The organism is uncultured Polaribacter sp. (assembly GCF_947503875.1).
Lineage (GTDB): Bacteria > Bacteroidota > Bacteroidia > Flavobacteriales > Flavobacteriaceae > Polaribacter.
This window is the reverse complement of record NZ_CANNFH010000008.1, coordinates 57,672-115,342: the sequence shown is the minus strand read 5'-3', so window position 1 is coordinate 115,342 and position 57,671 is coordinate 57,672. Positions and strand designations below refer to the sequence as shown.

Sequence of the window (57,671 nt, the reverse complement as noted above, 5' to 3'; positions counted from 1 at the left end):
TATTCAATTGAAAGGCTGTAAGTATGTAGATGAAATTGTACCGTATGCAACAGAGCAAGATTTAGAAGATGTTTTGCGTTCTTTTAAAATAGATGTAAGAGTTATTGGTGATGAATATGCCAGTAAACAGTTCACAGGAAGGCAGTATTGCGAAGAAAAAGGAATCGATTTGTTTTTTAATAAAAGAGAGCACCGTTTTTCAAGCAGTGGCTTAAGAAGAGAAGTGCAAGAGAAAGAAAATTTGAAACTAAAAGATAAGTAGTCATAATAGTCTGCCGTGAAATAACTTTTTAGTAGTTTTGCAAAAAAAAAATATATAATGAGAATTAATCTGGTATCATTTTATCTAATGGTTTTTTTAACTTTTCCTCTTCTTATAAATGCTCAGGGGGCTAGTCAGCTTAAAAATATAGATATAAATTCGCTTTCAGATGATCAAATAGAGTCCTACTGGTCGCAAATGCAAGAAAAAGGGTATACGCTTTCAAGTATAAAAGTTTTAGGTACTTCTCAGGGGATATCTTCAGAAAAAATTGATGAGTTTACAAGAAGAGTGTTAAGTTTAAACGCTATTAAAACACAAGAAAGTAAAGTTAAAGAAGTTAATGCAGAAGAGCTTTTAAATGAGGGTGTTTTTGGATTAAAAGATCGTACCTCTTTAAAAGAAAAATCAAAGAAAAGCTTACTTTTTGGGTATGACTTTTTTAACAATCCAAAAATTTCGTTTACACCAAATATAAATATTGCAGTGCCAAGAAATTATCAAATTGGTCCTGGAGATGAAATTATGATTGATTTATGGGGGGCTTCAGAAATCACCTATACCTCTAAAGTTAATAAAAATGGAAATATAAAAATAGAAGGTGTAGGCTTTATTTATGTAAATGGTTTTAGTTTAGAAAATGCGACTGCTAAGATTATTGCAAAATTAAAGAACAAACACAGCGGGATTTCGGCATCAAAAAACAGTTACAATAAGGTTTACACAAATGTTACTGTTTCTAAGATAAGAACAGTACAAGTAAATGTAATAGGAGATGTTAAGGTTCCTGGATCCTATTCTTTAAGTTCTCTTTCCACCGTGCTTAATGCTTTATATGCTGCAGGAGGCCCTACTGAACTAGGGACTTTTAGAGCTATAAAATTAATTCGATTTAATAAAGTAGTTGCCACTTTAGATATTTATAATTACTTACTGTACGGTAGGCAAGAAGGCGATTTGAAATTGCAAGACCAAGATGTTTTGTTAATAGAACCGTATAAAAATTTAGTCTTTGTTGAAGGTGCTGTTAAAAGACCAGGTATTTACGAATTGAAAGATGGAGAAACGTTAGCAGATTTAACTAAATATTTTGGAGGTTATACACCAAATGCCTACACCAATTTGTTGGTTATTGAGCGTTTAAACGGTACCGAAAAAGAAGTGAGAGAGGTGGCAACTGCAAATGCAGAAAAGTTTATTATAAGGGCAGGAGATAAATTGGTTGTTCAAGAAATATTAGATCGTTATAAAAATAGAGTTAGTATAGAAGGTGAGGTACATAGGCCTGGTAATTTTCAGTTTTTTAATGATATTACATTGTTAGACCTCATTCAAAAGGCGGAAGGTGTTACTCCAGAAGCTTTCTTAGCCAGAGGGCAGTTAATTAGAACTTATGATAATACTAAAAAAGAAAATATTGCTTTTTCTGTTTCAAATGTTTTAGTTGGTAATACTAATATTGTCTTACAACCTAGAGATCAGATATTAATTTTTAATAAAGGCGATTTAAGGGAAAAAAGAACGCTTACCATACAAGGTGCTGTAAATATGCCTGGAACCATAGATTATGTAGAAAAACTACAAATAGAAGACGTTATTGCCATGTCTGGAGGTTTAACAGTTGCTGCAGATCCAGAGGTAATTAGTGTTTCTAGGCGTTTAAAGGATGGTAGTTTTGTAACCCTAAGTGATGTTTATAATATTTCTTCTGAAGAAAATTTAGCTATAAATAATGGTACTCCATTTTACCTAGAACCTTATGATATTGTAACTGTAAGAAATTTTAAAGGCTATGTAGCTCAAACAAATGTGAAAATATCAGGTGAGGTAAAATATCAAGGCTCATACACGTTAAAAAATAAAAATGAACGTATTTCTGATTTGATTGAGAGAGCGGGAGGTTTAACGGAGTTTGCCTATATAAAAGGGGCTGCCTTAATACGTAAAACAAATAAAAACTATGAAACAGATATCTTAAAAAATATTGCAAACAATGAGGGGGGAGAGGTTGATGTAAAAGCATTGGAGGCAATGAATACCGATGCAGGAGAATTTAAAGTAGGTATAGATTTACAAGCTATTTTAAAAAACAAAGGAAGTGATATTGATATGGTGTTAAGAAAAGATGATCTTTTACTGATACCTGAACAAAGGCGCACTGTAAAAGTTACAGGAATGGTTGCCAAACCTTCACTAATTCAGTTTGAAAAAGGTCAAAATTTAAAGAAATATATATACAAATCTGGCGGTTTTGCAGAAACCTCTAAAAAATCTAAAATATATGTATCTTATGCCAATGGAGATATTAAAACAGTGAAAAACTTTGGTCTTTTTAAAGTATACCCCAAATTACAGCCAGGTGCTACCATATTTGTTCCAGCCAAACCAGAAATAAAGAATAAATTAACAACAACAGAGGTAATTGGTATTACTACTTCCTTAGCTACTTTAGGTATTTTAATACAGTCTTTAGTTAACTAGTTTTAATGACATTTAAGTATATCAAAATAATAAAAATATGGTTAAAGAGATTGATAAACACAATTACAAAGAAGATGAATTTATAGATATCATTGCCTTACTCAAAAACTTTTGGAAGTCACGCAAGCTTATTCTAAAAATTATACTATTTTTCTTTATTCTCGGTTTATTTGTAGCAATTTTTTCTAAAAAGTCATATACATCTTCTTCAGTATTTGTGCCATTAATAGAGGGTAAATCACCGGTTTCAGGATTGGGTGGCTTAGCTTCTTTGGCGGGTATAAATATTGGCGGAGGTGTAACTAACTCTGAGATTTCACCTGAATTATATCCCAAAATAGTAAATAGTATCCCGTTTCAATTAGAATTGTTAGAAACCAAACTAAGTATTGAGGGGCAAGATTCATTAATTTCTTACAGAACCTTTTACGAGAATGTATATGAGGCTGGAGTATTAGCTAACTTAAAAAAATATACAATTGGTTTGCCTGGTGTTTTAATTTCGTTTTTTAAGGCAGATGAGGTTGATTCTGAATTCTCTAAAAGAACTAAAGGAGAACAAATTATGTCAATTTCTTCGGAAGAACATAACTTAATAAATATTTTAAATGATCAACTTGATTTAGAAGTGAATGCAAAAGAGGGCTTTGTTGCTGTTTCTTTTAGTTTTCCAGAAGCAAAAGCTAGTGCACAGTTAGCTTTAAAAGCGCAAGAATTACTCCAAAAATACGCTTTGCAGTTTAAAGCACAAAAAGCAATAGAGCAACTAAGTTATATCAAAGATAGATATGCTGAAAAAAGCAAAGAGTTTAATAAAGCAAAAATAGCTTTGGCTCGTTTTCAAGATAGAAATCGCAACATAAATACCGCCATGGGTAGAACTACATTACTGAGTTTACAGTCTGAGTATAATCTTATCTTTTCAGTGTATTCAGAACTGGCAAAACAATTAGAAACGCAACAATTACAAGTAAAAAAAGACACACCTTTATTTACTGTTTTAAAGCCCGTGACTATCCCTTTGCAAAAATCTGCTCCAAAAAGGGGCTTAATTCTTTTTGCCTTTACTTTTGTAGGGATTGTTTTGGGTTTTGGCTTTGTTTTAGGAAAAGAATATATCAACAAATTTAAAATAGCGTGGAAATTAAAAAGTTAAAATTATAATATGAATATAGTAGTTATAGGTTCAGGATATGTTGGGTTAGTTGCAGGTACTTGTTTTGCAGAAATGGGCAATAAGGTAACCTGTGTAGATATTGATTCTATTAAAATAGAAAAACTAAATTCGGGTATTATTCCCATATTTGAGCCGGGTTTAGAACAAATGGTTCTTAAAAATATTGATAAAAAAAATTTGTTTTTTACTACAGATTTAAAAGCTGCAGTTAGCGAAGCTAAAATTGTTTTTATAGCGGTTGGTACGCCTATGGGAGCAGATGGTTCCGCAGATTTACAGTATGTTTTATCGGTTGCGGAGTCCATAGGCAAAACAATGGTAAACCGATTAATAGTTGTAGATAAATCTACAGTACCTATTGGTACAGCAGATAAGGTAAAAGCAACAATTCAAGCGGAGCTGGATAAAAGAGGTATAAACATAGATTTTGATGTGGTATCTAATCCTGAATTTTTAAAAGAAGGTGTAGCTATAGACGACTTTATGAAACCCGATAGAGTAGTTATAGGTGCAGATTCGGAGTATGCTTTCGAGCAAATGAAACAATTGTACTCCCCTTTCTTCAGAACCCATGATCGCTTTATAACCATGGATATTCGTTCTGCGGAAATGACAAAGTATGCGGCAAATACCATGTTGGCAACAAAAATTTCATTTATGAATGAGATAGCCAATATTTGTGAAAGAGTAGGCGCAGATGCCAATAAAGTAAGAATAGGTATTGGTTCTGATAAAAGAATAGGGTATAGTTTTATTTATCCTGGTGCAGGCTACGGAGGTTCTTGTTTTCCTAAAGATGTAAAAGCATTAAAGAAAATTGCAGAAGAGAATGGCTATAAAGCCAAATTAATTGAGTCCGTAGAAAATGTAAATGATGCTCAAAAGTTAGTGGTTGCTCAGAAAATAGTGAAAAGGTTTGGGGAAGATTTAACAGGATTAACTTTTGGCTTATGGGGACTATCTTTTAAACCTGGAACAGATGATATGCGAGAAGCTCCGGCAATTTATATTGTCAAAGAACTAGAAAAAAGAGGCGCAAAAGTAAAGGCTTATGATCCTAAGGCGACTAAAGAGGCTGAAGAGTTTTATTTAAAGGATGCAAAAAATATAACGTATTGTAATTCTAAATATGAAGTTTTACAGGGTGCTGACGCGCTAATTTTATTAACGGAATGGAAAGAATTTAGATCTCCTGATTTTGAGGAAATTAAAGCGCAATTAAAGTCACCTGTCATTTTTGATGGTAGAAATCAGTACAATGCCTTTAATTTAGAAGAAAACGGATTTGAGTATTTTCAAATAGGGAAATAAAGGCGCAGTTTGATTACCGATATTTTTTTATCACTCAATCGAACAACCAACAACGAACAACGAAAAACGAAAAACGAAACATCAGTTAGTTCAAAAATAAATGATAAAGAAAGATACTAAAATATACATTGCTGGTCATCGCGGAATGGTAGGTTCTGCCGTTTGGAGGGCTTTAGAGAAAAAAGGGTACACCAGTTTAATTGGTAAATCTAGCGAAGACTTAGATTTAAAGAACCAAATAGCGGTGGTAAAGTTTCTTGAAACAGAAAAACCAGAAGCTATTATTGATGCAGCAGCAAGAGTTGGTGGTATTTTGGCAAATAACAATTTTCCTTATCAATTTTTAATGGAGAATATGCAAATTCAAAATAATTTAATTGATAGTGCTTTAAAAGCAGGTATTGATAAATTTATTTTTTTAGGAAGCTCTTGTATATATCCCAAATTAGCAGCACAACCTTTGAAAGAAGAATATTTGTTAACAGATGCATTAGAACCAACTAATGAATGGTACGCAATTGCTAAAATTACAGGAGTTAAAGCTTGTCAAGCCATAAGAAAACAGTTCAATAAAGATTATGTAAGTTTAATGCCAACAAATTTATATGGTTATTTTGATAATTTCGATTTACAGACATCACACGTTTTGCCAGCTATGATTCGTAAATTTCATGAAGCAAAACTAAATAACAATGAGCCTGTCAAATTGTGGGGTAGTGGCACTCCAATGAGAGAATTCTTGTTTGTAGACGATATGGCAGAGGCAGTAGTGTATGCTTTAGAAAATAATTTGCCAGAATATATATATAATGTTGGTTCTGGTAAAGATATTACCATTAGAGAACTTGCAGAAACTATTCAGAGGGTTACAGGGCATGAAGGGAATATTGTTTGGGATTCAGAAAAGCCTGATGGAACACCAAGAAAATTAATGGATGTTTCTAAAATGGCAGCAGTTGGATGGAAATATTCAACAGAATTAAAAGAAGGAATAGAAAAAACGTATCAATGGTTTTTAAAAAATATAGAAAATATTAAGCAAGTAAAAATGTAAGAGCCGTTTACCGTTTCACGTTTACCACTATTTAGCAATCCTCAAACGACCAACGAAAAACGAAAAACGACAACGAACAAAAATATGGAATGTAACCTGCAAGTTTGGAAACTAGCGCATCAATTAACACTTGATGTATACCAAGTTTCATCAAACTTCCCTTCCTCAGAAAAATACGGTTTAATAAGTCAAGTAAGAAGAAGTGCGAGTAGTGTTCCAACTAATATAATAGAGGGACAAGGACGAGAATACAAAAAAGAATTTATTCAGTTTTTGTATATTGCAAAAGGGTCTTTAGAGGAAGCAAATTATCAATTGTTTTTGGCAAAAGATTTAAGATACATTACGAATTAAGAATATGTGGAGTTATTAGATCTTTGCACAAGAATTAAGATGATGTTGTATAAATTAATAAAATCATTAAAGTAAAATTGCTTAGTGCTTAGCAATTACCGGTTACCGTTTTCCGTCCATGGTTCAAACGAAATACGACCAACGAAAAACGAAAAACGAAAAACGAAAAACGAAAAACGAAAAACGAAATACGACCAACGAACATGAAAGTAGCATTAATTACAGGGATTACAGGGCAAGATGGATCTTATTTAGCAGAGCTATTATTAGAAAAGGGCTATATGGTGCATGGTATTAAAAGAAGGGCCTCTTTATTTAATACAGATAGAATCGATCATTTGTATCAAGATCCACATGATCCTAATCAAAGATTGAAATTACATTACGGAGACTTAACAGATTCTATGAATCTAACAAGAATCATTCAAGAATGTCAACCCGATGAAATTTACAATTTGGGGGCCATGTCTCATGTAAAAGTATCTTTTGATATGCCAGAATATGTGGGTAATGTAGATGGATTGGGTACTTTACGAATCTTAGAAGCTGTAAGGATTTTAGGTCTCGAAAAGAAAACAAGAATATATCAAGCTTCAACATCAGAGTTGTTTGGTGGAATGCCAGAAAATAAAAATGAAAGAGGTTTCTATGATGAAAATTCACCATTGTATCCTCGATCACCTTATGGCGTTGCAAAAATTTATGGTTTTTGGATCACTAAAAATTATAGAGAAGCGTATGATATGTTCGCATGTAATGGTTTGTTATTTAATCACGAATCACCTAGAAGAGGAGAAACTTTTGTGACAAGAAAAATTACAAGGGCTGTGGCAAAAATTGCTTTAGGTTTGCAAGAAAAGGTGTACTTGGGTAATTTAGAAGCAAAAAGAGATTGGGGACATGCAAAAGATTATGTGCGTATGATGTGGATGATTTTACAGGCAGACAAACCAGAAGATTGGGTAATTGCAACGGGAAAAACTACAACTGTTAGAGATTTTGTGAAATTAGCATTTGGTGTTTTAAATATTGAAATAGAATTTAAAGGGGAAGGAGTTAGCGAAAAAGGTTACATTACATCTTGTAATAATGAGAATTTTAGTATTGAAGCAGGTAAAGAAATATTGTCAATAGATCCCTCTTATTATCGACCAACTGAAGTAGATTTATTAATTGGAGACCCCAAAAAAGCTAAAGAAAAATTAGGTTGGATACCAGAATACAGTTTAAAGGAATTAATAAAAGATATGGTATTCGCAGATTTAGAGTTGATGAAAAGGGATTTATATTTAAGAAAAGGGAATTATAACGAACTGAATAAACATTCTTAATTATATATTTTGTAATGAAAATTGGCGCTAAAAATAAAAAACTTAATTCTAATGTTTTCTATAGTTTATTAAGTAAATCTGTAGGGTTATGTTTAAGTTTTATTACTATACCAATAGCTTTAAAATATTTAGGACAAGAATCTTATGGTTTATGGATTACTATATTTGGTATAGTTAATTGGATAAACTTCTTTGATTTCGGGCTGGGTCACGGTCTTAGGAATAAACTAAGTGAGGCATTAGCTATAAGAGACAAAGACAAAATTAAATTAATTATACAAACAGGTTATAGCTCTGTTATATTTATTGCTTTTTTAGCGTTTTTACTTTCAATTCCTTTTATTTATAATATTAACTGGAATGGTTTAATGAACACAAGTGTAATTACAAATAGTACATTTGTAAGTTTAATTTTTTTTACGGCGCTCTACGTATTTTTGTCTTTTGTGTTAAATCTGATTAAACCAATATTTTATGCATATGAACAACCTCAATTCGTTGGTTATTTAAACGTAATTCAACAATTGTTATTTCTACTTGGAATTCTCTATTTATCTAATAAATATCTTAGTAATTTAATTTTTTTTTCTCATGCGTATGGTATAAGTATGTTTATATCTGCTTTTATTTTAAGTTTCATTTTTTTTTCTAATAAAAAAGAATTTATTCCCCGAAAATTTACCTTAAAGTCAATTAAATCCACAGGGATTTTAAATCTAGGATTAAGTTTTTTTGTAATTCAAATTTCAATTTTAGTTCTTCAGTCAAGTGACAATATAATTATAACAAGTTTTTTAGGTCCTGGAGAAGTCGTACCCTATTCCATTGTACTAAAGTTATTCAGTGTTTCTACTATGCTTTATGGAGCTGTGTTTTTAAACTCTTTGCGATCTTCAATTACGCACGCCAATAAAATTAAAGATTTTAAATACTTGAAAATTATAAAGAAAAAGATAGTTATAGGTTTTTTTGTGGGTATTTGTTTAAATATAATTTTATATATCTTTTTTGATCCAATACTTGCTATTTGGCTGGACGATAGAAATGTTTTTATACCTCATGGACTTAAAAATTTAATGCTGATATATTCAATTATGTTAATTTGGAATGGCAGTTTTATTGTATATCTCAACGCCCTTAGTGAAATTAGGGGGCAATTAATTATTTCTGTTTTTCAGGCAATAATTAATATACCATTAAGTATTATTTTAATAGAGTACACGAATTTTGGTTCTAAAGGTGTAATTTTTGCTACAATAATATGTCTTATACCTATGTCAATATATGCACCCATTAAATGTTTAAGAATAAAATGATAAAAAGAATATTTAAATATATTTTTACAAGAAACAACTCTAATCAGATTTATATTTTAAATTTGAATTTAAGACCTAATATTTCTCAAAAAAGAGTTTTAATATCTTATTTAACCAAACAATTTAATATTAATTTTGATAAGGTAGAGGTTAGTCATCCAAATATAAATGAGGTAAATATTATAATAGCCTATTTCATAGAAAAAGGCTTTGTTATTGACGTGGTTTATTGCAATGATGAACATTTTATAAATAAAAATCAAGATAAAAAATATGATGTGATTTTTGGTTTTGGTAAAGTTTTTAGATTTTTTTCAGATAGAACCAGAGATGCTCTGAGGATAATCTATTGCACCGAGAACGCTCCTAAGATTGCGTTTGAAAAAGAATCGGAAAGAGTTTCTAATTATAACTATAGAAATAATAAGAATATTAAAACAGAAAGGGCCTTTACTTATTATAATGAAGAAGATTTTAAAATATCAAATTTTGCTATACTTTTGCAAAACCATTATAATGCCATGAATTTTAGAGATTTAATAAATAAAGATAAAACATTTTTACTTAATACAACAGGTCTAAAAAATGAAAATTATTTTTTGAAAAGAATACTTAATGAAACAAAGGCGAATTTTATCTGGATAGGTTCACGCGGTATTATTCATAAAGGACTAGATTTGTTAGTTGAAGCGTTTGCAATTACACCTAATTTAAATTTACATATTTTAGGGTTAAGTAAAAAAGAGAGAGTATTATTACCAAGAAAATTAACAAAAAATATACATATACATGGTTTTGTAAAGGTTAGTTCTGATAAATTCATCAAGATCGTTAACAGTTGTTCATTTTGTTTATTACCATCATGTTCGGAAGCTATGGCTACAAGTGTGTTAACAGGTATGAGACATGGTTTAATTCCGATAATAACTAAAGATACAGGTATTGATCTTGAAGGCTACGGTTATTATTTTGATTCTTTGGAAATAGAAAGTATTAAACAGAAATTATTGCATGTTTCCAAAACAGAAAATTACTATTTAGATAATAAACATAATAGTGTATTTAAATTTGCAAATTCTGAATATAATCTACAAAGGTTTAATGAGAGTTTTATAGAAATTATGAATAATATTATTATTTAAAAAATGAAGTTGTATATAGTAGTACCTACATTTGAGAGGTTTGGCCACATAAATAATTTAATAGCTACGCTTGAAGGTCAGACTTTTAAAAATTATGTTTTAGTAGTAGTTGACCATGGAGTTTCTAAGGTTGAGAAAGTTGATAATAAAAAACTAGTATATCTAAATGCTAGTTCTAAGCTTTGGTGGACTGGAGCTATAAATGTAGGAGTAAATTATGTTTTAAAGAACTTTGAGGGAATTAATACACCAATTTTAATAATTAATGACGATGTTTCAATTGCAAAAAATGATTATTTAGAAGGTATGTTTGAGTACTGGTCAAAAAATCAAAATAGTTTAGTTGGATCTATTTGCGCTACAAGGTCTAACGAAATTATTTATTGTAATATGATTTACAATTTTAGTAAAGCTAAATTGCTTTATGAAAATAAAGGTAGTAATATCTTAGATTTGGATACTAATTTGTTTTATAGCGACGTGCTTAAGGGCAGGGGTACTTTAATTGCCTCGTCGGTTTTTAAAAAGATTGGTTTATTTAATGAAAAATTTCTACCTCATTACAAAGCTGATCACGAATTTTCATATAGAGCAAAGAAGAAAGGTTTTAGTCTTGTTGTTTTAAAGAAAGCACTAGTTTATTCTGATTTAGATAGTCCAAATAAATTTGATAAAAAAAGAAAGCTTTATAGTGTCCTAAAAATTCTTTTTGGAATTAGATCTACTAATAATTTAAAAGATTTGTTTTATTACTCGTTTTTATGTTTTACACCATTTTATGCTGTTTATTATTTTGTTATTAACAGTTTAAAAATAATTTTAAGTAATCTAAAAAAAACCTTTTTTTTGGGTTAAATATTTTAATGGTGACTTTTTTAAAAAGTTAGAAATCATTGATTTATTTAGGGTTATTAATAATTTCTAATGTTAAATGTTTTTATTGGTGTTTTATGTTTATAGACAAGTCTTTTAATTTTTTTATTGTCTTTAAGCTTAGAAACATATGATTTGTAAATAAGAAACTAAATAGAAAAATTATAACTTTTAAAATCTTTAATAAAGTTTTACTTTATGCAACGGGTAATCCTTTTAAAATGGAAAAGATAAACCAGAAAATAAATTTTAATAAAATGATAAATGATTTTTTAAAAAAATCTTTTGAGAAAATAGATGATTTACTTGTTAATAACCAATTGCCTAATGGTCATAATGGCCCTTATAGAGATAATGAGACAGACGTAAGAAAAACTGCTCATTTAATGGTGTTTTATGCTAACGTTATAAAATCTAATTTATATAGCGATTCTACTCAAATTAGAAATCAATTAGTTAATTTTAAAAATAGTTTAATAAATAATTCAAATTATAAAGGAGGAGCTTATTTTAGGTGTAGAATTAAGCCAGGCAAAGATGAGGTTAATGGAGTTATTGGTATTGCTTGGGTTATAGAGGGTTTATGTGCTTCATATGAAGTGTTACAGGATGATGAGATACTTGTTTTTTTAGATAAAATTGTAAAATCTTTAAAATTTAATAAGTTAAGAAGCTTGTGGGAGAGGCCAGTGAACTCCAAATTAGATAAAACAGGTGTAGATGAAACCTATAATCATCAATTATGGCTTGGTTATGCATTGGTTTATTATGCTAAGGTTTCTAGAACAGAATTATTAGAAGAGGTTAAATCTTTCTTTTTTAATGTAGATATTCATTTAAATGTGCGTAAATCTGGTCTTATTGTTCACGGGTTAAAAAATAAAACTACACTCAAAAATAAAGTAAAAACAATTTTAAAAGACTTTAAAATATATGTTTTGTCTAAGAAAAACAAAACTACGACTGCATATAAAGAAAACGGATATCACTTGTTTAGTGTTTTTGCTTTTGCAAGAATTAAGGATTTAGGTTTTGAAAACCTTTTTAGTTCTTCTTTAAAGGTGCAAAAGGCAGTTTCTTATGCTTCAAACAAAGAATTATATGCTTTTTTAACATCTAACAAAGAAGAAACTGATTACTATGCTATTAAAACGACATCAAACCTAGAAAATAACAGATATGGTTTTCCTTACAATGTTTCTGGATTTGAGTTTGTGTATATTAATTTGATTTTTAATCTAAAAACAGCATCTTTAGGTAAAAAATATTTTGATAAACAATTAGAAGTCTTAGGGTTTACTAAACAAAATAATTATTTTACAAACGATACTTTAACTGAAGATAGCATAAACCTTTTTTTAAGAGTTTATGAACTAAGTTATTGTTTAAATTATAAAGATGTTACTCTGTCTTGAGTAAAAAAAAATGATTAAATCTAAAACTAATATTGATTATTTATTGCTTTTATCAATTCTTATTGTGTTGGTGTTTCCTTTATTTCCTCCTATTTTTGGAAATAATAGCTTTCATATTATTCCAATATCGTTAATACTATCAGGAGTAATATTTTTAAAAAACTATAAATATTTTAGTATCTCCAAGGATTTTATAAAGGTATGCGTTTTTTTCTTCATCACATTTTTACTTTTATTACTCTCATTAATTAATGATATTTTTAACTTGCCAGAAACTGGTTTTTCGGATTTTTTAGGAATTGTAAAACCAGTTTACTTTTTAATTTTTTTTCTAGTTGGTCATATTGCCCTAAATAATAGCTTTAATACTATAAAAACCTTATGTTTATTTTTTGATATAGTTATAATTTTAAGTTTTATTTTAGCTATTTCAGAAGTTTTTTTTATAGATCACTTCAAACGTATTTTATACATTTTATTTAAGAGGGAAGAAAAGTTAGTTATCTTAGATAAAGCTACAGGTTGGTTTGGGGTGACTTATTATTTTGCTTACTTTAGTTTACTTACTTTTTACTATATCTTATTTAAACTAAGTAAATCTAAAAATATAAAAGATTGGTTTTTATTGATTTTTGCTTTCTTTACAGTAATTCTTACCCAAAGTAGAACTGTTATAATATCTTTATTAATAGGTCTCATGATTTTACCTTTTTTAAAGATTTCTAGGAAAAATAGTTTCATAAAACTATTTTATATCTTTCTTTTTTCTATTATATTTATCCTGTTATTTTACTATTCAGAAATCATTAAAGAGAATTTTAAATACGCCTATGTAGGTATTTTAAGAACAATTGAAAATGGCACAGAAATAGGAAATCAAGGATCTTTAGCAATTCGTTTCGATCAAATTATTTGGTCTTGGAATACTAATTTTTACAAAATTATTGGTTTTGGTCTTGGTAGGGGGGTTCCTTTGGAGTCAATTTACGCTCAATATATATATCGTTATGGTATAGTATATCTTATAATCTATTTATTCTTATTCTTGTATTTCTTTATAATCTCTACTAGGTTAGCTATAAAATTACAAGAGAACTTAAAGGATTATGCTTTTTTTTCGGGATTTGGTGTCTTTTACTTAACATCTCCAATTTCATTATTTGCATCTTCATCTCATGAAATGCCTAAAATAGCATTTTGCTTTTTTATTTGCTCAGCAGTTGTGTTTAAAATGTATCATAAAAATTTCAAATGAAAAAATTAAGTATTATAATACCACACTTTAACTCTAAAATAGAATTAAAAAAAATGCTATCATCTATACCTAACGAAGCTTATATTGAAGTTTTAGTTATAGACGATAACAGTAACTTTGATATTTTTAGTCTTAAGACAGAATTTACGCATGTTAGTTTTTTTAGATTACCAAAACATTTAAAAGGAGCAGGGGCGGCTAGAAACCTAGGTCTGAAAAATTATACAGGTAACTTTTTAATGTTTGCAGATTCAGATGATTTTTTTATTGATGGTGCATTTGACACTATCAAGCATTATCTAGATTTAAATTATGACATGGTTTATTTTACACCAACTAGTTTTAACTTTCAAAATAATAAAATTGGTAATAGGCACAAGTCATACTCTTTGTTGATAGAAGAGTTTTTAAAAAATAAGAATAAAGAAATCTTATATAAATTTTATGTTCCCTGGAGTAAGTTAATTGCTCGAAGAGTTCAAGAAAAGTATAGTCTCAAATTTGATGAAGTAATAGCATCAAATGATGTCAATTTTTCCTTAAAATCTATATTTTATTCGACCTCTGTTTTTTGTACTACAGAAAATATATATTGTGTTACGGAATCTGATAACTCTTTAACAAAACAAGTTAGTGAAGAAGTTTTAGACAGCAGATTTGAGGCAATTTCTAGATATAATGACTTTTTAAAGTCTAAAAAATTACATAGTTTACAGGGCGCAATGTCTGGGCATTTATGGAATACAAGACACTTCGGTGTTTATAAGTTCCTTTACAGGTTCTTTTATTGCAAGTATAAGAAGTATCCAATATTTTATGATTTTAAACATATTTTAAGAGCTTTAAGACATTTTAAATAATTTTAAAAAAAAATTAATTGTATATCCGTAATTACTAATAATGTTTAAATTTGGCTTATCTTTAACAAAAGCCAAGATGTGATTATTTTTGGATTTACAGCCGAATTTGATGGTGAAGAGACCTGCCGAACACATTTGAAATCAGAACGTGATAAAATAGGAATTATCTGTAAAAGGTGTTCTCACACAAAACATTATTGGATAAAAAGCCAATGGAGTTATGAATGTAAATATTGTAGAAGTAGGTCTTCATTACGAAGCGGAACCATCATGCAGAGTTCTAACTTATCATTTATGCTTTGGTATAAAACAATGTTTCTACTAACCGCTACCAAAAAAGGGTTTTCTTCTAAAGAAATACAGCGTTAATTGGGGTTAAAGCGCTATGAACCGGTTTGGGCTATGGTTCAGAAGCTAAGAAAAGCGATGGGTAATAGAGATGATAGATATACGATATACTTTGGAAGTAATGATTGAAATGGATGAAGCCTATTTTACAATCCAAACATCAGAAAATGAGCATAACACTCAAAAGGCAGGACGTGGGAGCAAAACCAAATCAAATTTAATGGTGATGGCAGAAAGCACAGTCCTTGAAAATATAGATACAGGTAAAGTAGAAAGATAGTGTCGTTATTTTAAAGCCAAAGTACTCGAAAATCATAAAGCTGATGGTGCAGATAAAGCTTTTGAGAAAGCAATTGACGGGGAGTAAACCATTGTTTTTAATGACAAAAGTACATCCTATATAAATATTGCAGATTATGTTGAATTGCATATCAGTGAAAAATCAGATGCACAAACAACAAAAGAAACCTTACAATGTTTACATATCACTATTACTAATGCAAAAATAAATTTTGTAGGAACTTATCATAAAATCAAAAAGAAATACCTACAATTATATCTCAATGAATTTGTTTACAAACTCAATCGTAGATATTTTGGAGAAAAAATATATATAACGAAATTGATAATTGATTATTTTTTCTAATATTTAATAGATGTATTTTTAATTAATATTTTTTTGAAAATTCGGATTTTTAAACAGTTTTTTAATAGGTTTGTAATTAAAATAAAAAGTATCCAATTTTTTTATTATTTTAAAGATATATAAGAATCTTGAGGCTCTTTAAATAAATAAAAATTATTTAGTTAATGGCAAATCAACCACTAGTATCTATTATTACTCCATCTTATAATTCTTCTGACTATCTCTCAGAGACAATAAAAACTGTTTTATCTCAAAGCTATAAAAATTGGGAAATGATTATAGTTGATGACTGTTCTACTGATGCAACAGAGAAAATAGTAAATTCTTATTTAGAGAAAGATAGTCGTATTAAGTTTTTTAAAAATAAGATTAATTCAGGACCAGCTTTGTCTAGAAATAAAGCTATAGAATACGCTAAAGGCAGGTTTATATCATTTTTAGATAGTGATGATTTATGGATTCCCAATAAATTAGAAAAACAAGTTGAATTTATGCTTTCCAATAATTATCCATTTACATATTCATTTTATTCTCAAATTGATGAAAAAGGAGTTTTTATAAAAAACATAGATAATCTTCCTAAATTTGTTACCTATAAATCTTCGATGAAATCTAACAAAATAGGCTGTTTAACAGCTATATTTGATACTGATTTTTATGGTAAGCTATACATGGAGGATTTAGCAAATAGACAAGATTATACACTCTGGCTAAAACTACTTAAAAAGTATGATAAAGCTTATTGTTGTCCGTATATTTTAGCGAAGTATAGGGTGAGAAATAATTCCATATCAAGTAATAAATTTAAATTAATAAAATATCATTGGGTAATATATAAAGAAATTGAAAAACAAAATTTTTTTATGTCTGTATATTATCTGTCTAATTATATTATTTCTAAATTTTATAATCAATGAAAAAAACTATTATAACAGGGAATAAAGGTTTCGTAGGATTAAACTTGCAAGAGTATTTACATAAAAAAGATAAAGTAATTATAGGCGTTTCTAGAACTCCCTTGGTAAACGAACTACATTATAAAAATTTAAGTTTAGACAGATTAAATCAATCTAAAAGCTTTATCCATTTAGCTGGTAAAGCTCACGATTTAAAAAACACATCAGACGATGCCGTATATTTTGAAGTAAATACAGAACTAACAAAAACATTGTTTGATCAGTTCTTAAAAAGCGATTGCGAAGTTTTTATGTATATGAGTTCTGTTAAAGCGGCGGCAGATCAAGTAGAAGAAATTTTAACTGAAGAAATTATACCAAATCCGGTAACAGTTTACGGGAAATCTAAACTAGCAGCAGAAAACTATATTTTATCTAAAGAAATTCCTGAAGGTAAAAGAGTTTATATTTTAAGACCTTGCATGATTCATGGGCCAAATAATAAAGGAAATTTAAATTTATTATATAGTTTTGTGTCTAAAGGAATCCCTTATCCTTTTGGTAAATATCATAATAAAAGATCATTTGTTTCCGTAGAGAATTTATGTTTTATCATAAATGAATTAATTGAGAATAGAAATGTTAAATCAGGTATTTATAATGTAGCAGATAATCAACCTCTGTCTACTAACAACTTGGTTAGCATAATAGGTAAAGTTATGGGGAAGTCTGCAAAAATTTATAAAATACCTAAAACAATTGTTGTATTTATAGCAAAAATTGGTGATTTTTTACCGTTGCCAGTAAATTCTGAAAGATTGCAAAAGCTTACAGAGAATTATGTTGTGAGTAATCTAAAAATAAGAAAAGCAATTGGTAAAGAGTTACCTTACGCATCAAAACAAGGTTTAATTAAAACATTTCAGTCTTTTAATTAACCACAGCTTAAATAAACCAAAATGAAAGGAATAATACTAGCAGGAGGATCAGGGACAAGATTGTACCCAATAACAAAGGGAGTATCTAAACAATTGTTACCCGTTTACGATAAGCCTATGATTTATTATCCTTTATCAGTTTTGATGTTGGCAGGTATTAGAGAAATTTTAATTATTTCAACATCAGAAGACCTACCAAATTTTGAAAAATTGCTGGGCCATGGATCCGATTTGGGAATAAAACTTTCTTATAAAGAACAACCTAGTCCAGATGGTTTGGCACAAGCATTTATAATAGGAGAAGAATTTATTGGAAATGATGATGTCTGTTTAGTTTTAGGAGACAATATTTTCTATGGTTATGGTTTTTCTGAAACCTTACAAAATGCAAGAAAAAACGTTGCGGCTGGTAAATCTACAGTTTTTGGTTATTATGTTAATGACCCTGAAAGGTATGGTGTTGCTGCGTTTGATGAAAGTGGAGCTGTTACTTCAATAGAGGAGAAACCAGAAGTGCCAAAGTCTAATTATGCTGTTGTAGGTTTGTATTTCTATACAAATGATGTGGTACAAATTGCAAAAACCATAAAACCTTCTGATAGAGGAGAATTAGAGATAACAACCGTAAATCAAGAATATTTAAAGTCCAAGAATTTACAAGTTCAGTTACTTGGTAGAGGATTTGCATGGTTAGATACAGGTACGCACGATTCTTTAATGGAGGCAGGGCAGTTTATAGAAACGATTGAAAAGAGACAAGGTTTAAAAGTAGCTTGTCTAGAAGAAATTGCTTATCGAATGAAGTATATAAATAGAGGACAGCTGAAACAATTGGCAGAACCACTTAGGAAAAATGGTTACGGACAATATTTATTAAATTTAGCGAAATCATAAAATGAAATTCATTAAAACAGAAATTCCAGACGTTTTTATAATAGAACCAGCAGTATTTGGAGATAACCGAGGTTACTTTTTAGAATCTTTTAATTTAGAAAAGTTTGAAGAAAATGTGTGTAAAATAAAGTTTGTGCAAGACAATGAATCTAAATCGTCTAAAGGTGTTTTAAGAGGTTTACATTTCCAAAAACCACCTTTTAATCAAGCTAAATTAGTACGATGTGTAGCAGGTAGTGTTATGGATGTTGCTGTAGATCTAAGAAAAGAATCTCCAACTTATGGCAAACATGTTGCAGTTGAGTTAACGGGAGAAAATAAAAAACAGTTATTTGTACCAAGAGGTTTTGCGCATGGATTTTCTGTTTTAAGTGAAACAGCTGTTTTTGCTTACAAAGTAGATAATACCTATGCTCCAGAATATGACTTTGGGATAAGATGGAATGATAAAGATTTAAATATTAATTGGGGTTTAGAGGAGAGTGAAGTTCAATTATCAGAAAAAGATAAAAATTTAATTTTCTTCTCAGATTTAGATTCACCTTTTAAGTATTAAAAATGAATATTTTAGTTACAGGCGCAAACGGACAGTTAGGGTCAGAAATAAAGGATTTAGAACAAACTTTTAAAGATTTTAATTTCTTTTTTAGAGATGTATTAGATTTAGACATTTGTAATTTTAAAGAATTACAAGAATTTGTAGATAATAAGCAAATAGAAGCTATACTTAATTGTGCAGCATATACTGCCGTAGACAAAGCAGAAGAAGATAATGAAATTGCAAAAAAGGTAAATACAGAAGCTGTTTTAAACCTCGTTAAAGTTTTAAATAAAAGGAAGGGTAAATTAATACATATTTCTACAGATTATGTTTTTAATGGAGAAGGATTTATTCCATATAAAGAATCAGACAAAGTAAGTCCAATTGGCGTTTATGGAAATACAAAGCGAGAGGGAGAATTATCTGTTATTAATTCAGATATTGATGGATTGGTGATAAGAACCTCTTGGTTATATTCTTCTTATGGGAATAACTTTGTAAAAACAATGTTGCGTTTAGGCGAAGATAGAGACGAATTGGGAGTTATTTTTGATCAGGTTGGTACACCAACTTATGCGAGAGACTTAGCGTTAACCTGCCTTACAATATTGTCTAAAGGCAAAGATAGTAAGATTAGCACTAAAGGAAAATTATATCATTTGTCCAATGAAGGTGTTGCATCATGGTATGATTTTGCAAAAGCAATTATGTTTTTAGGAAATGTGAATTGCAAGGTAAAACCTATCGAAACAAAAGATTATCCAACGCCAGCGAAAAGGCCCCATTTTTCAGTATTAAATAAATCAAAAATAAAAAATGATTTTGAAATTGAAATCCCATATTGGAGAGATTCACTTCAGGAATGTATTTCAAAATTAAATCGAAAAAAATAAAATGAAAAAGAACATATTAGTTACAGGAGGAGCAGGTTTTATAGGCTCTCACTTAGTAAGATTATTGGTTAATAAATATCCAGAATACCATATTATTAATATGGATAAATTAACATACGCTGGAAATCTAGAAAATCTAAAAGATATCGATGATAAAGAAAATTATACTTTTGTAAAGTGTGATATATGCGATTTTCAAAAAGTAAAAAAAGTTTTTTCGGATTACAAAATAGACAATGTTATTCATTTGGCAGCAGAATCTCATGTAGATAGATCAATTAAGGATCCATTTTCTTTTGCGCAAACAAATGTAATGGGAACTTTGAGTTTATTACAAGCTGCAAAAAACTATTGGGCAGAAGATTTTAAAAACAACCTATTTTATCATGTATCAACAGATGAAGTTTATGGTTCCCTTGGAAAGGAAGGTTTTTTTACAGAAACTACTGCTTATGACCCACACTCTCCATATTCAGCTTCTAAGGCTTCCTCAGATCATTTTGTAAGGGCTTTTCAAGATACCTATCAATTTCCTACAGTTATTTCTAATTGTTCAAATAATTATGGTTCGTATCAGTTTCCTGAGAAATTAATTCCTTTATTCATTAACAATATTGTTCATAACAAACCTTTACCTGTTTACGGAAAAGGAGAAAATGTAAGAGATTGGTTATTTGTAAATGATCATGCAAGAGCTATAGATGTTATTTTTCATAAAGGAAAATTAGGAGAGACCTACAACATAGGTGGTTTTAATGAGTGGAAAAATATAGATTTAATAAAGGTAATTATTAAAACTGTAGATAGGTATTTGGGAAGAGAAGATGGAGCTTCAGAGAAGTTAATAACTTATGTTACTGATAGAGCTGGCCACGATTTAAGGTATGCTATTGATTCTACAAAACTTAAAAATGAGTTGGGTTGGGAGCCTTCTCTGCAGTTTGAAGAAGGGATAGAAAAAACAGTAAAATGGTATTTAGAAAATAAAGAATGGTTACAAAATGTTGTTTCCGGTGATTACAAGAAGTACTATGAAGAAATGTATGATGCGTAAAATAATATTTTAATTGTTATGAAAATGTATATTATAATTTTAATAACATTAAGTTTAGCTTCTTTTTTTTATTTAAAAATTGCTGATAAATTTAATATTATAGACAAGCCCAATAAAAGAAGTTCACACACTAAAATAACAATTAGAGGCGGAGGTATTGTATTTCCCATTGCTATATTATTATTCTTTTTTTTAAACGATTACCAATATCCCTATTTTGTTTTAGGTGTTTTTTTAATTTCGGTGGTTAGCTTTTTAGATGATATCTATACACTAAGCTCAAAAATCCGATTTCCATTTCAGTTTTTAGCGATATTTTTAATATTGTATCAATTAGAAATTCCATTTATACCAATGGCAGTAGTATATTTTATTATGGGTCTTGGTATGATTAATATGTTCAATTTTATGGACGGTATTAATGGCATTACAGGTTTGTATAGCCTAGCTGTTATAAGTGGCTTGTTTTTAATAAATACTAATGAAAATATAATAAATCCAGATTTAATTATTTATGTGGCAATGTCTATAGTTGTTTTCGGGTTTTATAATTTTAGAAAAAAGGCAATTTTTTTTGCTGGAGATATTGGTAGTATTGCTATTGGAATGTTTATCTTTTTTATAGGTCTTTATCTAACAGTTACCTTAAAATCACCTCTTATATTACTATTAATAATTGTTTATGGCGCAGATGCAGGAAACACATTGCTTTACAGAAAATTCTTTACGAAAGAAAGCATTTTAGATCCTCATAGACACCATATTTATCAAAAAATTGTGGACATAAAAAAAATAGGACATTTAAAAGTTTCTTTAATTTATGGAGGATTGCAGTTGTTGGTAAATGTAATTGTTTTAAAATCGTATGCGTTAGAGCTAAGTACTCAACTTGTAATTTTTTTTAGCCTTATAATTTTCTTCATCTTGGTCTATATTTATCTATTTCAAAAGTTAAAAGTATAAAAATGAATAGTTTTGGTTTTATCACTTAGAAAAAAGAAAATTTAGTTATTTAATTTTTTTATGCTTAAATTTAAAGTGTTTTAAAATAATGAATAATTTATTGTAAATTTGAAGCACAATCCTAGAATAAATGATTAAAACTTTTTTTTTAAATTTTTTAAACAAATATGCATCTAAGTGGGTTGTTTTAATAATAGACGTACTCTTAGTTTGTATTTCTTTTTTTATTGCTTACACTGTTGCATTTGATATTAGTTTAGATTTTGATTTTAATCATTTTAAGTACCAACTCCCAGTTGTTGCTTTGCTCGCTCTAATCAGTTTTTTATTAGTGGGTTCTTATAAAGGTATTATTAGACATACAGGCACTAAAGATGCTTTTAATGTTTTTTTAGGAATTTCAATCTTTAGTTTTTTTACAGGTTTTTTAGTTGTTGCAAATCAATTTTTAAATTTCTTTAAAGGTTTTTCAATACCAAAATCCATATTACTTATTCATTACTTAGTTTCCATATTTGTACTTATTGTAAGTAGGTTTATTTTTAAAGCCTTTTTTGAAGTAATTTCTACGGAAGTTAAAACGGTTACAAATGCATTAATTTATGGGGCAGGCGATTCTGGAATGATAACTTATGGTGCTATAAATAGAGAAAGAGGTAATAATTATGATATTATTGGTTTTATAGATGATGATGTAAATAAGATTAATAAAAAAATTGACAGAATTAAAATTCATAGTTCAAAAAATATCACTAAAGATTTTATTAAGAATAATTTTATCTCTGAGATTATCATATCAATTCAGAACATAAAACCTAATCGTCTTTTAGAAATAACAGATGATTTATTGGCCTTAGGAGTAGAGGTTAAGATAGTTCCTCCACTTTCTCAGTGGATTGGTGGAGATTTACAAGCGAATCAGATTAAACAAATTAATATTGATGACTTATTAGAAAGGCAACAAATTACCATCAATAATCCAATTGTAAAAAGGGAGGTAGTTGATAAAGTTGTGCTAGTTACTGGAGCAGCAGGTTCAATTGGAAGTGAAATTTCTAGGCAATTGTCCAATTACAATTTAGAATTATTAGTTTTAGTAGATCAGGCAGAATCTCCTTTATATGATTTACAACAGGAACTAATAAGGAATAGTAAAACCAATTTTATGGCCATTGTTGCAGATGTTAGAGACTTTAAAAGAATGGAAAAGGTTTTTAAAAGATACCAGCCTCAAAAAGTTTTCCATGCAGCAGCGTATAAACATGTGCCGTTAATGGAGCAAAGTCCTTATGAAGCAGTTCGTATTAATGTGGGTGGAACAAGGAATATTGCAGACTTATCTTTAAAATATAATGTAGGAAGATTTGTAATGGTTTCAACAGATAAAGCTGTAAATCCAACCAACGTTATGGGAGCTACAAAAAGAGTAGCCGAAATTTACATAAGTGCGCTAAGTAAGTCTTCCACAAATACAAAGTTTACAATTACAAGGTTTGGTAATGTTTTAGGATCTAATGGCTCTGTTATTCCTTTGTTTAAAAAACAAATAGAAAATGGAGGGCCTTTAACAGTTACTCACAAAGATATTACACGTTTTTTTATGACCATACCAGAGGCTTGTAGGTTAGTTTTAGAAGCAGGTACAATGGGAACAGGTGGTGAGATTTATATCTTTGATATGGGGAAGTCTGTAAAGATTTTTGATATGGCGAAAAGAATGATTTCGTTATCAGGCTTAAAATATCCAGAAGATATAGACATAGAATTTACAGGCTTAAGACCAGGTGAAAAATTATACGAAGAATTACTTGCAGATGGTGAGAATACAACGAAAACGTATCACGAAAAAATTATGATAGCAAAATCTCTAGATGCTGATTTTATTGACTTAAAAATAAAAGTGCTAGAGTTATGTGATTTAAATGAAAGTAAATCTGCCGTTGATGTAGTGGCTAAAATAAAAGAGATTACACCAGAATATGTCTCACAGAATTCTATCTACGAAAAGCTAGATTTAGAGGTGTTGAAAGATGAATAAAATGTTATCTTTTTTGACAGATAACTCTTAAACAAATAGTTTTATACTGCTATTTCTGACTTGCCTATAAAGTTTATTATTTATTCATAATTTCAAAAAGACTATTCTACAATTTTACAAATTAGAATAAGTTATAGCTTAAAATCTTCCTTTTGAATTTGAATAAATTAAGACTAACCATATTTTATTTGATTTATGCCAGTTGGTTTATTGTTCTAGTAATTTGGAGCAAACCTTACAAATTATTTATGACATGCGCATTTCTTAAGACAAAACTTAAAATATCTTTTTTATAATTACTCACTTCTTTTTTGTATTTGTTTTTATATTTTTTTCATAGACAGCAGGTTGAATTGAAATTAAAATCACACTTTTTTTGATTATACATAATTAGTTAGCTCTCAATAATGAAATATTTATTGCCTATTGATAGACTAAAATTATTTTCTATCTTTAAACTATAATTTAAAGAGCATGTGACACAAACTTATGAGCGTATTACAATTACTGATTTTAAAAAGAATATAATTATGTTTTAGTTTCAGAATATTTTCTTTATTTTTTATAAAACTCTTAATCTATTTTATGTAGTCGCTAAATTAATTTATAATTCATTTTTTATTCAAGTATTTTGAGCGCTCTACAGTGTAGACTTTACTGTTTCAGTAAAATTAAATGAATATCATCTAAAATAGGTAATCAGTTTGTAAAATTCTTTAATCTTTAATTATTCACTTTTGGTATTAGTACCAAATGCTTTTCAAATCTTTTGCTTACTAGCTATTTCGAATAATAAAGATGTAGGTATGTTAACAGCATTATTATTATTAAATAGCATTTTACATCTATATAAGATCACAATTTCTAAAATTATCTTTCTGCGAAAACGATTGAAGTTTTTATCGCTATTGGTTATTGTATTTAGTTATTCTATCTTTGAGAAAATTATTTTTTTATGATTTTAATAGCAGACGGTGGCTCTACAAAAGTAGATTGGATTGCAATAAATAAGAACAAAGAAGAGGAATTTAGAATTCAAACATTAGGGCTAAATCCTGCTGTGGTGTCTAAACAGGAGCTTCATAACCGTATTATAAATATGTTTGAGTTAATCAACATAAAAGATGCGGTTAAAGAAATTCATTTTTACGGAGCAGGGTGTGGTACACCTAAACCCACAGCTGTGTTGCAATTAATATTAGAAAAAATATTTGTAAATGCAAAAGTTTACGTTGCAGAGGACATGCTTGCAGCTGTTTATGCAGCGTCTGGTAAAAAACCGGCTGTTGTTTGTATTTTAGGAACAGGTTCTAATAGTTGTTATTTTGATGGGAAAAACATGCAAATGTTGGTGCCGTCTTTGGGCTATATTTTAATGGATGAAGCAAGTGGTAATTATTTTGGTAAAAAATTAATTGTAGATTATTATTACAATAAAATGCCTAAAGGTATCGCACTAGAATTTGCAAATCAGTTTAATTTAGATGCAGATTATATTAAGAGGAATATATATAAAGAAGTAAATCCAAATATGTATTTGGCCTCGTTTGCAAAGTTTATGTTTGATTATAAAGATGATAAATACATTAAAAAAGTAATTAAAAAGGGGTTTCAGAAGTTTTTTAAATATAGGGTTTTACCTTTTGGGGTTTCAAAAGATACCCCAGTTTATTTTATAGGTTCTATTGCTTATTATTTTAGAGATATATTAGAGGAAATATCAAATACAAATAACTTAGAATTAACTGACGTTATACAAAGACCAATAGATAATTTATTAGCATATCATAAAAATAAGATGTAGTTATAAAAAGTCTACTATTCTTTCTAATTGCATACCTCTAGAACCTTTAATTAAAAATGTTTGGTTAGTTATGCTTTCTTTTTCTAAATAACTTTTCAGTTCATTAAAATTTTTGAACTTCAAGTTATTTGACTTTGTTTGGTAAAATTGTTCTCCTACATAAATGGTTTTGCTAAAACAATAATTATCGGTAAGTTTAGCAATTGCTTGGTGTTCTTTTGCACTATCAATACCCAGCTCAAACATGTCTCCCAAAATTACAGTTTTTGTTACCGCATCTAAATTCGCAAAGTTTTCAAGAGCAACTTCCATACTAGATGGATTTGCATTATAAGCGTCTAGTAGAATAGTATTTGTTGCTTTTTTAATAATTTGAGAGCGATTGTTAGAAGGTGTGTAAGCTTCAATTGCTGATTTGATATCTAAAATATCAATCTTAAAATATATACCTACTGTTACTGCAATGGCAATATTATTATAATTGTATTTACCTACTAAATTACTTTCTATAATAACATCATTATAAGACAGACTTACAAAAGGTTTTGCTTTTATAAAGCGAATATTCTCATTTATTAAAATTGTTTTACAATCCTTTGTTTTTTCAATTTGTATGGGGTCTTTAGGATTAACGAAAGCAGTCTTATTATTTTGTATAAGATAAGTGTATAGTTCACTTTTACCTTTAATTACTCCTTCAACACCACCAAAACCTTCTAAGTGTGCTTTACCAAAATTGGTAATGTAACCATAATCGGGTGCTGCTATTTCAGATAAAAAAGCGATTTCTTTTTGGTGATTAGCCCCCATTTCTATGATAGCAATTTCGCACCCCGGTTTAACAGAGAGTATGCTTAAAGGAACACCTATGTGATTATTTAAGTTGCCTGTTGTTGCAGTTGTTTTAAACCCTTTTTGTAAAATTACATTTAATAGCTCTTTAGTGGTTGTTTTTCCATTACTACCCGTTAAACCAATTACAGGAATTGTAAGTTGTTTTCTATGGTATTTTGCTAATTCTTGTAAAGTGGTTAATACATTTTTTACAAGAATGGTTTTACCGGGTATTTCGTATGCTTTTTCGTCTATAATAGCTATTGAAGCGCCATTATTTAAAGCTTCTTTTGCAAATGTGTTCCCATTAAAGTTAGCACCTTTTAAAGCGAAGAATATTGCATTTTTTCTAATCTTTCTTGTGTCTGTATCTATTAAGAAAGTTTGCTGGTACCTTTTATAAATTTCTTGTATTGTTGTCATAATTCTAAAATATAAAAACCTCGTTGTAAAGATACAATGAGGTTTTTACATTTTATAGAAAAAAACTATCTTCTTGCGTTTCTAGCCGTTCTTTTTTTGTAAGTCATTGGCCCTAATTGGTCTGTTACACATCTAAAACCTATATAGTTTGTTGCCATATACTCTGGTAAATACCTTCTTTGTGCCGGGTCTAACCAATATTCTCTATCTGCCCAAGAACCTCCCTTATAAACTCGGGTACGATTACTAATTAAGGTTCTACGTTTTTTTGCGTCGTTAATTAGCTTGTCTCTACCGTTTATAGAATCTCTTTCTATTCTAGGCTTTTTAGGAGAATTATACATGCTTGGTCTGGTGGCAAAACGATCTTCATCATCTTCATAAAAACGGGTAGAGTTTAAATCACCATCACCAATATCTGCATTTTCTGCTTGAGAAAAATTAGTTCTAAACGCAGCATCACTTTTAGTTATAGGAATATATTTAATTGAACCCGGTAATTGTTTTGGTATAATACTACCATTAGGTAAAGTGTCATATTGTACAGCAACATCACTACCTACAATTACAACCTTACCTTCTTTGTTAATTTGCTTTTTTGTAAATAAGTTTCCTCTATAATAATTAAAATCGTTGGCTTCATTATCAATAATAGGTCTATAAACATCAGCAACCCATTCAGCTACATTACCAGACATGTCATATAATCCAAACGCATTTGGTGGGTAAGCTTTTATTCTAAATGGAATATCAGATCCATCAGAACTCCAACCTGGTAACCCACTATAATCTCCTTGTCCTTGTTTAAAGTTAGCGAGCTGATTCCCTTTGTGTCTCTTATTTTTTTCTCTAGTATACTTGCCATCCCAAGCATATTTTTTTCTACCTCTAATATTGTTGTATTCTCTGTTTTCCACTATAGCTTTCGCGGCAAATTCCCATTCTGCCTCTGTAGGAAGCCTGAATTTTTGTTGTAAAACACCATCTGCTTGTGTAATTTTTCTTCCTTGAAAAGCATCTCTTGCAGGTCTTGGAGCTCCTCTCTTTCGCACATTTCTCGTTTTCACACCTCTTTTGTAAATGGTAGAGTCACCTTCAAATAATCTATCTGAATCAGATAAAAAACGTTCTGTATCAAAAAAGTTTCTTGTAGTATCAGATTCGAAAATATTTTTGATGTGCCCTTTATCTATCAATTTTTTTAAGTTCACAGCATTTGTTCTCCATTTGCAATATTCATTTGCTTGCGTCCATGTAACACCAACAACAGGATAATCTGCGTATGCAGGATGACGAAAATAATTTTCTGTTAAAATATCTGTATTTCCTAGACTTTTTCTCCAAACTAAAGTATCTGGTAAAACAGAGTTGTAAATATGTTTGTATTGCTCTTCCGAAGGCGGAAATACATCTTTAATGTATTGCACGTATAAAAAATATTCTGAATTCGTAACTTCAGTTTCATCCATAAAAAAAGAGCGAACATGAATTTTTTTAGGTGTTGTGTTCCAGTCAAACATTACATCATCCTGCACTTGGCCCATAGTAAAAGAACCACCTTCTATAGCCACCATGCCTAAAGGCGGTTTTTGTCCGTCAAAAGAACTGTTTCGGATATAATTCCCGTTTTTAGGGTCATTAAAAGACAAACCGGTTAATCTAGATTTACTAAAATCAGTTTTTTTACACCCGGTTAAGATAATCGTTGTGAATACGACTAAAGTGATATTAATTAAATTTTTCATTTCCTAATAGAAAATTATATAAGTTTTTATTAAACATGCAAGTTACAATAATAATGCTTTTAAGCAAGCAAAATTAAAACTTTAACGCAGCAATATTTTTTACATTTTATTTAAAACGATTCATTTTTATATTTAGTATAATTTATCTTTGTTTGGGCTAAAATATCTCTATAAAATTTGCGTTATTTGTGTATTAAATTATGAGAAAAACCTTTTTCACTTTTTTATTTTTATACCTCACCCATCTTTGTGCAGGTCAAACAGATAATTCTGTTTTGTCTACTGGTAATTGGTTTAAATTTTCTGTTGATACTACAGGGGTTTTTAAAATAGATAGAAATTTATTGCAGCAGATTGGTATTTCTAGCAATGGCTTAAACCCTAGAAATATTAAGATTTACGGAAACGGAGGTACTTTGTTACCCGAAATAAATTCAGATTTTAGATACCAAGATTTACAGGAAAACGCCCTGTTTATTCAGGGAGAAGCAGATGGTAGTTTTGATGCAAATGATTTTATTTTATTTTATGCTAAAGGGCCACATGATTGGGTATATGGAGATTCACCAGAAAATAGTAGGCATAGGCAAAATATTTATTCAGATAAGGCATATTATTTTATAACAGTAGGTAATTCTCCAGGTAAAAGAGTAGTAACAAAACCTACAAGTAATGTTGCTGTAAATATTACTATCACTACATTTAACGATTTTACATTTTATGAAAAAGAAGAGTTAAATATTTTTGGAGCGGGTACACAATGGTTTTTTAGTAACAATTTTAGCATAGAAAATACGCAAACATTTAGCATCCCCTTTAATAACATTGTACCAACAGAACCACTTACAATACGCACTAGGGCAGTAAGCAATTCTTTAACAGCTACTAATTTTGCGGTTAAAGTAAATGGGCAAGATTTGTATACACTTAATTTTTCGGCATTAAATCCAGGTTCGTTAACAAAGGCTGTTGCTCGTTTAAGTTCAGGGGCTTTTACAAGTACTTCAGAAAATATTGCTTTTGAACTTACCTATAACAATAATGGTAATCCGTCTGCAAATGCTTTTTTAGATTATATAGAGGTTATTGGCACAAAGAATTTAAATGCAGGCAGTAAACAATTTTCATTCAGAAGTTTTAATCAATTAAATAGCGCTGGTAATGTAGCGTATGAGGTAACAAATGCAAACAACATTTTTCAAGTTTGGGATGTGAGTGATTTTTTATCACCTCAAATAATAACAAATGAAGGTACTGCTAATATTTTTAGTTTTACAGATGTTGGAGGTACTTTAAATGAATATGTAGTTTTAAATGAGGCAGATTTTTACACACCACAAACTGTTGAAAATAATAGGGTAAATAATCAGAATTTGCGCGCCCTAAAAGATATTAATTACTTAGTAATTACGAGTAAAGATTTGTTTTCGCAGGCAGAGAGGTTAGCAAATTATCATCAAAACAACTCCAATCTTACTGCTAAAGTAGTAGATTTAGAAGAAATTTATAATGAGTTTTCTTCAGGTTCTAAAGATATTACAGGAATTAGAGATTTTATCAAACATTTATATAATAGGAACACTTCCGCAGAAACTAAACTAAAATACGTTGCTTTTTTTGGTGATGCTTCTTATGATTATAAAGACCGCATTCAAAATAATAATAATATTGTTCCTGTAAAACTATCTACACAAAGTTTTAATTTGGCAACTTCTTTTGTAACAGACGATTTTTTTGTGATGCTAGAACCTAATGAAGGAACAATGCTTACCAACCACACTATAGATGTTGTTTCTAGTAGAATACCAGTTACAGGCATTGCACAAGCTAAAGATGTTGTAGATAAAATATTAAGTTATTATAGCGAAAGTGCTATTGGAGATTGGCGAAATACAGTAACACTTTTAGCAGATGATATAGATGTTTTTGGTGAAGAGGTAATACAACAAGGTGTAGAGTCTATTGCAGACGAAATTAAAGCGAATAAACCTGTGTTTAATGTAAATAAGGTTTATGTAGATGCCTTTGTACAACAAAATTCTTCTGGAGGAGAAAGATATCCAGATGTGAATAATGCCATAACAACTGCGGTAGAAAGAGGGACTTTAGTGTTCGATTATTTTGGACATGGAGGAGAAGATGGTTTTGCATCTGAAAGAATTTTAGAAAAACCTCAAATACAAGCCTTTAGTAATGAGAATACCTTGCCTCTGTTAATCACTGTAACTTGTGATTTTTCAAGATTCGATAATCCAAATAGAATTACAGCAGGAGAATTAACTTTTTGGAATAAAGTAGGTGGTGCAGCAAGCATGATAACCACAACAAGAGAGGTTTTTATCTCTGTAGGACAAAGATTTAATGAAAGTTTAATTCGCCTTCTTTTAGAATTTAATAATGAAGATTATACCATTGCAGAAGCTTTAATGGTAGCCAAAAATAATTTTTTTAATAATCAAAAGTTTTTTATTTATTCTTTTGGAGACCCTGCAATGAGGTTGGCTGTGCCAGAACCAAATGTGCAAATAACAAAAATGAATGGGAAAGATATAACACAATCTTTAGATACTTTAAAAGCACTTTCTAAAGTAAGTTTTGAAGGCGTGGTTTTAGACAATTCCAATCAAATTTTAAGCGATTTTAATGGTTCTTTATCTACCACAATTTTTGACAAACCTTTAGAAAAAAACACGTTAGATAACGATGGTTTTGGTGTAATTATGCCTTTTGATACGCAAGATAGTAAACTGTTTAGAGGAAAATCTACCATAGAAAACGGCGTTTTTAAATTCGACTTTATTGTACCAAGAGACGTTAAAATAGCCTTTGGTAAGGGCAAGCTAAGTTTTTATGCAGAAAATGGTAAAAGCGAAAAAGCAGGTTTTAATTTAGATTTAGTTGTAGGTGGTATAAATGAGAATGCACCAGAAGATACTGTAGGGCCAGAATTACAATTGTTTATGAACGACGAATCTTTTATAGATGGAGGCAACACAAACAGATCGCCCAATTTAATTGCTGTTTTGCAAGACCCTAGTGGTATTAATACCTCTATCACAGCAGTAGATCACGATATTGTTGGTATATTAGATGGAGATACAGCTAACCCAATTTTGTTAAATGATTTTTATGAAACAGAATTAAACGATTTTACTAGAGGAAAAGTAACCTATAGATTAAGAGATTTAGAAGTTGGCCCACATACTTTAAAAATAAAAGCATGGGACACTTACAATAACTCATCAGAAACTACGTTAAACTTTGTTGTGGTTAGTGATGCCATTTTAAATATAGAAAACGTACTTAATTATCCAAATCCGTTTGTAAATTACACCGAGTTTTGGTTCAATCATAACAAACCAAATGAACCCTTAGAGGTACAAGTACAAATTTTTACGGTTTCTGGTAAATTGGTAAAAACTATAAATAGAAATGTACAAACAACAGGTAACCTTTCTAGAAATATTACATGGAATGGTTTAGACGATTTTGGTAATAAAATTGGTAAAGGAGTTTACGTTTATAAGCTCCGTGTAAAAGCTACAATAAGCAATTTGGTTTCAGAGAAATATGAAAAATTAGTTATACTTCAATAAAAATAGCATATTTGCATTAGAATAATTATACAGAAAAATGAAAAAATTAGGAATAAGTTTACTTTTAGTGGTTTTAGCAGTTTGTAAAATTTCTGCTCAAAATCGTGGTATTACCACAGCAGCACCTTTTTTATTAATAATACCAGATGCCAGATCTGGAGGTATGGGAGATGTAGGTGTTGCCACAAGTGCAGATGCTTGGTCAATATTTCATAACCCTGCAAAAATTGCTTTTAGTGGCAGGCAAATAGAAACAGGTATTACTTATTCACCTTGGTTACGTAACTTAACAAACGATATTTTTGTAGGAAGTGGTTCTTACATTAACAGGTTTAGCGAAAACGCAGCTTGGGGTGCAGATGTTAAATTTTTTAGTTTAGGTCAAATAGATTTAACCGATAATCAAGGGAATTCAACAGGCTCTATAAACCCAAATGAATTAGCTTTAACAGGTTCTTATGCTTTAAAATTAAGCGAAACATTTTCTATGGGAGTTTCCTTAAAATACATACGCTCTAATTTAGCATTTAATGGTACAGCAGGTAACGCAATACAACCCATAAATTCTTTTGGAGTAGATGTTTCTGGGTATTACCAATCTTACGAACAAAATTATGGAAACTTCAACGGGCGTTACAGATTAGGGTTTAACATCACCAATATTGGTCCAAAAGTATCTTACGTGCCAGGTGAAGAAGATTTTATACCAACCAACTTAAAATTAGGTGGTGGTTTCGATTTTATTTTAGACGATTACAACCAAATAAGTACAACTGTAGAGTTTACCAAACTATTAGTACCTTCTGTTGGTGGAGACCAAGACCAAGGTTTTATAGGCGGTATGTTTAGTTCTTTTGGCGATTCTCAAGACGGTTTTAGCGGAGAGTTAGCAGAGGTAACTTATGCTTTAGGAGCAGAATATTTATATAATAATGCCTTTGCTTTAAGAGGTGGTTATTTTCATGAAAATGAAGACAACGGAAACAGACAGTTTTTTACATTAGGTGGTGGTTTTAAAACCAATGCACTTAATATAGATTTATCATATTTAATAAACGCTTCAGACGTAAATAATCCATTAGAAAACTCGTTACGTTTTTCTATTTCTTTCGATTTAGGCGAAATTTACGACGATTATTAAAAGCAATAATTTAAAAACGTTTACAAAACACAAAAGCAGCTCTTATTCTAAAGCTGCTTTTTTTTACTTCTTAATTTTATGAAAGAAATAAAGATAGCAACAACCGTAAAAGTATTTAAAGACATAGAAGAACTTGCTACAGCAGATAAAAACTTAATGCAGCAAGCAATTCTAGCCAGAAAAAAAGCCTACGCGCCTTATTCCAAATTTAATGTAGGCGCTGCTTTATTATTGGCAAACGGAAAAATTATTACGGGTAACAATCAAGAAAATGCAGCTTATCCTTCTGGTTTGTGTGCAGAAAGAGTAGCCGTTTATTATGCAGGCGCCCAATATCCAGGTGTAAAAATTAATAAACTAGCCATTTCTGCAAGTTCTAATATAACAAGAGTAGATAAGCCTGTGGGGCCTTGTGGCGCATGCAGGCAAGCGTTGGCAGAATACGAAATTACGCAGAAACAACCCTTTCCAATACTGTTTACAGGTGAAGTTGGCGAAGTAATTAAAACAAATTCTTTAGCAGATTTATTACCTTTCTCTTTTGATAGTGCTTATTTAGAGTAATTTTATTTGGGCGCCTGCCTACCGCAGGCAGGTTTTAACGGGCTTTACGCACTCGCTTTGCCCTTAAAAAAGCGCAAGAGCTCAAACAAAGCTCCAATCCCTAACGCATATTGCTGCTTTAAAAACACATTTAATAATTTAAAAAACACTACCCATATTTAAGTAAAAAATATGAAACCAGAAATTGCAAATAAAAAAGACATTTTAAAAATAATCACCAATTTTTATAGCTTATTGCTGGCAGACAAACAAATGATTCCTTTTTTTGAAGACATTGTAAAAGCAAATCATTTAACAGCGCATTTGGCAATTATTTCAGATTTTTGGCACGATATCTTATTCAATACCAACAGCTATAAGAACAATACCATGCAAAAACACCTAGACAAAAATAGGTTCGTAGCATTTAAAAAACAACATTTTGTTATTTGGACATCGTATTTATTTGAAACCATAGATGCCAGTTTTAGTGGAGTAGTGGCATCACAAATGAAAAACAGAGCCACGTCTATAGCCACAGTAATGCAACTAAAAATGAATTTGTATAAAAAATAGTACCTTTCTTTCTTGCTAAAATTATCATTTTTTACAATTTGAATGTAATAATGCTATGCACGCATAGTAAATTACAGCAATAAAATGTATTACTTTTACTTTATTAAAATCAACCATATGATTGCTTCAAAAATTACAGGAACAGGAACGTTTATCCCATCCATAAAAAAAGAGAATAATGCTTTTATAAATACGCATTTCTTAAATGAAGATGGTTCAGAATTTACTGCAGAAAACAGCACAATCATCAGTAAATTTAAAGACATTACAGGCATAGCAGAAAGGCGCTATGCAAAAGAAGCTTATCAAACCTCAGATTTAGCCTTTTTTGCAGCAGAAAAAGCCATTAAAGATGCAGGCATAAATGCAGAAGAATTAGATTATATCATAGTAGCACATAATTTTGGCGATGTAAAACAAGGTGCAATTCAAGGAGATACCTTACCAAGTTTAGCCACAAGAGTAAAATATAGATTGGGTATAGCAAACCCTAACTGTGTAGCCTACGATTTACTTTTTGGTTGCCCAGGTTTTGTAGAAGGCGTAATACAAGCCCAAGCTTTTATAAAAGCAGCAATGGCAAATAAATGTTTGGTAATTGGCGCAGAAACCTTGTCTAGAGTGGTAGACAAGCATGATAGAGATGCTATGATTTATAGTGATGGTGCAGGAGCCTGTATTGTAGAGAAATCAGCAGATAACGATTCCGGTATTTTAAGTCATGCCACACAAACCTTTGCCAAAGAAGAAGCCTATTTTTTAAACTTTGGTAAATCTTATAATCTATCAGCAGAAAAAGACGTGCGTTACATAAAAATGAATGGAAGAAAAATTTATGAATTTGCCATAACTAACGTGCCTGCTGCTATGAAATTAGCTTTAGACAAAAGCGGAGTTGCTATAGCAGATTTAAAAAAGATTTTTATACACCAAGCTAACGAAAAAATGGACGAAGCCATTATCAAACGTTTTTACAGATTGTATAAAATGAAGGCTCCAGAAGGTGTAATGCCTATGAGTATACATAAATTAGGCAATAGTTCTGTGGCAACTGTACCTACTTTATTAGATTTAGTTTTAAAAGGTAAAATAGAAAACCAAACCATTACAAAAGGAGATGTTGCTATTTTAGCATCTGTAGGCGCAGGAATGAATATTAATGCAATTGTGTATAAGTTTTAAGGTACATATTGATTTTAAGATTGTATTTTTAAGTGATTATTCACAAGCTCGCATCCAAAGCATACGATAAAGCCAATGTTTTGAATTGATTTCAAAATTGTATTTATAAATCAATTAGCGGAAACACTAAATTCTATAAAATTTACTCTAAGGATTATTCCGTTGTGAAAACATTTAAAGCGGCATGAAAATGTCGCTTTTTTTTGTTTAAAAAAGGCTGTTATTTTTTCTAAAAGATTTGGTTCAATTCCAAATCAAAATATTATTTTTGCGCATGCAACAAGACAAAGTACTTATTTTAGATTTCGGTTCGCAATACACTCAGTTAATTGCAAGACGCGTTAGAGAATTAAACATTTATTGTGAAATTCATCCTTATAACAATCCACCTAAAAACCAAGAAGATTTTAAAGCAGTAATTCTTTCTGGAAGTCCAAACTCTGTAAGAGGAGAAAATGTTTTACATCCAGATTTATCTGAAATTAGAGGTAAAAAACCGGTTTTAGCAGTTTGTTATGGTGCGCAATATTTGGCACATTTTTCTGGTGGTAAAGTAGCGCCATCTAACACAAGAGAATATGGTAGAGCCAATTTATCTTTTATAAAAGAAAACGAACTTTTCTTTTCAGATATCTCTGAAGGCAGTCAAGTTTGGATGAGTCATTCAGACACAATAAAAGATTTACCAACAAATGGCACACTTTTAGCAAGTACAAAAGATGTAGAAAATGCAGCGTATAAAATTAATGGAGAAACTACGTTTGCTATACAATTTCATCCAGAAGTGTATCACTCTAAAGATGGTAAGCAATTATTAGAAAACTTTTTAGTAAAAATTGCGGGCGTAGCACAAACGTGGACACCAAATTCTTTTGTAGAAAGTACCGTAAAAGCGTTACAAGATAAAGTTGGTAATGATAAAGTAGTTTTAGGCCTTTCTGGTGGTGTAGATTCTACAGTTGCAGCAGTATTATTAAACAAAGCCATAGGCAAAAACTTATATTGTATTTTTGTAAATAACGGTTTATTGCGTAAAAACGAATTTGAAAGTGTTTTAGACCAGTATAAAGATATGGGCTTAAACGTTAAAGGTGTAGATGCATCTGCACGTTTTTTGAAAGCTTTAGAAGGCGTTACAGATCCAGAGAAAAAGAGAAAAGCTATTGGAAACGCTTTTATTGAAGTCTTTGATGATGAAGCACATCAAATAAAAGACGTAACTTGGCTAGCACAAGGTACAATTTATCCAGATGTTATAGAATCTGTTTCTGTAAACGGTGGTCCATCAGCAACCATAAAAAGTCATCATAATGTAGGTGGTTTGCCAGATTATATGAAGTTGAAAATTGTAGAGCCTCTAAGAATGATTTTTAAAGATGAAGTGAGAAGAGTTGGGGCGTCTATGGGAATAGATTCAGAATTATTAGGGCGTCACCCTTTTCCAGGGCCAGGTTTAGGAATTAGAATTTTAGGAGATATTACTGAAGAAAAAGTAAGAATATTACAAGATGTAGATGCTATTTTTATAAACGGATTAAAAGAAGACGGTTTGTATGATAGTGTTTGGCAAGCAGGCGCAATGCTTTTACCGGTAAACTCTGTTGGAGTTATGGGAGATGAGCGTACTTATGAAAAAGTGGTAGCCTTAAGAGCTGTAGAAAGTACAGATGGTATGACAGCAGATTGGGTAAACTTACCTTACGAGTTCTTACAAAAAACATCAAATAAAATAATAAATCAAGTAAAAGGCGTTAATAGAGTAGTGTACGATATTAGTTCTAAACCTCCAGCTACAATAGAATGGGAATAAAATATATGAAACATCTTCAATTTTTTGTTTTTTTATGTATGATAACGTTTACCATTTCTTGTGGTCAACAAAAAAAATACATAGAATATAAGGTAAAAGAAGGAGAGAGTATGCGTTTAATAGCTAAGAAATTAGATATAAAAACAAGAGACTTGCTTCGCCTTAATCCAGGTATATCTAAAAAACCAGCGCCTAATACTGTTATTATAATTCCAAATAAAAAGAGTAGTGGCGTTAAAAATACAAAGGATAATGCATCAAAGGAAAAAGCAAAAGATGTTATAAGTGATAAACAAAATAATTTTTTAGCCGATAAAAAGAAACAAAAAGAACTTTTATTAGCTACTTTAAAAAAAGATTATAAAATACATTTAGTCAAAAAAGGAGATACTTTTTATAGCCTTACAAGGTTTTATAAAGTTTCTAGTGAAGATCTTGTAAATTTAAATCCAGAATTGTCGGAAGGATTAAAAACAGGTCAGGTTATAAAAATTGCAAAGCTTGCTGTTAAAGAGGAAGCACAAGAAGAAGTTGAGCTAGAAACTGAAGAAGATGTATTGTTATACAGTGATGTAATACAAGAAGGGATTCGTTTAAAAACAGCTATTTTCTTACCTTTTAGAACACAGGAATTAGATACATTATCTGAAAACGATATTTTTGATAACAGTAAACTAGCCAATATTGTAACAGATATGTATTTGGGAGCAGAAATAGCAATAGACTCGTTAAGGAAACAAGGTATTTCTATAGACGTTTCTGTTTTTGATACTGGTAAAAACAGTACTAAATTAAATACCATTATTGCCGAGAATAATTTAAATGAAAATGACGTAATTATTGGGCCATTGTATTCTGAGGAGGTAAAAATGTTAGCTAATAAAGTGAATACACCAATTGTTTTTCCGGTTTATTCTAAAAAGCAAGCTAGTTTTTCTACAAAACAAATTGTAACAACAGCCCCAAATAAAACGGAATACAGATTAAGATTATCTAATTATTTTCAAGAAAAGGTTACAAAGGGCAATGTAATTATTGTTAGAGATGGTACCAGTGATGCAGCAATACATGCAGAAAAATTAAGCATAATTTTAAAGGCTAAGGACTCTGTAACGCTAAGTACCATAACTTCTGAAGACGGTTATATAAAAAGAGAAAAATTTACAGAAGCATTAAAACCAAATGTAGATAATGTGGTAATATTAACCACTAAAGATCCTATTATTGTAGCAAGTGCAGTAAATAGTTTAATTAGTTTAGAGGAAGATGTAACTGCTAGGGTTTTTACTTTTGATAAAAATAGCGCCTTTAATAAAATTGATAATTTAAAATTAGCAAAATTAGATTTTACCTATGTAAGTGACGAGTATAGTAAAGAAGATGTTGCAGAGGTAATTAATTTTAATGCGAAATTTTTGTCTAAAAACGGAGTGCTACCAAATTATTACGCTACAAAAGGCTTTGATGTTACTTATGATGTATTAATGCGTTTAGCTTCGGGAAAGTCGCTTAAAAAAACGTTCAGCGAAGGTGTTTCTTACCGTGTACAAAGTAAGTTTGATTATGAGAAAAACATGTTTAAAACAACCGAAAATAAAGGTTTATTTATGGTAAAGTTTAATGCAGATTTAACTTTATCAACTATAGATTAAAACGGTAAAATTAGTCATAAAAAAACGGATAAAATTTTATTTTATCCGTTTTTTTATGAGTTTTCTAAGCACCCAACAATCTAACCCTTAGATTTTCTTCATTTGCTGTTTCATCATTTGCATTTGTTCTTTTAACATGCCATGCTTGTCTAGCTTTTTAGCTTCAGCCATTAAGTTTGTTGCTTCTCTTTTACGTCTTTTGGTCATTGCAATACCTGCTAATTGTAGTTTTGCCATTGCCAAATCATGATCCATAGCTAAGCCAAGTTTAACTGCTTTTCTTAGAAATTTCTCTGACTGTGTCATGTTTGTTTGGCTTAACATAATACCATGTAAATAGTTAAAGTAACCTTGTTGCTTTGTTATTAAAGCAGCCTCAGGATTTTTAATGTAGCCCAACCACTTTTTTGTGCCTTCAAAATTTTGTTTACGCAATTGTAAAAAAGCTAGTAAAATAAACTCGTTTTTAAAATAAAATAACACAAAAATCCCGGCTAATAATAAGATGGAAATTCCGTTCATTATATTGCCTTGGCTGAATTGATATACTGCCCAAACTGTAATTAAACTTGCTAAAATTAATTTTATATTTTTATGAAACATATTGTTTTATTGTTAAAATTTAGAAAGGCAAAAATACATTTTCTTATGAATTATCATAAAAAACTTACCGCTTAATTTTAAGGAAACTTTTAAAACAAGTTCCTAATTTTTTTGTTTTACTTGTTTTTTGAAATACTTTTTATATTTAAACGAGGCTGCAATGGTTAAAACAATTAAAAAGCCAATATAAAGGTACGCCTCTTTTGGTGTAACTACTTTGTCTCCACTAGCATAAGAATGCAAGCCAGATAAGTAAAAATTAACACCAAAGTAGGTCATCATAATAGATAAATACGTGAAGGCAGATGCAAAGTTAAAAGCAAGTCTACCTCTTAAACCAGGTATTAAACGCATGTGTAAAACAAAAGCATACAACATAATAGAAATTAAGGCCCACGTTTCTTTAGGGTCCCAACCCCAATAACGTCCCCAACTTTCATTTGCCCACATACCACCTAAAAAGTTACCAATGGTTAACATTACCAAACCAACAGTAATGGCTTGTTCGTTAATAATGGTTAATTCTTTAATGTTTAAGTCCATTTTTTTACTGTTCTTTTTGGTAGTAAATACCATTAAAAAGAGTGCTACAATACCTAAAATCATTCCTAAAGAAAGTGGTCCATAACTTGCTACAATAATAGAAGTATGTACCAAAAGCCACCAAGAATTTAAAACGGGTTGTAAATTGGCAATCTCTGGGTCTAACCAGTTTTGATGCGCAAAACCTAAGGTAATTGCCACTAAAAATGCAGTTGCTGTAATGGTTAATGCAGAGTTTTTACCAATCCATAAACCAAAAAGCATGGTTGCCCAAGCAACAAAAATTATAGATTCATAAGCATTACTCCATGGCGCATAACCACTAATGTACCATCTAATTAGTAAACTTAAGGTGTGTAAAATAAATAAACCTACCACAACAACAGAGAGTGTCTTCACAGAAATATTTACCCATTTTTTAGAAGCAAATATCTGCCAAATCACAAATATTAGCATCAATAAACTTACATAACCATAGTATTTTGCTAAGGTTTGAAAAGGTTGTATTTTGTTGTAAGAAATCTCATAGTCTATCTTATCTTTTTCTAAGTTAACTTCGGCTCCAAATTTTTGTTGAAACTTTTTAATACCTCCCAAAATCTTGTCGGCATCTTTGTAGTCTCCTGTTTTTTTAGCTTTTTGTAAAAAGTTAATGTAAACGGGTAAAGATTGTTTTACAAAAACAGAATCTGTTCCTTTAAATCCAGCTTCAGAAGCTTCTAATCTAGAAACCCATTTGTTGTTTTCATCTCCAGGAATTGGGTAAATTTTTAAAATTGCGCCTCCAATGGCGCTGTATAAAAGTCCAATTCTTTTATCAATATTAATTAAGTCTTTTTCAAACTTATTTTTAATCTTGTTTTTTTGTGCTTGCTCTACTTTCTCTTTAATTTTATATACACCAGTTTCTGTAATAAAACTAGACAAACTTGCGTGGGTTGCAGATTGTGCAACACCAATAAAATCTCTTACTTGTGTGTTTCCTTTTTCTAGGTAAATAATTGGCACTTCATACCACAAATAAGGGTTTTCTATAATAGATAATAAAACCTGACTAGGTTCCATACCTTTAAACTTTTCGGTTTTACTTACTTTTCTAACCAACTCAGAAGCAAACGTATGCGCAGGCTTCATTCTACCATTATCTTGTATTACAAGTCTATTAAAGCTGTCTGCATGTTTCGCATCCACCATATTTGCTTGTAAAATAGAATCTATCTGTTGGTTGGTAACCTTTTTGGTTTGATGTCCATCTGAATGCTGTGCAAATGTTAAACTTGATACAAGTAAGATGGCTATTGTAGTCAAATTCGCTTTTCTCTTTCTAATTTTTACGAGCCTTTTTTTCAAATCGTCAAAACGAGTATTTTTTACAAATAAAGCCATAGTTAAACCAAAATATAGTAAAAAGTAACCCAAATAGGTTACAAAGGTTCCTAAAAAATCATGATTGACAGATAGATGTGTTTCTTCCTTTTCTCCAGTTAAATCATAACTCGCCTGAAAGAATTTGTAACCTCTGTGATCTAAGATATGATTCATGAAAATTCTATAATTAAAGGTTTCTTTTGGGTCTATTACAGTTACTTCACTTGCATAAGAAGCAGCGCTTTCTGAGCCAGGATATTTTTCGAGCTGAAAATCATTCAATTTTATAGCAAAAGGTGTTTCTAAAATTTTTGCACCATACAGCATTCTAAAGTTTAGGCCACCAACTTCTAAAGTTTTAGAACCATCTGCATTAAATTTACTTCCTCTTAATTCTACTCTTTTAGTTTCATTATTTGCAGTAACATCTAAAACAATAATATCTTGTACTTTGTCACTCTTAGGACCTCTTACAGTTTGCATTTTTCCTTTTGTAGGGGGTTCTGGTATTACAAATTGTAAATCGCCAATATTATGCAAAGACAGGTAATTAAATTCTGCTAACGAGTCTTTTACAACTCTTCCTCTTTTTTGATCTGCCATTCTAAACCAATCGCCATCTGCCTTAGAAATCATTTTTAGCGTGTTGTTTTCTTTGATAAAGTTTACGGTGTAATCTTCTTCTTTAGCATCAAAACCTACTAAAATACCATGAATATTTTGTATCGTAAATCTTGGTATATAATGTTCGTGTCTTGTGCCATCAGAAGATTCAACAAAGAATAAATGTTCTACTCCGTTTTCATCTTCAACCAACTTTTCTTCTGCCCAAGGTATATAATCTACCAATTCAAATTTAAAATCTACAGCTTTTTCTTTGTCTACAAAATTGTCTGAATAAGACCAAGAATTAGAACCCCAAGCAGATAAGAGTATAGGTTCATTAATTTCTGGTTTTTGTGAAGTGCCATCGTCTACAATTGCATTTACATAGGTAGTTTCCGATAAGAATTTATTGGTGGTTTCTCCTTCTTCAATTAACATGATACCTTCATAACCAATATATCTAGTAATACCTGCACCCAGAAGAATTAATAAGAACGAAGCATGGAACAATAAAACTGCCCATTTTTCTTTTTTATAAAGTTTGTATCTAAAAATGTTTCCAAAGAAATTAACCACAAACAAAGCCATAATCAACTCAAACCACCAAGCATTGTAAACTAGTGCTTTAGATGTTTGCGTGCCATAGTCGTTTTCTATAAAAGTAGCAACGCCCATTGCTGTTGCATAAACGATAAATAAAATGGCCATTAGACGGGTAGAATATAGAAAATCGAATACTTTTTTCATCCTTTTGTATTGCTTTAAAATGCGTTTTATAAGAGTTGCAAATTTAAGCATAAAAGGGCAAATTTACCCTTTGGAAGTGTACTATTAATGTGTTAAATATTTTAAAATAAAAGGGTGATAATTCACAAAAAAGTTTAATAATCAGTTTTCTTTAGTTGTCAATTATAAATGTATTACAACACGTTTCGTTTTTTAGCATACTAATTCTACAGAAATCTAAAAAATACTTGAAATTAATGAATAGCGAGTTTTATATAATTATTGCAGTTTCTGTTTTTTATGCAGTTAAAAATTAACTACTGTCATTTCAAACGCAACGAAGTGCTGTTGAGAAATCTTGTGTTTAATTTGAGATTTCTTTATTTAAATAGAAAACACATTAGTTTTAAATAATATAAATATTACTCAGCAATACTGTCTATTAATATCGTAATTAAATCTATGGCTGCTTGCGCAATTTTGGTTCCTGGGCCAAAAATGCCAACAGCTCCTGCATCAAACAAAAACTGATAGTCTTGTGCGGGAATTACACCACCTACAATTACCATAATATCTGCTCTACCGTACTTATTTAACTCGGCAATAACTTGTGGGACTAAGGTTTTGTGGCCTGCTGCTAATGAGGATATTCCTAAAATATGCACATCATTCTCTACCGCTTGTTTTACGGCTTCTTGTGGTGTTTGAAACAAAGGACCAATATCAACATCAAAACCCAAGTCTGCATAACCAGTTGCTACAACTTTTGCACCTCTATCATGGCCATCTTGTCCTAGTTTAGCAATCATTATTCTTGGTCTTCTGCCTTCTAATTCAGCAAATTTATTTGCTAAATCAGTTGCTTCTTTAAATAATTTATCGTCTTTTATTTCTTTTCTATACACACCAGAAATAGATTTAGTTACTGCTTTATGTCTGCCAAAAACAACTTCTAAAGCATCTGAAATTTCGCCTAAGGTTGCTCTTTCTCTTGCCGCTTTTACTGCCAATTCTAAAAGATTTTCTTTACCTGACTTTGCCGAATTTGTTAAAAGTGTTAAGCAATTTTGCACCTTTTTATAATTTCTATTCGCTTTTAAGTTTTCTAATCTTTCAATTTGAGATTTTCTCACAGCTTCATTATCAACCTCTAAAATATGTAAAGGGTCTTCTTTGTCTAATTGGTATTTATTTACACCAACAATTACATCTGCTCCACTGTCTATTTTGGCTTGTTTAATGGCGGCAGCTTCTTCTATTCTTAACTTTGGAATCCCTTTTTCTATGGCTTTTGTCATGCCTCCTAACTCTTCAACTTCTGCAATCAATTCCCAAGCTTTATTAGCAATATTAGCAGTTAATTCTTCTACATGATAACTGCCTGCCCAAGGATCTACTGTTTTTGTAATATGAGTTTCTTCTTGTAAATAAATTTGAGTGTTTCTGGCAATTCTTGCAGAAAAATCTGTGGGTAATGCAATAGCTTCATCTAAAGCATTGGTATGCAAACTTTGTGTGCCACCAAAGGCAGCAGCCATTGCTTCAATAGTTGTTCTGGCTACATTATTAAATGGGTCTTGCTCCGTTAAAGACCAACCACTAGTTTGGCAATGCGTTCTTAAAGCTAAAGATTTTGGGTTTTTTGGGTTGAATTGTTTTACAATTTTTGCCCATAACATTCGTGCAGCTCGCAGTTTTGCAATTTCAGTAAAATGATCCATACCAATTGCCCAAAAGAAAGACAATCTTGGCGCAAAATCATCAATATCCATTCCTGTTTCTAAGCCTTTTCTAATATATTCTAGTCCGTCTGCTAAGGTGTAAGCCAATTCTATTTCTGCAGTTGCCCCAGCTTCTTGCATGTGGTAACCAGAAATAGAGATTGAATTGAATTTTGGCATGTTTTTGCTGGTATATTCAAAAATATCTGCAATAATTTGCATAGATGGAGTAGGAGGATAGATATACGTGTTTCTAACCATAAACTCCTTTAATATATCATTTTGAATGGTACCAGATAGTAATTCAGGTGAAACACCTTGTTCTTCTGCAGAAACAATATAAAACGCTAGAATTGGCAGAACAGCGCCATTCATAGTCATAGAAACAGACATTTTATCTAACGGAATTTGGTCAAACAGAACTTTCATATCTTCTACAGAATCTATGGCAACGCCTGCTTTTCCAACATCTCCTTGCACACGTTCGTGGTCAGAATCATAGCCCCTGTGCGTAGCTAAATCAAACGCTACAGATAACCCTTTTTGCCCAGCAGCCAAATTTCTTCTGTAAAAAGCATTGCTTTCTTCTGCGGTAGAAAAACCAGCATATTGTCTAATTGTCCAAGGTCGTCTTACATACATTGTGCTGTATGGCCCTCTTAAATTAGGAGCAATACCTGCTACAAAATTTTCATGTTGAAAAGATTTTTGAGGTGCTGTAAAATCTTTTAAAATTTTTATATTTTCTATGGATTTTCTACTCATTTTTTGGGACATTAAACGATATAAATTAGTTGCCTAAGGCTTTACTAATTTTTTAAGTTTATTTACTTTTCTTGTTGCAATCGTTTTTGTTCTATTTTTTCTGCTAGCCTTTTTTTGATTATAGGAACAATTAGTGTTTTTATATTTCTTTTTTTTAGAAAAGGGTCTTTTGTGATGTTGTTTTTCATTACATCATCTTTACTAACTTGTAAATTAGTTCCTAATAAAAAGACCTCTTCTTTTTGGAATTGTGTTTCTTCTCTAACGGCACTTTCTTTAATTTTCTTTTGAATATTACCTTCTTTAAGTTGTTTTAAAAAACCACCACCTTTTTCTATTTGTTTAAAAATGGGTAGTGCTTTTTCTGCAAATTGATGTGTTAATGTTTCAATATAATAACTGCCATCAGTAAAATTTTGAGCGTTTGTAAAACCACTTTCTTGCTGTAAGATTAAAAGCTGATTTTTAGAAATTCGTTCTCCAAATGCATTAGCATTTTCAAAAATTGCATTATAGGGTAGATTACTTACTGTATTTGCGCTGCCTAAAACAGCACTCATGCATTCAGATGTGGTTCTGAGCATATTTACGTTATAATCGTAAATTGTTTTATTTCTAAGTGAAGGTTGTACAAAGAGGTGTGCTTCTTTTTCTTTAATTTTATAGGTGTTTAAAAGTGAAGACCAAAGCAAACGGAAGGCTCTTAATTTTGCAATTTCATGAAAATAGTTGCTACCCACTGCAAATTGAAAATGAATTTTATCTGCAATGCTGTTGTCAAAGTAATTTAAGTATTCGTTGGCATGTGCTAAAGCATAGGCCAATTGTTGTGTGATATTTGCCCCTGCATTTTGGTACAAATCTGCATTAATAACAATAGGGTTTTCTAAAAGATTACTAATTTCTTTAAGTTGATTAAAATCTTCTTTTAAATTGTAATACCAATTTCCAGTTTCAGCTAAATTGCCTAAAATATCAAACTGAAAAAAAATAGTTCCAGTGTTTATTTTTGAAGCGATATCTTTTATAAAATCGACTTCTAAAAAATTTAGTTTAAAATAAATTGAAGTATGATCCAAGTTAACCCCTTTTAATAAAATGGTAAAATCAAATTTTGTTTCTGCTATAAATTGAATGGCTGTTGCACCAGTACTAATACTTTTTAATGCAAATGCATTGGCTTTTAATTCGTCTTTAATCTTAATAGTTTGGCAAATTTTAAAATCTTTTTCAGGTAATTTTATAGCATGATTTTTTCTGTCTTCTTTAGTGTAAAAAGGTTTTATGGTAATTCCTTCATTTGTTTTCCAGAGCAATTTCTCATTATAATCTGCACCCTTTAAATCTACTTGAATTCTTTGTTTCCAAGCGCCAGGTGTAGTTCCTTTAAAATCATCAAACAGATATTTAGTCATTATTTTTTTATGGTGTCAAATTCAATAATATAAATGTCTTCGTTTTCTTTTTTCATTAGGTATTTTTCTCTGGCAAAACGCTCTAGTTGTAAAGAGTCTTCTAGTTTTTTTATAGTAGCTTTATCTTTAGCTATTTTTGTTTTGTAGAATGATATGGTGTTTTCTAAATCTTCTATCTCTTTATCAAACTTTCTATGCACTAAGTAAGAATTGTCATCAAAAAATAGCATCCATAGTAAAAATGGAATAAAAATAATAACGAATACATTCGTTAAAAGTTTAAAAATTTTTTTATTTTTTATGATTTGTAAATTCATTTTATAAGCGCTCATTAATAACAGACCTCACAATATCTATAGCTACTGTATTGTACCTGTCATTGGGTATAATTATGTCTGCAAAATTCTTTGTAGGTTCTATAAATTGGTTGTGCATTGGTTTTAAAGTGGTTTGATACCTATTTAAAACTTCTTCAATATCTCTTCCTCTTTCTGTAATATCTCGCTTTAACCTTCTAATTAAACGCTCGTCTGTTTCTGCGTGTACAAATATTTTAATATCAAATAAATCTCTTAATTCTGTGCTATTAAAAATTAAGATACCTTCTACAATTACTACTTTTCTAGGGTGTGTTTTTACGGTATCTTTTGTTCTGTTATGCGTTACAAAAGAGTAGACAGGTTGTTGTATGTTTTTACCCGTTTTTAATGTTTTTAAATGTTTAGTTAAAAGCTGAAAATCAATTGCTCTAGGATGATCGAAATTTATTTTAGTTCTTTCTTCATAAGACAAATCGTTGGTTTCATTATAATAAGAATCTTGTGAAATAACACAAACTTCGTCTGTTGGTAGTTGTTTAATAATTTGATTAACCACTGTAGTTTTTCCGCTTCCAGTACCGCCTGCAATTCCAATAATTAGCATAAAAGAGAATATTAATTTTACTCCGTAACTTATATAGGTAAATATATAAATTTTAACGATATTTATATGAGTTTTTAAAATTTACTTTGTCTTTACCTATGTTACACTAAAAATGATAGGTGTCTTAAGACATAAAAAAAAGCTTCAATATAAATTGAAGCTTTCTTAAAAGAGCCGATGAAGGGACTCGAACCCCCGACCTGCTGATTACAAATCAGCTGCTCTAGCCAGCTGAGCTACATCGGCATTTGTGCTAAAACGTTAATTTTAACGAGGGCAAATTAAATACATTATTTGGTTTTTACCTAAAGAAAAATTACTTTTTTTAAAACAAAAAGCCCCTAAAAATATAGAGGCTTTTTAACAAGAATAATAAAAGTTTTAGTATGTAATTAAAAATTAGTTCTTTAACGTTGTTTTAATGGTAAATGTTGTAATAAATATTAGATTTAGGATTGTTTTATTAATTTAAGGCTTCTTTGTAGGCACTCAAACAACGTTCTCTAGCCATTTTATGTTCTACTATTTCTTTTGCATAAGTGAGTTCTTGAAACTCTGGAACCCATTTTTTAATATAGGCTAAATCTTTATCAAATTTTTTAATTTGTGTGGTTGGATTAAATATTCTAAAATAAGGTGCAGCATCTACCCCAGAACCAGCAACCCATTGCCAATTACCCACATTGCTAGCCATTTCATAATCATGCAGTTTCTCTGCAAAATAGGCTTCTCCCCATCTCCAATCTATTAGTAAATGTTTGCACAGAAAACTGCCCACTAGCATTCTTACACGATTGTGCATAAACCCAGTTTTATTTAGTTGGCGCATACCAGCATCTACAAAAGGGTAACCTGTTTGTCCATTACACCATTTTTTAAATTCTTCTTCATTATTGCGCCATTCAATTCTATCATATTTAGATTTAAATGCTTGTTTAGAAGTGTCTGGAAAATGCCAAAGTATTTGCATAAAAAACTCTCTCCATATCAATTCTTGCCAAAAGATTTCATTTTCTTCTGCTACTGCTTTTTTAACCATTTGTCGAACAGAAACAGTTCCAAATCTTAGATGAGGACCAAGTTTAGAGGTGCTATCTTGTGCAGGAAAGTTTCTGGTATCTTCATATTCTTGAATTAGACTAGGGGTAACTGTAAAGGTTTCTATTTTTTGTGATGCTTCTTTGAATCCCATTTCCGCCAAAGTAACGTTAGGTAATTCTTTATTTTGTAGGGTGTTGCTTAAGTAAGAATTGGTATAAAAAATATCTAAGTTATAACTTTTAAATTGCTCTTTCCAGACCTTCATATAAGGTGTGTACACCACGTAAGGATTACCATCTTTTTTTACAACTTCGTCTTTTTCAAAAATTACTTGGTCTTTAAAAGTCTTGAATTGAATAGTATTGCTATTTAAAAGTTTTTCAATTTTTGAATCTCTATTGGTTGCATAAGGTTCGTAATCTCTGTTTGTAAAAACAGTTTCAATTTCATACGCTTTAATTAGTTTTTTGTATACTTCTTCTGGATTACCATAATACATTGCTAAATCACTGTTGTGCTCGTTTTGCAATATTGTTCTCATTTTTTGTAAAGTATCAAAAATGAAATTTACACGGGCATCATCTTCAGGTAATTTGTCTAAAATTTCTTTGTCGAAAATAAAAATAGGCAATACTGGATTTTCGCCTTTTAAGGCATTGTAAAACCCAACATTATCGTCCAACCTTAAATCTCTTCTAAACCAAAAAATATTTACTTTTTTACTCATAACTACTTAAATTCTCCAAAAAGTTCTATTAACTTTTTACTTCTAAATTCGAATATTTTTTCCAATTGAGGTTTTACTATAATAGGGTGTATTAATCTGCCTAAGAAGCCAAACGGAACTTTATAATAAATTAAATCTTCCATTTCTACACCACCATCAATTTCTTTTATAAAATGTGTGTGATGCCATAAAGCATATGGCCCAGACAATTGTTCATCTGTAAAGTGACTTAAATGTTTTACCTGTGTAATTTTAGATATCCACTTGGTTTTAATGCCTAATAGAGGTGTAACTTGATATGTGATTAATTGCCCTGCATAGGTTTCTCTATCTGCGCCATCAATAATTTTAAACCCCATTTCTTTGGGTGTCATTTTCTCTAAATTTTTTGGACTTTTTAAAAAGTCCCATGCCTCTTGCAAAGAAATAGGTACTTTTTGTGTTTTATGTAGTTTGTGCATGCTGTTAGTTGTGTATTAGAATATAAAAATTTAAAGATGTTGCTATACATAGCCATATCATATATGGAAGTAATAAAAACTTATAATTTTTTGTAGCTGTGCTAAATTTAAAAAAATATAGAAATATAAATACAGTTAGTAGAATGATATTTATGAATCCTAGAAAGACCTGATGCTGATTAAAAAAAACAAAATTCCAACTTACGTTTAAGATAAATTGGAATAGAAATAAAAATTTATTTTTAGAAGTGTTCGATTTTAAGAACAATTTGCCCAAATAAATAGAAAAACAAATCATTATCAGCGTCCAAGCAATGCCAAAAACAATACCTGGTGGTGTCCAAGGAGCTTTATCTAAGTTACTATACCAAACAGATAATGGGCCATTATTCATTAAAAAACTACCCAAACCCAAACCGCCAAAATTTAGTATTAAAAAAAGTAAGGTAATTTTTACTTGTTTCATTTAAGATTTTGATTGTAAGCTTTCTATTTGCTTTAAAATATCGTCTGCTTCTTTGTATTTTGCATCGCTATCTGTTCTATTAATGGACTGCAGTTTGTATGCTTCTTCCATTAATTTCTTGTATTTGTCTTGCAGCTTATCAACTTCAGACTTTTTTTTAAATAAACCAAACATATTTTTTAGATTAGGTGTTTTGTGATTTTAGAGCTCATTGGCTTTGTAATAGAAAAATAATAATCTACAAATTGGCCATCAGGTGCTACCAAATATTTTTGAAAATTCCATTTTACAGAAGAACTTTTTACACCATTTAAACTTTTCTCTGTTAACCAGGTGTATACTGGGTGCTGTTTACTTCCTTTAACGTCTATTTTTTCTGTCATTAAAAAAGTAACTCCAAAGTTAACTTTGCAAAACGCTTCAATGTCTTCTGAGGTTCCAGGTTCTTGACTACCAAATTGATTGCAAGGAGAACCTATAATCATTAAATTTTCTTTATATTTCTGATACAATTCTTCCAAATCTCTATACTGAGATGTAAACCCACATTTAGAGGCTACATTTACAAATAAGATGTATTTATTCTTGTATTCAGTTAAGTCAATAGCTTTATTTTGTAAGCTATTGATATTAATATCGTAGATATTTGCCATGTTTTTAAATTTTGAAATTTACAATTCCGCAGTCTAGCTCAAAAATTTGCCCTGAAATAGATTTTGCTTTATCAGAAACTAAAAATGTAGCTAAATCTGCAACTTCTTCTGGTTTTAAAAACTTTTTAAGTGGATGACGTTCTGTGATATTTTCTATCATACGTTCATTTCTTAAAAGTTTAGATGCTAAATCTGTATCTGTAACAGTGGGTGCAATCGCATTAACACGAATGGTTGGGGCTAATTCTGCGCCTAAAGATTTGGTAATTCCTTCTACTCCAGATTTTGCGGCTGCAACGCTTGCGTGAAAAGGCATGCCTAATTTTGTAGCAACTGTACTAAATAAAAGTATAGATGGACTGTTGCCGTTTTTAAGTTTTGTAAGTAAATGCTGAATAATTTTGACAGCTCCAATTACATTAATTTCAAAGTCTTGTCTGAAATCATCTAGTTTTAATCTAGCAATTGGCTTTAGGTTGATACTACCAGGGCAGTAGATTAAAGTATCTATAGCATCTATTTCTGGTAAGTCATCGCTTATAACATCACAAGATATGTGTGTTAAGTTCGCATGAGAAAGTGAAGGTTCTGATCTACTAATATTTATAATTCTGTTGTTTTCAACTAAAGAATTTACAATAGCTTGTCCAATTCCTTTACTTCCTCCTACGATTACTATATTTTTCATGTGCTTTTAAGGTCTTCCTTTCAAGCGCTTTTCTATTTTCTGTTTAACAGCTGTTAAGCGCTTCATTTGATCCATAATTTCTGGATCTTTTTCTTGTTTATATACTTCATTTAGCTCTAGAATAAGTGCTTTTACTTCTCTAGATGCTAAAATTCTATCACTTGTGGTTTTAAATGAAAACTTTCTATTTTCAAATTCTACAGCTCTTTCTAATAAATTCATTCTATTTAACGTGTCTAATTTTATAATTTTTCCAATATAGATATAAAAGTTAAACTAGCAATAAAAAACTGAATTATTTCTATTTTAAGCTGTTAGTGGTTTTCCTTTTAAACGTTTTTCTATACGTTGTTTTATTGCGGTTAACCTTTTCATTATATCCATAAGTTTAGCATCTTTAGTTTTCTTATAGATTTCGTTTAAACTTAAAATTAACTCTTTTGCTTCTCTAGCGGCTAAAATTCTGTCGCTTGTTGTTGGAAACCTCATTTTTCTAGTTTCAAACTCTTCTGCTCTTTTGATTAGTTCCATAATTAGTAATTTAAAGTGTTTTGTAATTCTGCAATTTTCTCTGTCGTATTAAATTTTCCTCCAAAAAAAGAGGTTACTGTAGAAGAGGTATCATCTTTAATACCTCTAGAAGAAACACATAAGTGTTTGGCATCTATAATTACAGCTACATCTTCCGTGTTTAATATTGCTTTTAATTCTTCTGCAATTTGGTTGGTTAAACGCTCTTGCACTTGAGGTCTTTTAGCATAATATTGTACAATTCTATTCAATTTAGATAAACCTATAACTTTACCTGAAGAAATATATGCGATATGTGCTTTACCTATAATCGGTACAAAGTGATGCTCACAATTAGAGTAAAACGTAATATTTTTTTCTACCAACATTTGGTTATATTGGTACTTATTATCAAACAAGGCTACTTTTGGTTTATTTTTAGGGTTAAGCCCAGAAAAGATTTCTTCAATGTACATTTTAGCGACTCTTTTTGGAGTTCCTTTTAATGAATCATCAGTTAAATCTAAGCCCATTACATCCATTATTTCAGAAAATAAACCGGCTATTTTTTCTTTTTTTTCTTCATCAGAAATTTTAAAGGCGTCTGGTTTCATTGGGGTTTCCAAGCCTGTAAATAAATGGTCGTCTCCAACTTCATCGTGAGAGAAACTGTTTAATTTACTTTCTGCCTCTTTTTCTTTTAGTACTACTTCTGTAATCATTTGTTGTCTTTTTTATGTGCTGTCTTTAGAAACCCTAAAACCTAAAACAAAGCACGGTTTTTATCTTTTTGCTATAGAGTTATTTGATATTGATTTTTGTCTTGAACATTTAAATCTTCCTTTTGCAAACGTTCTTAATTTTTCATGTTTTGTTTTTCTTCCTTGCACTCTTTTTCTCCACATTTTGAAGCTTTTTGGCTTCATTTCTCTACGCATAAGGTCTATTACCTCTTGTTCTTTTAACCCAAATTGAAACTGTATTGCCTCAAAGGTTGTTCTGTCTTCCCACGCCATCTCTATTATTCTATCAATAGATATGCCATTTAATTGTTTTGTATTAATGGAACTCAAATTGTTTGTCGTATTCAATTTTAATATCAATTAGTTTATCTATAAACTTCTTATTTTCTTGTAACAGTTTATTGTTTTTAAAGCGAACAAAGTTACCTTGTGCGTGTATGCTAAACCCTTCTGTTTTGTAAGTATGCAGTTGGTAATAAGGTATTGCCCAACTATAATTTTGTAATCCTTTTGTTATGTGCACTAAGATGCCCTTTTCTCTTAATTCGATATTTCCATAATTGGCATCAGAAACACTATTCATAAAACGCATAAAACTTGGGCTTACTGCGGCTACAATCATTCTTTTAGAACCTGTACCTCCTAATTTTATAGACTGAAAAAAAGAATAAGATGCACCTAACATTTCTGTTATCGTTACTTCAGCTTCGTTATTTTTATTTGTTGTATTAAATATCATTACTCAAATATACAACAAATACATTTTGTTTAACTATTTAATTAATAAGTTAAACAATAATTAACAAATAATTATCATTTTAGAAATCACGGCTTTAGTCACCATTCATCATTCTATTTCTATCGGAAAGTGTATGTTTCATAAGTATTCTTTTGCTTTCATTAAAAACGTCTGGGTCGTCTTTCATTTTCCAAAGAATATCACTGGCTTTTTTTCGAGCTACTTTAATATCAACAATAGGTTTTGGATAGGTTACACCAAGTTCAAAATTATTAAATTGCTCATCTAAAGGAGTCATTAAATAAGGCTCATGAATAAAGGCAGTAGGTAAGTGAGCTAATTCTGGGCACCATTTTTTTATAAAAGTAGCATCTTCATCATGGTCTAAACTATTTTTTACAGGATTGTAAATGCGTACCAAATTTATGCCTGTTTCTCCTGCATTCATTTGCAACTGAGGAAAGTGAATTCCTGGTTCAAAATCTAAAAATAATTTAGATAAATGTTGAGAAGAAGCTTGCCAAGGTTGCCATAAAATATGGGTAAAAAAGGATACTAACATGGCGCGCATTCTAAAATTTAAATATCCAGTTTCTGCTAAACAACGCATGCTAGCATCAATTAAAGGGTAACCTGTTTGTCCATCTTCCCAAGCTTTTTGGTATTCTTCAGAAATGCTTTTTTTCAATTTTTGAAAACCTTTATTTATACTTGCATTTTCCATGGTGTGTTCCATTTCAAATTTCTGAATAAAATGTGCTTGCCAGCGCAAACGAGATACAAAAGCACCCAAATGCTTTTTATTTTGTTCAGTTTTACAGGCGTGCGCTTTCTGAAATATTTGACGAATAGATACATTTCCCCAAGCAATGTAAGGCGATAATCTACTACAGCTTTCCCTAGCCAATGCAGGTTTAGAAATGTGAGACATGTATTTTTTATGCCTTTCATCAAAAAAAGTGTTGGCATATCTCCAAGCTAATTTAGATCCCCCTTTTTGAAAAGGTGTTTCTTTTTCAGTTTCTAAACTAACGGTAATAAAGTAATTTTCTAGTTTGTTAATCTCTCCCGTAGAAATTAGTTTTTCTGTGTTTAATTCTGTTTTAAATTGTGGCGCACACATGTAATCTTCCCACTGATCAAACCAATCTGCTCTATTTAGTAAGCCTCTTAAAACACCATTGTTATTGTTTTCAGTCCATTTTATAGAGTTATTTCTGCAATATCTTGCAAATTCTTTATCTCTATTAAAAGTAATTAATAAACCTGTTTCTTGATGCGAAAAAACGGTATGTACTTGATATTGATTGAACAATTGATTGAAGGCAGACACTACTTCTGTCTGTACACACAATACTTTACTATTGTATTTTTTTAAATCTGTATTTAAATCTACTATAGATTGTTTTATAAAATCCCAATGTCTTTTATCATAATGTGGGTCTTTTAATAAAGAGTTTTCAAAAATATATATAAAAAGTACGCGCTTGTCTTTTTTTAAAGCATTGTAAATGGCTTCATTATCTTGTAAACGCAAATCGCGTTTCAGCCAAACAACATGTATTTCTTCTTTATTAGTAGGCATCTAAATTTTCTAATATATGATTTGCTTTTTCTTTAATCTTACTTCTATCTTCTGCAGACATTTTGTTTAAAACGCTGTACATCATCTTCATTCTAAAATTAGAACTTAGTTTTTCTTGCTTTTCATCTAAGAAATTCCAGTAAAGTGAGTTAAACGGACAAGCATCATCTTCAAACTTTTTGGTTTTTTTATAATGACAGCTGTCGCAATAATTCCCCATTTTACTAATGTAACTTCCGCTAGAAACATATGGTTTTGTGGCTATTTTACCACCATCTGCAAACTGACTCATACCTCTTGTGTTGGGCAATTGCACCCATTCTATAGCATCTACATAAATGCCCAAATACCAAGCATCTATCTCATCTGGATTTATTTGTGCTAAAAGAGCAAAATTACCAGTTACCATTAAACGCTGTATATGATGTGCATAACCATTATCTAAGGAGTTATTTACTGCATTTTTAAGGCAATTCATTTTGGTTTTACCTGTCCAGAAAAAATCTGGTAATTTGCTTTTGTTTTCTAAGAAGTTGCTCTTTTTATAATCTGGCATTAACATCCAATACATGCCACGCATATATTCTCGCCAACCTAAAATTTGTCTTATAAAACCTTCTACTTGAGAGATGTCAATTTCATCTTTTCTCTCTCTGTATACTTCTAATGTTTTGTTGATGATCTCTTTTGGGGAAATCATTTTTGTGTTCATTGCAAAAGAAATTCTACTGTGAAAAAGATAGATTTTATCTGTATGCATCGCATCTTGATAATCGCCAAAATGAACCAACAAATGTTCGCAGAAATAATCCAGTTGCTCTAAAGATTGTGCTCTAGAAATTGGGTATTCAAAATATTTCGCATTTATTTTTCCTATGGATTTTATATTGGCGTTTTCAATGGCATTTAAAATACAGCTAACATCATTATCAAAATTAATTTCTGGCGGAATTAAAACATCACCCTTCCATTTTTTTCTATTACTAGCATCGTAATTCCACTTGCCACCTTCTGGCTGTTGATCAACCATTAATATTTGATGTTTTTTACGCATATTTCTGTAAAAATTTTCCATCAAAAATTGCTTTTTACCTTTAAAAAAAGTGGCTAGCTCTTCTTTTTCTGTATAAAAATGTTCTGTAGAAAATTGATTTACATCAATGGCTAAACTTTTAGAGAACTCTTTTAATTGTTCGTCTAAACGATATTCATCTGGTGCTAAATATTCAAATTTTTCTATATTGTTTTCTTTGATTAGATACGCTATATTTTCAGTTAAACTTTGTGCATTTCTATCATCGTCAATATTAAAATAAACCACATTGTGATTAGCTTTTTTAAGTGCTTGTGCAAAATTTCGCATTGAAGCAAAAAAGCCCACTATTTTTTGAATATGATGTGTAACATAATCTGTTTCTTGGCGCATTTCAAACATACAATAGGTAACATTGTTGTTTTTTTCTGCAAACCAAGAATGTTGGCTGTTTAATTGATCTCCTAAAATTAATCGTAATGTTTTCATCTTAAAACAAAGTTTTTTCTAACCACATTTTTCTAAATTTATGATTTGCATCATAACGTTCTGCTTGCATTTGCGTATTAAATTTTCGATCTCTAGGATCATTACCAACGCCTGCAACATACATCCAATTGCCATAATTACTGTGCACATCATAATCTAATAATTGAGACTCAAAATAAGCGGCTCCAATTCTCCAATCTAATAATAATTCTTTCGCAAAATAAGAGGCTACGTTTTGTCTTCCTCTATTGCTCATCCAACCTGTTTTTTGTAACTCTATCATGTTCGCATTAACAAAATCGTCTTTTGTTTCACCATTAATCCATTTGTTAATGTCTTTTTGGTAATAATTCCAATGATAATCTTTGTCTAAAATACCACCTATTTTAAATATCTTATCATCGTATTTTAGAGAAATGTACTTGAAATAATCTCTCCAAATTAATTCAAAAATTACCCAATATGTAGATTGGTTTGCTTTGTATTCTGCCTCATATTCTTTTATTTTCCAATAAAT

The 57,671-nt window shown here is 30.3% G+C and carries 51 protein-coding genes, 1 tRNA gene and 1 pseudogene (2 of these 53 cut by a window edge); 30 read left to right on the top strand and 23 right to left on the bottom strand.

The genetic code is table 11. The features are described 5' to 3' along the window. The 23 genes and pseudogenes from Q0684_RS12895 to Q0684_RS12785 form a co-directional block, all read left to right on the top strand. Positions 1 to 262 carry the 3' portion of an adenylyltransferase/cytidyltransferase family protein gene (locus Q0684_RS12895; protein WP_299017555.1) on the top strand. 170 nt of this gene lie to the left of the window's left edge, so 262 of the gene's 432 nt are visible here — the last part of the coding sequence; the start codon falls outside the window, past its left edge; it ends in the stop codon at positions 260 to 262. 57 nt (positions 263 to 319) lie between these two features. Further along, a complete protein-coding gene (locus Q0684_RS12890; RefSeq protein ID WP_299017552.1) occupies positions 320 to 2,743 on the top strand; it encodes an SLBB domain-containing protein in 2,424 nt (807 codons plus the stop codon). 37 nt (positions 2,744 to 2,780) lie between these two features. Continuing rightward, entirely contained in the window at positions 2,781 to 3,899 is a 1,119-nt protein-coding gene (locus tag Q0684_RS12885; protein ID WP_299017549.1) for a Wzz/FepE/Etk N-terminal domain-containing protein, read from the top strand. A 9-nt stretch (positions 3,900 to 3,908) separates the two neighbouring features. Next, complete coding sequence (locus Q0684_RS12880; protein WP_299017546.1) at positions 3,909 to 5,231, top strand: UDP-glucose/GDP-mannose dehydrogenase family protein; 1,323 nt, start codon at positions 3,909 to 3,911, stop codon at positions 5,229 to 5,231. A 100-nt stretch (positions 5,232 to 5,331) separates the two neighbouring features. Further along, positions 5,332 to 6,285 carry a GDP-L-fucose synthase gene (locus Q0684_RS12875; protein WP_299017543.1) on the top strand — a complete coding sequence of 318 codons (954 nt, stop codon included), beginning with the start codon at positions 5,332 to 5,334 and terminating at the stop codon, positions 6,283 to 6,285. Positions 6,286 to 6,369: 84 nt separating this feature from the next. Next, positions 6,370 to 6,639 carry a four helix bundle protein gene (locus Q0684_RS12870; protein WP_299017540.1) on the top strand — a complete coding sequence of 90 codons (270 nt, stop codon included), beginning with the start codon at positions 6,370 to 6,372 and terminating at the stop codon, positions 6,637 to 6,639. A gap of 203 nt (positions 6,640 to 6,842) precedes the next feature. Further along, positions 6,843 to 7,970 (top strand): GDP-mannose 4,6-dehydratase, encoded by a 1,128-nt coding sequence (gene gmd / locus Q0684_RS12865; protein WP_299017537.1) that lies wholly within the window; start codon positions 6,843 to 6,845, stop codon positions 7,968 to 7,970. A gap of 14 nt (positions 7,971 to 7,984) precedes the next feature. Then, positions 7,985 to 9,286 carry an oligosaccharide flippase family protein gene (locus Q0684_RS12860; protein WP_299017534.1) on the top strand — a complete coding sequence of 434 codons (1,302 nt, stop codon included), beginning with the start codon at positions 7,985 to 7,987 and terminating at the stop codon, positions 9,284 to 9,286. Then, complete coding sequence (locus tag Q0684_RS12855; protein WP_299017532.1) at positions 9,283 to 10,428, top strand: glycosyltransferase; 1,146 nt, start codon at positions 9,283 to 9,285, stop codon at positions 10,426 to 10,428. Before Q0684_RS12860 ends, Q0684_RS12855 begins: the two co-directional genes overlap by 4 nt. A gap of 3 nt (positions 10,429 to 10,431) precedes the next feature. Beyond that, positions 10,432 to 11,283 carry a glycosyltransferase gene (locus tag Q0684_RS12850; protein WP_299017528.1) on the top strand — a complete coding sequence of 284 codons (852 nt, stop codon included), beginning with the start codon at positions 10,432 to 10,434 and terminating at the stop codon, positions 11,281 to 11,283. 239 nt (positions 11,284 to 11,522) lie between these two features. After that, positions 11,523 to 12,716: a hypothetical protein gene (locus Q0684_RS12845; RefSeq protein ID WP_299017526.1), complete on the top strand. Its 1,194-nt coding sequence runs from the start codon at positions 11,523 to 11,525 to the stop codon at positions 12,714 to 12,716. A gap of 10 nt (positions 12,717 to 12,726) precedes the next feature. Then, entirely contained in the window at positions 12,727 to 13,971 is a 1,245-nt protein-coding gene (locus Q0684_RS12840) for an O-antigen polymerase (protein WP_299017524.1), read from the top strand. Then, positions 13,968 to 14,831: a glycosyltransferase family 2 protein gene (locus Q0684_RS12835; RefSeq protein ID WP_299017521.1), complete on the top strand. Its 864-nt coding sequence runs from the start codon at positions 13,968 to 13,970 to the stop codon at positions 14,829 to 14,831. The genes Q0684_RS12840 and Q0684_RS12835 overlap by 4 nt, the downstream gene beginning before the upstream one ends. 78 nt (positions 14,832 to 14,909) lie before the next feature. After that, a pseudogene (locus Q0684_RS12830) lies at positions 14,910 to 15,825 on the top strand (IS1595 family transposase). Positions 15,826 to 15,989: 164 nt separating this feature from the next. Next, on the top strand, positions 15,990 to 16,742 hold the full coding sequence (locus Q0684_RS12825; protein WP_299017518.1) for a glycosyltransferase family 2 protein: 753 nt from the start codon (positions 15,990 to 15,992) through the stop codon (positions 16,740 to 16,742). Next, positions 16,739 to 17,659, top strand: coding sequence for an NAD-dependent epimerase/dehydratase family protein (locus Q0684_RS12820; RefSeq protein WP_299017515.1), 921 nt, complete (start codon positions 16,739 to 16,741; stop codon positions 17,657 to 17,659). The genes Q0684_RS12825 and Q0684_RS12820 overlap by 4 nt, the downstream gene beginning before the upstream one ends. 21 nt (positions 17,660 to 17,680) lie before the next feature. Further along, positions 17,681 to 18,553 carry a glucose-1-phosphate thymidylyltransferase RfbA gene (rfbA, locus tag Q0684_RS12815; protein WP_299017512.1) on the top strand — a complete coding sequence of 291 codons (873 nt, stop codon included), beginning with the start codon at positions 17,681 to 17,683 and terminating at the stop codon, positions 18,551 to 18,553. Between the two features lies 1 nt (position 18,554). Next, positions 18,555 to 19,109, top strand: a complete 555-nt coding sequence (gene rfbC / locus Q0684_RS12810; protein ID WP_299017507.1) for a dTDP-4-dehydrorhamnose 3,5-epimerase — start codon at positions 18,555 to 18,557, stop codon at positions 19,107 to 19,109. A gap of 2 nt (positions 19,110 to 19,111) precedes the next feature. Continuing rightward, on the top strand, positions 19,112 to 19,987 hold the full coding sequence (gene rfbD / locus Q0684_RS12805) for a dTDP-4-dehydrorhamnose reductase (RefSeq protein ID WP_299017505.1): 876 nt from the start codon (positions 19,112 to 19,114) through the stop codon (positions 19,985 to 19,987). 1 nt (position 19,988) lies between these two features. After that, complete coding sequence (rfbB, locus tag Q0684_RS12800) at positions 19,989 to 21,041, top strand: dTDP-glucose 4,6-dehydratase (protein ID WP_299017503.1); 1,053 nt, start codon at positions 19,989 to 19,991, stop codon at positions 21,039 to 21,041. Between the two features lie 24 nt (positions 21,042 to 21,065). Next, a complete protein-coding gene (locus Q0684_RS12795; RefSeq protein WP_299017500.1) occupies positions 21,066 to 22,004 on the top strand; it encodes a glycosyltransferase family 4 protein in 939 nt (312 codons plus the stop codon). Positions 22,005 to 22,134: 130 nt separating this feature from the next. Further along, positions 22,135 to 24,042 carry a nucleoside-diphosphate sugar epimerase/dehydratase gene (locus tag Q0684_RS12790; RefSeq protein WP_299017497.1) on the top strand — a complete coding sequence of 636 codons (1,908 nt, stop codon included), beginning with the start codon at positions 22,135 to 22,137 and terminating at the stop codon, positions 24,040 to 24,042. 955 nt (positions 24,043 to 24,997) lie between these two features. Further along, positions 24,998 to 25,846 (top strand): N-acetylglucosamine kinase, encoded by an 849-nt coding sequence (locus tag Q0684_RS12785; protein ID WP_299017494.1) that lies wholly within the window; start codon positions 24,998 to 25,000, stop codon positions 25,844 to 25,846. Here Q0684_RS12785 and murF read toward each other — a convergent pair whose 3' ends face one another. Next, a complete protein-coding gene (gene murF / locus Q0684_RS12780) occupies positions 25,847 to 27,103 on the bottom strand; it encodes a UDP-N-acetylmuramoyl-tripeptide--D-alanyl-D-alanine ligase (protein ID WP_299017488.1) in 1,257 nt (418 codons plus the stop codon). Between the two features lie 65 nt (positions 27,104 to 27,168). Continuing rightward, positions 27,169 to 28,848, bottom strand: a complete 1,680-nt coding sequence (gldJ, locus tag Q0684_RS12775) for a gliding motility lipoprotein GldJ (RefSeq protein WP_299017485.1) — start codon at positions 28,846 to 28,848, stop codon at positions 27,169 to 27,171. Between the two features lie 200 nt (positions 28,849 to 29,048). Between gldJ and porU the strand changes: the two genes are divergently transcribed. The 7 genes from porU (at position 29,049) to Q0684_RS12740 (ending at position 39,348) form a co-directional block, all read left to right on the top strand. Beyond that, positions 29,049 to 32,444, top strand: coding sequence for a type IX secretion system sortase PorU (gene porU, locus Q0684_RS12770; protein WP_299017482.1), 3,396 nt, complete (start codon positions 29,049 to 29,051; stop codon positions 32,442 to 32,444). A gap of 37 nt (positions 32,445 to 32,481) precedes the next feature. Beyond that, on the top strand, positions 32,482 to 33,585 hold the full coding sequence (porV, locus tag Q0684_RS12765) for a type IX secretion system outer membrane channel protein PorV (RefSeq protein WP_299017479.1): 1,104 nt from the start codon (positions 32,482 to 32,484) through the stop codon (positions 33,583 to 33,585). A 78-nt stretch (positions 33,586 to 33,663) separates the two neighbouring features. Next, positions 33,664 to 34,149, top strand: coding sequence for a cytidine deaminase (gene cdd, locus Q0684_RS12760; protein WP_299017476.1), 486 nt, complete (start codon positions 33,664 to 33,666; stop codon positions 34,147 to 34,149). A 171-nt stretch (positions 34,150 to 34,320) separates the two neighbouring features. Then, positions 34,321 to 34,704 carry a group III truncated hemoglobin gene (locus Q0684_RS12755; protein ID WP_299017471.1) on the top strand — a complete coding sequence of 128 codons (384 nt, stop codon included), beginning with the start codon at positions 34,321 to 34,323 and terminating at the stop codon, positions 34,702 to 34,704. A 117-nt stretch (positions 34,705 to 34,821) separates the two neighbouring features. Then, the gene (locus Q0684_RS12750; protein WP_299017468.1) at positions 34,822 to 35,886 is read left to right on the top strand and encodes a 3-oxoacyl-ACP synthase III family protein; all 1,065 of its coding nucleotides are present in this window, start codon (positions 34,822 to 34,824) and stop codon (positions 35,884 to 35,886) included. A 274-nt stretch (positions 35,887 to 36,160) separates the two neighbouring features. Then, positions 36,161 to 37,696, top strand: a complete 1,536-nt coding sequence (gene guaA / locus Q0684_RS12745; protein ID WP_299017465.1) for a glutamine-hydrolyzing GMP synthase — start codon at positions 36,161 to 36,163, stop codon at positions 37,694 to 37,696. A 5-nt stretch (positions 37,697 to 37,701) separates the two neighbouring features. Next, positions 37,702 to 39,348: a LysM peptidoglycan-binding domain-containing protein gene (locus Q0684_RS12740; protein ID WP_299017462.1), complete on the top strand. Its 1,647-nt coding sequence runs from the start codon at positions 37,702 to 37,704 to the stop codon at positions 39,346 to 39,348. An 87-nt stretch (positions 39,349 to 39,435) separates the two neighbouring features. Here the strand turns inward: Q0684_RS12740 and Q0684_RS12735 are convergent, their stop codons facing one another. The 21 genes from Q0684_RS12735 to Q0684_RS12635 all read right to left on the bottom strand — a co-directional run. Further along, entirely contained in the window at positions 39,436 to 39,951 is a 516-nt protein-coding gene (locus tag Q0684_RS12735; RefSeq protein WP_299017459.1) for a DUF2892 domain-containing protein, read from the bottom strand. Positions 39,952 to 40,053: 102 nt separating this feature from the next. After that, a complete protein-coding gene (gene ccsA, locus Q0684_RS12730) occupies positions 40,054 to 43,215 on the bottom strand; it encodes a cytochrome c biogenesis protein CcsA (RefSeq protein ID WP_299017457.1) in 3,162 nt (1,053 codons plus the stop codon). Positions 43,216 to 43,616: 401 nt separating this feature from the next. Then, on the bottom strand, positions 43,617 to 45,680 hold the full coding sequence (gene scpA / locus Q0684_RS12725; RefSeq protein WP_299017454.1) for a methylmalonyl-CoA mutase: 2,064 nt from the start codon (positions 45,678 to 45,680) through the stop codon (positions 43,617 to 43,619). A 62-nt stretch (positions 45,681 to 45,742) separates the two neighbouring features. Continuing rightward, positions 45,743 to 47,095: a methylmalonyl-CoA mutase subunit beta gene (locus Q0684_RS12720; protein ID WP_299017451.1), complete on the bottom strand. Its 1,353-nt coding sequence runs from the start codon at positions 47,093 to 47,095 to the stop codon at positions 45,743 to 45,745. Then, positions 47,095 to 47,412 carry a septum formation initiator family protein gene (locus Q0684_RS12715; protein WP_299017449.1) on the bottom strand — a complete coding sequence of 106 codons (318 nt, stop codon included), beginning with the start codon at positions 47,410 to 47,412 and terminating at the stop codon, positions 47,095 to 47,097. Before Q0684_RS12715 ends, Q0684_RS12720 begins: the two co-directional genes overlap by 1 nt. 1 nt (position 47,413) lies before the next feature. Continuing rightward, positions 47,414 to 48,019 (bottom strand): uridine kinase, encoded by a 606-nt coding sequence (udk, locus tag Q0684_RS12710; RefSeq protein WP_299017446.1) that lies wholly within the window; start codon positions 48,017 to 48,019, stop codon positions 47,414 to 47,416. Positions 48,020 to 48,191: 172 nt separating this feature from the next. Next, positions 48,192 to 48,265, bottom strand: a tRNA-Thr gene (locus Q0684_RS12705). Between the two features lie 217 nt (positions 48,266 to 48,482). Beyond that, a complete protein-coding gene (locus Q0684_RS12700) occupies positions 48,483 to 49,787 on the bottom strand; it encodes a deoxyribodipyrimidine photo-lyase (protein ID WP_299017444.1) in 1,305 nt (434 codons plus the stop codon). Positions 49,788 to 49,789: 2 nt separating this feature from the next. Further along, positions 49,790 to 50,248 (bottom strand): SRPBCC family protein, encoded by a 459-nt coding sequence (locus tag Q0684_RS12695; protein ID WP_299017441.1) that lies wholly within the window; start codon positions 50,246 to 50,248, stop codon positions 49,790 to 49,792. 4 nt (positions 50,249 to 50,252) lie between these two features. After that, positions 50,253 to 50,714 carry a TspO/MBR family protein gene (locus Q0684_RS12690; RefSeq protein WP_299017438.1) on the bottom strand — a complete coding sequence of 154 codons (462 nt, stop codon included), beginning with the start codon at positions 50,712 to 50,714 and terminating at the stop codon, positions 50,253 to 50,255. Further along, on the bottom strand, positions 50,715 to 50,888 hold the full coding sequence (locus Q0684_RS12685) for a Lacal_2735 family protein (RefSeq protein WP_299017435.1): 174 nt from the start codon (positions 50,886 to 50,888) through the stop codon (positions 50,715 to 50,717). Between the two features lie 5 nt (positions 50,889 to 50,893). Next, complete coding sequence (locus Q0684_RS12680) at positions 50,894 to 51,367, bottom strand: glutathione peroxidase (RefSeq protein ID WP_299017431.1); 474 nt, start codon at positions 51,365 to 51,367, stop codon at positions 50,894 to 50,896. 4 nt (positions 51,368 to 51,371) lie between these two features. Then, complete coding sequence (locus Q0684_RS12675; RefSeq protein WP_299017428.1) at positions 51,372 to 52,055, bottom strand: SDR family oxidoreductase; 684 nt, start codon at positions 52,053 to 52,055, stop codon at positions 51,372 to 51,374. 6 nt (positions 52,056 to 52,061) lie between these two features. Continuing rightward, on the bottom strand, positions 52,062 to 52,277 hold the full coding sequence (locus tag Q0684_RS12670) for a hypothetical protein (RefSeq protein ID WP_215995832.1): 216 nt from the start codon (positions 52,275 to 52,277) through the stop codon (positions 52,062 to 52,064). An 84-nt stretch (positions 52,278 to 52,361) separates the two neighbouring features. Continuing rightward, a complete protein-coding gene (locus tag Q0684_RS12665) occupies positions 52,362 to 52,586 on the bottom strand; it encodes a hypothetical protein (protein WP_299017424.1) in 225 nt (74 codons plus the stop codon). A gap of 2 nt (positions 52,587 to 52,588) precedes the next feature. Next, positions 52,589 to 53,287, bottom strand: coding sequence for a GTP cyclohydrolase I FolE (gene folE / locus Q0684_RS12660; protein WP_299017421.1), 699 nt, complete (start codon positions 53,285 to 53,287; stop codon positions 52,589 to 52,591). 60 nt (positions 53,288 to 53,347) lie between these two features. Continuing rightward, complete coding sequence (locus Q0684_RS12655) at positions 53,348 to 53,629, bottom strand: TIGR03643 family protein (RefSeq protein WP_299017609.1); 282 nt, start codon at positions 53,627 to 53,629, stop codon at positions 53,348 to 53,350. Beyond that, positions 53,625 to 54,047 (bottom strand): hypothetical protein, encoded by a 423-nt coding sequence (locus tag Q0684_RS12650; RefSeq protein WP_299017418.1) that lies wholly within the window; start codon positions 54,045 to 54,047, stop codon positions 53,625 to 53,627. Before Q0684_RS12650 ends, Q0684_RS12655 begins: the two co-directional genes overlap by 5 nt. Before the next feature lie 94 nt (positions 54,048 to 54,141). Then, on the bottom strand, positions 54,142 to 55,632 hold the full coding sequence (locus tag Q0684_RS12645) for an FAD-binding domain-containing protein (protein WP_299017413.1): 1,491 nt from the start codon (positions 55,630 to 55,632) through the stop codon (positions 54,142 to 54,144). Then, complete coding sequence (locus Q0684_RS12640; protein WP_299017410.1) at positions 55,622 to 57,154, bottom strand: cryptochrome/photolyase family protein; 1,533 nt, start codon at positions 57,152 to 57,154, stop codon at positions 55,622 to 55,624. Before Q0684_RS12640 ends, Q0684_RS12645 begins: the two co-directional genes overlap by 11 nt. A 1-nt stretch (position 57,155) precedes the next feature. Next, a protein-coding gene (locus Q0684_RS12635) for a DASH family cryptochrome (RefSeq protein WP_299017408.1) crosses the window boundary here: on the bottom strand, positions 57,156 to 57,671 show its 3' end. 795 nt of this gene lie beyond the right edge of the window; only the last 516 of its 1,311 coding nucleotides appear in the window; its start codon lies off the right edge, out of view — the gene reads right to left on this strand; it ends in the stop codon at positions 57,156 to 57,158.

Coding starts and splice junctions, on each gene's coding strand:
- Q0684_RS12675 (WP_299017428.1), bottom strand. CDS start 52,055: ATGAAAAATATAGTAATCGTAGGAGGAAGTAAAGGAATTGGACAAGCT.
- Q0684_RS12735 (WP_299017459.1), bottom strand. CDS start 39,951: ATGTTTCATAAAAATATAAAATTAATTTTAGCAAGTTTAATTACAGTT.
- Q0684_RS12685 (WP_299017435.1), bottom strand. CDS start 50,888: ATGTTTGGTTTATTTAAAAAAAAGTCTGAAGTTGATAAGCTGCAAGAC.
- Q0684_RS12750 (WP_299017468.1), top strand. CDS start 34,822: ATGATTGCTTCAAAAATTACAGGAACAGGAACGTTTATCCCATCCATA.
- Q0684_RS12835 (WP_299017521.1), top strand. CDS start 13,968: ATGAAAAAATTAAGTATTATAATACCACACTTTAACTCTAAAATAGAA.
- Q0684_RS12695 (WP_299017441.1), bottom strand. CDS start 50,248: ATGCACAAACTACATAAAACACAAAAAGTACCTATTTCTTTGCAAGAG.
- gmd (WP_299017537.1), top strand. CDS start 6,843: ATGAAAGTAGCATTAATTACAGGGATTACAGGGCAAGATGGATCTTAT.
- ccsA (WP_299017457.1), bottom strand. CDS start 43,215: ATGAAAAAAGTATTCGATTTTCTATATTCTACCCGTCTAATGGCCATT.
- udk (WP_299017446.1), bottom strand. CDS start 48,019: ATGCTAATTATTGGAATTGCAGGCGGTACTGGAAGCGGAAAAACTACA.
- gldJ (WP_299017485.1), bottom strand. CDS start 28,848: ATGAAAAATTTAATTAATATCACTTTAGTCGTATTCACAACGATTATC.
- scpA (WP_299017454.1), bottom strand. CDS start 45,680: ATGAGTAGAAAATCCATAGAAAATATAAAAATTTTAAAAGATTTTACA.
- Q0684_RS12720 (WP_299017451.1), bottom strand. CDS start 47,095: ATGACTAAATATCTGTTTGATGATTTTAAAGGAACTACACCTGGCGCT.
- Q0684_RS12890 (WP_299017552.1), top strand. CDS start 320: ATGAGAATTAATCTGGTATCATTTTATCTAATGGTTTTTTTAACTTTT.
- Q0684_RS12845 (WP_299017526.1), top strand. CDS start 11,523: ATGGAAAAGATAAACCAGAAAATAAATTTTAATAAAATGATAAATGAT.
- Q0684_RS12875 (WP_299017543.1), top strand. CDS start 5,332: ATGATAAAGAAAGATACTAAAATATACATTGCTGGTCATCGCGGAATG.
- Q0684_RS12795 (WP_299017500.1), top strand. CDS start 21,066: ATGTATATTATAATTTTAATAACATTAAGTTTAGCTTCTTTTTTTTAT.
- Q0684_RS12785 (WP_299017494.1), top strand. CDS start 24,998: ATGATTTTAATAGCAGACGGTGGCTCTACAAAAGTAGATTGGATTGCA.
- murF (WP_299017488.1), bottom strand. CDS start 27,103: ATGACAACAATACAAGAAATTTATAAAAGGTACCAGCAAACTTTCTTA.
- Q0684_RS12680 (WP_299017431.1), bottom strand. CDS start 51,367: ATGGCAAATATCTACGATATTAATATCAATAGCTTACAAAATAAAGCT.
- porU (WP_299017482.1), top strand. CDS start 29,049: ATGAGAAAAACCTTTTTCACTTTTTTATTTTTATACCTCACCCATCTT.
- Q0684_RS12650 (WP_299017418.1), bottom strand. CDS start 54,047: ATGATATTTAATACAACAAATAAAAATAACGAAGCTGAAGTAACGATA.
- Q0684_RS12715 (WP_299017449.1), bottom strand. CDS start 47,412: ATGAATTTACAAATCATAAAAAATAAAAAAATTTTTAAACTTTTAACG.
- Q0684_RS12870 (WP_299017540.1), top strand. CDS start 6,370: ATGGAATGTAACCTGCAAGTTTGGAAACTAGCGCATCAATTAACACTT.
- rfbC (WP_299017507.1), top strand. CDS start 18,555: ATGAAATTCATTAAAACAGAAATTCCAGACGTTTTTATAATAGAACCA.
- guaA (WP_299017465.1), top strand. CDS start 36,161: ATGCAACAAGACAAAGTACTTATTTTAGATTTCGGTTCGCAATACACT.
- Q0684_RS12860 (WP_299017534.1), top strand. CDS start 7,985: ATGAAAATTGGCGCTAAAAATAAAAAACTTAATTCTAATGTTTTCTAT.
- Q0684_RS12855 (WP_299017532.1), top strand. CDS start 9,283: ATGATAAAAAGAATATTTAAATATATTTTTACAAGAAACAACTCTAAT.
- Q0684_RS12700 (WP_299017444.1), bottom strand. CDS start 49,787: ATGAGTAAAAAAGTAAATATTTTTTGGTTTAGAAGAGATTTAAGGTTG.
- Q0684_RS12790 (WP_299017497.1), top strand. CDS start 22,135: ATGATTAAAACTTTTTTTTTAAATTTTTTAAACAAATATGCATCTAAG.
- porV (WP_299017479.1), top strand. CDS start 32,482: ATGAAAAAATTAGGAATAAGTTTACTTTTAGTGGTTTTAGCAGTTTGT.
- rfbD (WP_299017505.1), top strand. CDS start 19,112: ATGAATATTTTAGTTACAGGCGCAAACGGACAGTTAGGGTCAGAAATA.
- folE (WP_299017421.1), bottom strand. CDS start 53,287: ATGATTACAGAAGTAGTACTAAAAGAAAAAGAGGCAGAAAGTAAATTA.
- Q0684_RS12755 (WP_299017471.1), top strand. CDS start 34,321: ATGAAACCAGAAATTGCAAATAAAAAAGACATTTTAAAAATAATCACC.
- Q0684_RS12740 (WP_299017462.1), top strand. CDS start 37,702: ATGAAACATCTTCAATTTTTTGTTTTTTTATGTATGATAACGTTTACC.
- Q0684_RS12840 (WP_299017524.1), top strand. CDS start 12,727: ATGATTAAATCTAAAACTAATATTGATTATTTATTGCTTTTATCAATT.
- Q0684_RS12645 (WP_299017413.1), bottom strand. CDS start 55,632: ATGCCTACTAATAAAGAAGAAATACATGTTGTTTGGCTGAAACGCGAT.
- Q0684_RS12850 (WP_299017528.1), top strand. CDS start 10,432: ATGAAGTTGTATATAGTAGTACCTACATTTGAGAGGTTTGGCCACATA.
- Q0684_RS12880 (WP_299017546.1), top strand. CDS start 3,909: ATGAATATAGTAGTTATAGGTTCAGGATATGTTGGGTTAGTTGCAGGT.
- Q0684_RS12670 (WP_215995832.1), bottom strand. CDS start 52,277: ATGAATTTATTAGAAAGAGCTGTAGAATTTGAAAATAGAAAGTTTTCA.
- Q0684_RS12825 (WP_299017518.1), top strand. CDS start 15,990: ATGGCAAATCAACCACTAGTATCTATTATTACTCCATCTTATAATTCT.
- Q0684_RS12690 (WP_299017438.1), bottom strand. CDS start 50,714: ATGAAACAAGTAAAAATTACCTTACTTTTTTTAATACTAAATTTTGGC.
- Q0684_RS12885 (WP_299017549.1), top strand. CDS start 2,781: ATGGTTAAAGAGATTGATAAACACAATTACAAAGAAGATGAATTTATA.
- Q0684_RS12820 (WP_299017515.1), top strand. CDS start 16,739: ATGAAAAAAACTATTATAACAGGGAATAAAGGTTTCGTAGGATTAAAC.
- cdd (WP_299017476.1), top strand. CDS start 33,664: ATGAAAGAAATAAAGATAGCAACAACCGTAAAAGTATTTAAAGACATA.
- rfbA (WP_299017512.1), top strand. CDS start 17,681: ATGAAAGGAATAATACTAGCAGGAGGATCAGGGACAAGATTGTACCCA.
- rfbB (WP_299017503.1), top strand. CDS start 19,989: ATGAAAAAGAACATATTAGTTACAGGAGGAGCAGGTTTTATAGGCTCT.
- Q0684_RS12640 (WP_299017410.1), bottom strand. CDS start 57,154: ATGAAAACATTACGATTAATTTTAGGAGATCAATTAAACAGCCAACAT.
- Q0684_RS12665 (WP_299017424.1), bottom strand. CDS start 52,586: ATGGAACTAATCAAAAGAGCAGAAGAGTTTGAAACTAGAAAAATGAGG.